This is a genomic window from Rhodococcus sp. 24CO (assembly GCF_050586165.1).
Taxonomy (GTDB): Bacteria; Actinomycetota; Actinomycetes; order Mycobacteriales; family Mycobacteriaceae; genus Rhodococcus_F.
In genome coordinates this window covers 1-57,671 of record NZ_JAZFNF010000014.1, presented here as the reverse complement: position 1 = coordinate 57,671, position 57,671 = coordinate 1, and the positions used below count along the sequence as shown (strand labels likewise).

At 60.1% G+C, this 57,671-nt stretch carries 47 protein-coding genes and 1 pseudogene; 22 read left to right on the top strand and 26 right to left on the bottom strand.

Annotation, left to right across the window (positions count from 1 at the left end):
- Positions 1 to 126: 126 nt before the first annotated feature.
- The 10 genes from V2B23_RS27620 (at position 127) to V2B23_RS27575 (ending at position 17,463) form a co-directional block, all read left to right on the top strand.
- Positions 127 to 489: a hypothetical protein gene (locus tag V2B23_RS27620; RefSeq protein ID WP_092808810.1), complete on the top strand. Its 363-nt coding sequence runs from the start codon at positions 127 to 129 to the stop codon at positions 487 to 489.
- A 29-nt stretch (positions 490 to 518) separates the two neighbouring features.
- A complete protein-coding gene (locus V2B23_RS27615) occupies positions 519 to 959 on the top strand; it encodes a hypothetical protein (protein ID WP_430953187.1) in 441 nt (146 codons plus the stop codon).
- A gap of 34 nt (positions 960 to 993) precedes the next feature.
- Entirely contained in the window at positions 994 to 1,206 is a 213-nt protein-coding gene (locus V2B23_RS27610; RefSeq protein ID WP_092808812.1) for a hypothetical protein, read from the top strand.
- A 177-nt stretch (positions 1,207 to 1,383) separates the two neighbouring features.
- Positions 1,384 to 2,058: a hypothetical protein gene (locus V2B23_RS27605; protein WP_092808813.1), complete on the top strand. Its 675-nt coding sequence runs from the start codon at positions 1,384 to 1,386 to the stop codon at positions 2,056 to 2,058.
- A 239-nt stretch (positions 2,059 to 2,297) separates the two neighbouring features.
- Entirely contained in the window at positions 2,298 to 11,132 is an 8,835-nt protein-coding gene (locus V2B23_RS27600; RefSeq protein WP_258957241.1) for a helicase-related protein, read from the top strand.
- Positions 11,133 to 13,574: 2,442 nt separating this feature from the next.
- Entirely contained in the window at positions 13,575 to 13,772 is a 198-nt protein-coding gene (locus V2B23_RS27595) for a hypothetical protein (protein ID WP_139053248.1), read from the top strand.
- 149 nt (positions 13,773 to 13,921) lie between these two features.
- Positions 13,922 to 14,596, top strand: coding sequence for a Fic/DOC family protein (locus tag V2B23_RS27590; RefSeq protein WP_430953186.1), 675 nt, complete (start codon positions 13,922 to 13,924; stop codon positions 14,594 to 14,596).
- Positions 14,597 to 14,640: 44 nt separating this feature from the next.
- A complete protein-coding gene (locus V2B23_RS27585) occupies positions 14,641 to 15,879 on the top strand; it encodes a Shedu immune nuclease family protein (protein WP_258957238.1) in 1,239 nt (412 codons plus the stop codon).
- A 431-nt stretch (positions 15,880 to 16,310) separates the two neighbouring features.
- Positions 16,311 to 16,499 carry a hypothetical protein gene (locus tag V2B23_RS27580; protein WP_092808830.1) on the top strand — a complete coding sequence of 63 codons (189 nt, stop codon included), beginning with the start codon at positions 16,311 to 16,313 and terminating at the stop codon, positions 16,497 to 16,499.
- Between the two features lie 28 nt (positions 16,500 to 16,527).
- Positions 16,528 to 17,463: a Fic/DOC family protein gene (locus V2B23_RS27575; protein WP_430953185.1), complete on the top strand. Its 936-nt coding sequence runs from the start codon at positions 16,528 to 16,530 to the stop codon at positions 17,461 to 17,463.
- 6 nt (positions 17,464 to 17,469) lie between these two features.
- Here the strand turns inward: V2B23_RS27575 and V2B23_RS27570 are convergent, their stop codons facing one another.
- Entirely contained in the window at positions 17,470 to 17,880 is a 411-nt protein-coding gene (locus tag V2B23_RS27570) for an HNH endonuclease (RefSeq protein WP_430953213.1), read from the bottom strand.
- Between V2B23_RS27570 and V2B23_RS27565 the strand changes: the two genes are divergently transcribed.
- Complete coding sequence (locus tag V2B23_RS27565; protein WP_430953214.1) at positions 17,843 to 17,968, top strand: hypothetical protein; 126 nt, start codon at positions 17,843 to 17,845, stop codon at positions 17,966 to 17,968. The two genes, V2B23_RS27570 and V2B23_RS27565, sit on opposite strands and share 38 nt — an antisense overlap.
- A 99-nt stretch (positions 17,969 to 18,067) precedes the next feature.
- Here the strand turns inward: V2B23_RS27565 and V2B23_RS27560 are convergent, their stop codons facing one another.
- Positions 18,068 to 18,664 (bottom strand): hypothetical protein, encoded by a 597-nt coding sequence (locus V2B23_RS27560; RefSeq protein ID WP_430953184.1) that lies wholly within the window; start codon positions 18,662 to 18,664, stop codon positions 18,068 to 18,070.
- A gap of 288 nt (positions 18,665 to 18,952) precedes the next feature.
- On the opposite strand from V2B23_RS27560, the gene mobF reads away from it, so the two are divergent.
- The 7 genes from mobF (at position 18,953) to V2B23_RS27525 (ending at position 29,505) form a co-directional block, all read left to right on the top strand.
- Positions 18,953 to 23,239, top strand: a complete 4,287-nt coding sequence (gene mobF, locus V2B23_RS27555) for a MobF family relaxase (protein ID WP_430953183.1) — start codon at positions 18,953 to 18,955, stop codon at positions 23,237 to 23,239.
- 63 nt (positions 23,240 to 23,302) lie between these two features.
- The gene (locus V2B23_RS27550; protein ID WP_430953182.1) at positions 23,303 to 24,853 is read left to right on the top strand and encodes a hypothetical protein; all 1,551 of its coding nucleotides are present in this window, start codon (positions 23,303 to 23,305) and stop codon (positions 24,851 to 24,853) included.
- A 390-nt stretch (positions 24,854 to 25,243) separates the two neighbouring features.
- Positions 25,244 to 26,719, top strand: a complete 1,476-nt coding sequence (locus V2B23_RS27545) for a 2-hydroxymuconic semialdehyde dehydrogenase (protein WP_430953181.1) — start codon at positions 25,244 to 25,246, stop codon at positions 26,717 to 26,719.
- Between the two features lie 43 nt (positions 26,720 to 26,762).
- On the top strand, positions 26,763 to 27,536 hold the full coding sequence (locus V2B23_RS27540) for a 2-keto-4-pentenoate hydratase (RefSeq protein WP_430953180.1): 774 nt from the start codon (positions 26,763 to 26,765) through the stop codon (positions 27,534 to 27,536).
- Complete coding sequence (locus V2B23_RS27535) at positions 27,533 to 27,985, top strand: RidA family protein (protein WP_430953179.1); 453 nt, start codon at positions 27,533 to 27,535, stop codon at positions 27,983 to 27,985. The genes V2B23_RS27540 and V2B23_RS27535 overlap by 4 nt, the downstream gene beginning before the upstream one ends.
- The gene (locus tag V2B23_RS27530; protein WP_430950166.1) at positions 27,982 to 28,503 is read left to right on the top strand and encodes a 3-hydroxyanthranilate 3,4-dioxygenase; all 522 of its coding nucleotides are present in this window, start codon (positions 27,982 to 27,984) and stop codon (positions 28,501 to 28,503) included. Before V2B23_RS27535 ends, V2B23_RS27530 begins: the two co-directional genes overlap by 4 nt.
- A gap of 3 nt (positions 28,504 to 28,506) precedes the next feature.
- Positions 28,507 to 29,505, top strand: a complete 999-nt coding sequence (locus tag V2B23_RS27525; protein WP_430953178.1) for an amidohydrolase family protein — start codon at positions 28,507 to 28,509, stop codon at positions 29,503 to 29,505.
- Here the strand turns inward: V2B23_RS27525 and V2B23_RS27520 are convergent.
- From V2B23_RS27520 to V2B23_RS27455, 14 genes are all read right to left on the bottom strand, one after another.
- Positions 29,502 to 30,491, bottom strand: a complete 990-nt coding sequence (locus V2B23_RS27520) for a LysR substrate-binding domain-containing protein (RefSeq protein WP_430953177.1) — start codon at positions 30,489 to 30,491, stop codon at positions 29,502 to 29,504. The two genes, V2B23_RS27525 and V2B23_RS27520, sit on opposite strands and share 4 nt — an antisense overlap.
- 84 nt (positions 30,492 to 30,575) lie before the next feature.
- Positions 30,576 to 31,544, bottom strand: a complete 969-nt coding sequence (locus tag V2B23_RS27515) for a quinone oxidoreductase family protein (protein WP_430953176.1) — start codon at positions 31,542 to 31,544, stop codon at positions 30,576 to 30,578.
- Positions 31,545 to 31,693: 149 nt separating this feature from the next.
- Entirely contained in the window at positions 31,694 to 32,110 is a 417-nt protein-coding gene (locus V2B23_RS27510) for an organic hydroperoxide resistance protein (RefSeq protein ID WP_020909792.1), read from the bottom strand.
- Position 32,111: 1 nt separating this feature from the next.
- Entirely contained in the window at positions 32,112 to 32,918 is an 807-nt protein-coding gene (locus V2B23_RS27505; RefSeq protein WP_430953175.1) for an aspartate/glutamate racemase family protein, read from the bottom strand.
- 76 nt (positions 32,919 to 32,994) lie between these two features.
- Complete coding sequence (locus V2B23_RS27500) at positions 32,995 to 34,398, bottom strand: aldehyde dehydrogenase family protein (protein ID WP_430953212.1); 1,404 nt, start codon at positions 34,396 to 34,398, stop codon at positions 32,995 to 32,997.
- Positions 34,399 to 34,505: 107 nt separating this feature from the next.
- On the bottom strand, positions 34,506 to 36,113 hold the full coding sequence (locus tag V2B23_RS27495; protein ID WP_430953174.1) for an ATP-dependent acyl-CoA ligase: 1,608 nt from the start codon (positions 36,111 to 36,113) through the stop codon (positions 34,506 to 34,508).
- The gene (locus V2B23_RS27490) at positions 36,110 to 36,433 is read right to left on the bottom strand and encodes a hypothetical protein (RefSeq protein ID WP_430953173.1); all 324 of its coding nucleotides are present in this window, start codon (positions 36,431 to 36,433) and stop codon (positions 36,110 to 36,112) included. Before V2B23_RS27490 ends, V2B23_RS27495 begins: the two co-directional genes overlap by 4 nt.
- On the bottom strand, positions 36,430 to 37,518 hold the full coding sequence (locus tag V2B23_RS27485) for a thiolase family protein (protein ID WP_430953172.1): 1,089 nt from the start codon (positions 37,516 to 37,518) through the stop codon (positions 36,430 to 36,432). Before V2B23_RS27485 ends, V2B23_RS27490 begins: the two co-directional genes overlap by 4 nt.
- A gap of 100 nt (positions 37,519 to 37,618) precedes the next feature.
- Positions 37,619 to 38,578, bottom strand: coding sequence for an ABC transporter substrate-binding protein (locus tag V2B23_RS27480; protein ID WP_430953171.1), 960 nt, complete (start codon positions 38,576 to 38,578; stop codon positions 37,619 to 37,621).
- A gap of 84 nt (positions 38,579 to 38,662) precedes the next feature.
- The gene (locus V2B23_RS27475; protein WP_205907146.1) at positions 38,663 to 39,457 is read right to left on the bottom strand and encodes an ABC transporter ATP-binding protein; all 795 of its coding nucleotides are present in this window, start codon (positions 39,455 to 39,457) and stop codon (positions 38,663 to 38,665) included.
- A gap of 10 nt (positions 39,458 to 39,467) precedes the next feature.
- Positions 39,468 to 40,289 carry an ABC transporter permease gene (locus V2B23_RS27470; protein WP_205907147.1) on the bottom strand — a complete coding sequence of 274 codons (822 nt, stop codon included), beginning with the start codon at positions 40,287 to 40,289 and terminating at the stop codon, positions 39,468 to 39,470.
- A complete protein-coding gene (locus V2B23_RS27465; RefSeq protein ID WP_205907148.1) occupies positions 40,286 to 41,053 on the bottom strand; it encodes an ABC transporter permease in 768 nt (255 codons plus the stop codon). The genes V2B23_RS27470 and V2B23_RS27465 overlap by 4 nt, the downstream gene beginning before the upstream one ends.
- Positions 41,054 to 41,230: 177 nt before the next feature.
- The gene (locus V2B23_RS27460) at positions 41,231 to 42,874 is read right to left on the bottom strand and encodes a thiamine pyrophosphate-binding protein (RefSeq protein ID WP_430953170.1); all 1,644 of its coding nucleotides are present in this window, start codon (positions 42,872 to 42,874) and stop codon (positions 41,231 to 41,233) included.
- The gene (locus tag V2B23_RS27455) at positions 42,874 to 43,689 is read right to left on the bottom strand and encodes a cyclase family protein (RefSeq protein WP_430953169.1); all 816 of its coding nucleotides are present in this window, start codon (positions 43,687 to 43,689) and stop codon (positions 42,874 to 42,876) included. Before V2B23_RS27455 ends, V2B23_RS27460 begins: the two co-directional genes overlap by 1 nt.
- 117 nt (positions 43,690 to 43,806) lie before the next feature.
- Between V2B23_RS27455 and V2B23_RS27450 the strand changes: the two genes are divergently transcribed.
- Positions 43,807 to 44,751, top strand: coding sequence for a LysR family transcriptional regulator (locus tag V2B23_RS27450; RefSeq protein WP_430953168.1), 945 nt, complete (start codon positions 43,807 to 43,809; stop codon positions 44,749 to 44,751).
- A 53-nt stretch (positions 44,752 to 44,804) separates the two neighbouring features.
- On the opposite strand, the gene V2B23_RS27445 is transcribed toward V2B23_RS27450, so the two are convergent.
- The 10 genes from V2B23_RS27445 to V2B23_RS27400 all read right to left on the bottom strand — a co-directional run bounded on the left by V2B23_RS27445 (position 44,805) and on the right by V2B23_RS27400 (position 55,378).
- Positions 44,805 to 45,005, bottom strand: a complete 201-nt coding sequence (locus tag V2B23_RS27445; RefSeq protein ID WP_430953167.1) for a hypothetical protein — start codon at positions 45,003 to 45,005, stop codon at positions 44,805 to 44,807.
- A gap of 126 nt (positions 45,006 to 45,131) precedes the next feature.
- Positions 45,132 to 45,884 carry a hypothetical protein gene (locus V2B23_RS27440; protein WP_430953166.1) on the bottom strand — a complete coding sequence of 251 codons (753 nt, stop codon included), beginning with the start codon at positions 45,882 to 45,884 and terminating at the stop codon, positions 45,132 to 45,134.
- A 385-nt stretch (positions 45,885 to 46,269) separates the two neighbouring features.
- Positions 46,270 to 46,965 carry a DUF4913 domain-containing protein gene (locus V2B23_RS27435; RefSeq protein ID WP_430953165.1) on the bottom strand — a complete coding sequence of 232 codons (696 nt, stop codon included), beginning with the start codon at positions 46,963 to 46,965 and terminating at the stop codon, positions 46,270 to 46,272.
- Positions 46,965 to 49,001: a type IV secretory system conjugative DNA transfer family protein gene (locus V2B23_RS27430; protein WP_430953164.1), complete on the bottom strand. Its 2,037-nt coding sequence runs from the start codon at positions 48,999 to 49,001 to the stop codon at positions 46,965 to 46,967. The genes V2B23_RS27435 and V2B23_RS27430 overlap by 1 nt, the downstream gene beginning before the upstream one ends.
- A gap of 12 nt (positions 49,002 to 49,013) precedes the next feature.
- Positions 49,014 to 49,565, bottom strand: coding sequence for a hypothetical protein (locus V2B23_RS27425; RefSeq protein ID WP_430953211.1), 552 nt, complete (start codon positions 49,563 to 49,565; stop codon positions 49,014 to 49,016).
- A 119-nt stretch (positions 49,566 to 49,684) separates the two neighbouring features.
- On the bottom strand, positions 49,685 to 51,346 hold the full coding sequence (locus V2B23_RS27420) for a peptidoglycan DD-metalloendopeptidase family protein (protein ID WP_430953163.1): 1,662 nt from the start codon (positions 51,344 to 51,346) through the stop codon (positions 49,685 to 49,687).
- Positions 51,346 to 51,651 carry a hypothetical protein gene (locus V2B23_RS27415; protein WP_430953162.1) on the bottom strand — a complete coding sequence of 102 codons (306 nt, stop codon included), beginning with the start codon at positions 51,649 to 51,651 and terminating at the stop codon, positions 51,346 to 51,348. Before V2B23_RS27415 ends, V2B23_RS27420 begins: the two co-directional genes overlap by 1 nt.
- On the bottom strand, positions 51,648 to 53,513 hold the full coding sequence (locus V2B23_RS27410) for an ATP-binding protein (RefSeq protein ID WP_430953161.1): 1,866 nt from the start codon (positions 53,511 to 53,513) through the stop codon (positions 51,648 to 51,650). The genes V2B23_RS27415 and V2B23_RS27410 overlap by 4 nt, the downstream gene beginning before the upstream one ends.
- 9 nt (positions 53,514 to 53,522) lie before the next feature.
- Positions 53,523 to 55,001, bottom strand: a complete 1,479-nt coding sequence (locus V2B23_RS27405) for an SCO6880 family protein (protein WP_430953160.1) — start codon at positions 54,999 to 55,001, stop codon at positions 53,523 to 53,525.
- A complete protein-coding gene (locus V2B23_RS27400) occupies positions 54,998 to 55,378 on the bottom strand; it encodes a hypothetical protein (RefSeq protein ID WP_430953159.1) in 381 nt (126 codons plus the stop codon). The genes V2B23_RS27405 and V2B23_RS27400 overlap by 4 nt, the downstream gene beginning before the upstream one ends.
- Before the next feature lie 21 nt (positions 55,379 to 55,399).
- Between V2B23_RS27400 and V2B23_RS27395 the strand changes: the two genes are divergently transcribed.
- The 3 genes and pseudogenes from V2B23_RS27395 to V2B23_RS27385 all read left to right on the top strand — a co-directional run.
- Positions 55,400 to 56,362: a DUF2637 domain-containing protein gene (locus V2B23_RS27395; RefSeq protein WP_430953158.1), complete on the top strand. Its 963-nt coding sequence runs from the start codon at positions 55,400 to 55,402 to the stop codon at positions 56,360 to 56,362.
- 108 nt (positions 56,363 to 56,470) lie between these two features.
- Positions 56,471 to 57,142, top strand: coding sequence for a TetR family transcriptional regulator (locus V2B23_RS27390; protein ID WP_430953157.1), 672 nt, complete (start codon positions 56,471 to 56,473; stop codon positions 57,140 to 57,142).
- 224 nt (positions 57,143 to 57,366) lie between these two features.
- Positions 57,367 to 57,671 (top strand): annotated as a pseudogene (locus tag V2B23_RS27385) (hypothetical protein); the annotation flags it as partial.

The following is a 57,671-nucleotide window of genomic DNA, read 5'->3' as shown; positions in this document are numbered from 1 at the left end:
CACGAGGGTGTAGCGAGAAGCGGTAACGACTATATGCTATACATAGAGACGTCTTTAGTTATAGTATTGGTTGAGTTGCCAAGCACAAGGCGAGACAACAATCCATCACGGTGGAAGGGGACCTCGATGACGGTTCAGGAGCAGGTTCGTAGCGCGGCAGTCTTGCCGCTGCACTACCGAATGAGCGAGAACCACCGAGACGCACTGATCGAGTCCGCACGCGAGTTCTACGAACGCACCGACCCGCACGCGGAGACGGATTCCCTTGCCTCCAACGTCGCGTTCGACGACGGTGACCTCATCTGGCATATCGGTGGTGGACGCGACATCTTGTTCACCATCGTCGAGGTTTACGGTGCGCACGTTGTCCGCGCTATGGAACAACGGTCGGTGGGCTGGGCTACCGTCACAGACCATCTGGTCGATCCGCGTGATGCCATCGGCACCGCACAGGTGATTTGGCAGCTCATCATGCTGCTCACGGCCTGATCGCAGCGACTCTGAGGGAGAAGATAAGCATGGCAAGTGAGATCCACTTTGTGGACGAGAACCCGATCCCGTCCTTGCGGTACGCAAGCAAGGACCAGCTCAAATCGCTCGAGGACGCCCATATGGGGGTGAGGCTCGACGCGGACAATGCCAATGCGTTGCGGAGACTCGAGACGGAGCTTGAGGAGACCCAGGATTTTCGCAGTGTGGTTGTCGACTGGTACGTCGAGAACTCCTACGGCATCAGCTTCGACATCGAGAACCCTGTCGTCGCACTGGTGGAGGAATGGAGCGACACCGAGATGTCCAGTAAACAGGTGGACGCTGCTCTGGAGCTGCCACGCTTTCTGAGTGTGACAGTGCCGTGGAATCAGATCAAGGCGATCACCACCGTCGTCAGTAGCAAAAGGGCCGTCCCGCCCGGACCCCCTGCCGCGACGGTCGGAGCGACAGGTGAGCAGCCCGCCTGAATACCTAACACCCGTTAGAGAGGTAGGCCCCGTGATGGATGGCAATAGTTTTGCGTTCGGAGTGATTATCGCGTTCAATGCGCTGTCCATTGCGGGCGTGGTGATCTGCGCCCGCCGTTCGTACCGGCGTCATCGTCGGGTCTTACGGGCATTCGGGGCAGCGATCGCAGGCGCGTTCATCGTGCCGCTACTGCTGGTTTTCTGCGTGGCTCTGGCGCAACCTCGGAGCGCAATCAGGACGCACTGAAATGTCGCGATTTTTCGCCATTTGCGCAGGTCAAAGCGAATTTTTCGCTCTGTCTTGTAGTAAAATTGACCTCATAAACTCCGCGCTTTCGTGCGGAGTTCGCCCTGGATTGGGGGCGAAGTCGAGGAGGTCGAGTGGCACGCGAAGACGCCAACCAGGGCACGTTCGAGTACGAGAATGAAGGGGCAGGAAATGGCACCGATGGACGAGGAAATGATCGAAGCGGTCGAGGGGATCGACGTGACGATCGCGGGCGAGACACGTCGGATTCTGGCGGAGTGGATCGGCGTGAGTCTGACCACGGCCGAGGGACTGGCACAGATCGACCGGGAAGCTCTCCGACTCCAGGGGCTGACGGAAGCGGCCAGCGTCCCGTTGGAGCAGCAGGCAACCGAGGAGTGGGCGCAGGCGAATCCGGGCAAGACCCCGACGTACTGGGACGTGGTGCGGGGCAAGGAAACAGCGTGGCGGGCAGCGCGGGAGATGGTGCTGACGCAGGAGCTGTACTCGCAGGTGACACCGGAATTGATCGCCCAGATCAGGGAGTCCGAGAACTGGCTGGACAACGCGGTGCGGGAGTCGGAGGACCAGGCGCGCCGGGCGCACGATCCGGATCGGTGGAAGACCCTGAACGTACGCGAACGGCCCGTGGCAACCCGGATCGTGGAACGGGTGTGGCTGGAGAAGCCGGCCTGGTTTCGTCAACTCGCAACAGCACTGGTCACGCAGCGGATCGAGGACGATCAACCCGTCCCGATGACGGCGTTCGATCCGGCCGCACCCGAGCTGGAGGACATGATCGAGGAGGAAATGCGGCGCAACCCGCCCGCGGACCCGAACATGCCGTTCTAAACGCACAGGCGCAGTGGGCGGCAATTCGCGGGCAGCTCAACGAGACTGAGGCGCAAGCACGCAAGTTCGCCAAGCAGCTGGAATCGGCGCAGAGTGCGCTCTCGACAGCGCAAGATCGCGGACTCCAATCCGGGATCGACGCACTCGGCGACCGGATCGACCGCATCCATGCACGACTGGACCGGCTTCGCACCGACTGGCGTGTGCAGTCGGCCAGCGAACGCGAGTTGCGCACGCAGATGCAAGGACTGGGCATCGACCCGCATTCGGTGCCCCGAGCACTGGTGCAGGAAGTAGCGAAGGCCGACCGCACTCCGATTGCGAGTTGGCGCGCCGACGCGATCACCAAGAAGCAGATCGCCAAGCTCGAAGAGCTGTCCAAGCAGGTTGAAAAGCCGTTTACCGTCGATGAGACGATCACCAAAGGTGAAGCGCACGACCTGATTTCGAGTATCCTCAGCGGCAATTTCAAAGAGGTGCAATTCCGGGGACGGCCACAGGGGCCTCTGCTTACACCTGCTGCCGAGTCGGTTCTGCCCACACCTGACACCGAGGTGGTGCAGGAACCGGAACCATCCCAAGCCGTCACGGAATCAGTGCCGGCGCCCTACGTTGAAGATCCGCAAGCCGAGGTCCGGGCACGCATTCTCGCGTTGCTCGCGGAGCCGGACCCCGAAGCCGACCTTCGGGCAAATCCCGACGTCAACACTCCCGATCAGTTCCTGGGGTGGGCCGAAGGCCACTTCACCAACAAGGCGCAGGTCGCGCTGGCCGACTTGATGGCCGACCGCCAATCCTTGTCCGACGAGATGTTTCTCGCGTGCCGTGCTGTGCTGCTCGACCGAAGCCGATGGCACGAGCTGGGCCGCACGGCAGCCGAGGCGTACTGGCAAACCCGCACTGGCACCCCCGTTCAGAATCCGGCAATCACGGCCGTGGTCGAAGCGATCGTCGTCGCCCGCGAGAGCGACGAACGCGAGGTGGGCGAGGAATACCTCGAGACCGCGCACTATGCCGCTGCGAGCGTTCTCGACATCGAGGCCGGCGAGGACGTCGATCTTGAAGACGAGGGACCGGAACCCACCCTCGAAGAAATCAATGCGGACGAACTCGCGGAACGTGAAGCGGAACGTGAAGAAGCCGCGACAGCCGACCGCGAGCATCATTACGAGGCGTTGCAGGAAGCCTTCGATCTGGGCATCACCCCGGAGATCGACGACTGGGAAACACGCGCCTACACACTGTTCAACCCCGATACACCGCTTGACCTTCCGTCTCCCGACGCCGATCGAGGATTCGGCATTGCCCGCCGCAAACTCAAAGGCGAGAGCGCCCGCGGTGCCCTCGATGCGCAGTGGTGGCGAGGAGCTCACCGAGCGCAGGACGAGGCCGTTGCCGCCGACATGGCGCAACTGTTCGCGGAAGCAGCCGTCTCACCCGAGCTGATCGCGTCCACCGGTGGCCGTGACGCCGCCGCAGCGACCTACTCGGATCAGTACCGCACAGCGTTCTCTGAAGTCATCGCAGCTTTGGCCGAGGATGGTTCACCGCAGCGCCAAGCCGCAGCACAGCTGATCAACAGGTTTCCCGAGTCCCGAACTCCCGAATGGTTCACCGAAGCCCTGGTCACGGCCTGGGAGCAGGCACACGCCGAGGCAATGACCTGGACCCCGCAGGTCGAGACCGAGTGGAAGAGCTGGATGCGAGAGCATCTGCTTGATGAGCCGCTGATCGCGACATGGGCGGGATTGCCTGCGACCGCGCGGGACTACATGCTCGAAGACGGCATCAGCACCGCGTTCACCGTGTTGGAAGAGGAACGTCCGGACCTCGCCGCAGCGACCGGGAACATTCCCCGAGTCGACCGCGCCGCTGAACTGCGCCGCGACCTCGTCCCGACTCTGTATCCGGCCGACATCGAACCCGACGGCCGGCACCCGGTGTTCGAGGAGGGCGGTGGGTTCGGAAGCAAGAACGTCCGCCTGCGCTCGAAGAAGAGCCACGCGGTCAACTTCATGCCCTCCCGACATTTCTGGGAGTACACCCTCGACGGTGGCCGCACGCACGACCATCCCGGTGGACGTGACCACCGTTTCGCGCTGGGCCGCGTACTCGAAGCCGCTAACCTGCCGATCCCCGAGTGGATCGAACGCGCCTACCGGCCCGTCGATGCGGCGCACCGGACGGTTCTCGCGACCGCGGTACTTCTCGCTCGTGGCCACGAGCTGTACCACGTCAGCGCCCACAGCGACCCGATGTGGATCAACGGTGAGAGCAGCTTCAACGCGACCGGATCGTCGTTGCAGCGTTTCGCACGCAGTCAGGTCCTCGAAGATCTTCGACGGATGCACCCGACCGAAATGTCGTTGCTCGAAGCCGAAGGCTTCGACATGGACTGGGTCCTGTTGATCGAGGTCGACAAACCGCTGTTGGAAGCGATGCACGCCGAAGGCGTACCCGCACAACCGATGTTCGGCAACGACGTGACCGCGTACGTAGCAGGCAAGGTCATCGTCGGTGAACCTGACGGCACCCACATCGTGCTCCGACATTCCGGATTCGGCAGGGATACGCCGGTCACCCTTGACGGGCAGCACTACGGAGGAGTCAACACCTGGCGCGAGGCCATCGACGAAGCACGCCAACAGCTACCCCGCAAACACGCAGCCGAGGCCAACGCCGGGAGCGAGGTGCAACGCAGCACCGAGGCCAGGACAGAAAAGAGCGTGGAGGAGACCGTCGAGGTCGACTCCGAACCTGAACGAGAACTTGCCCCTGAAGTCGAGGTCACGCAGGAGCCGGCGACCGTTCAACCCGCCGACGAGAGCGTGCCGCTGGTTCCGGAGGAGCTGCACGGCGAACCGATCACCAGCCCCCTGTGGCGCAATGGTGGCCTGGTCAAGGCCCGCAAGCCCAGCGGCGCGAACATTTGGATCTCACCGGAAACGGCAGTCGAACACGGCTATCAGATCCCCGAAGCCGAAGCCGAAGCCGAAGCCGAAGCAGAGGCCGCACCGGCACTGAAACTGGGTGAAGAAGTCCAGGCAGAGGCCGACGTCGAGGAAGACATCGCCGTTGAGTTAGCCGAACCCGCAGCCGCTCCCATCGTCGTCGCACCACCTGTACCGGCCCCGGACTTCGCACTCGGCACCGAGGTCCTGGTCCCCAGCGGATCGAAGGCCCGCGTGCACGCGAACATCGCGGCCGCGCAGCTCGTAACCGAGCTGGCGCGTGAGAGGCGCGGAGCAACCGCCGAGGAGCAGGCTGTTCTTGCTCAGTGGTCCGGGTGGGGCGCAGTTCCCGAGGTCTTCGACAACCGTCCACGCTTTCGGGAACGCTGGTCGAGCGAACGCGCCGACCTTCTCGAGGTGCTCGGCGAACGCGGTTTCGCGCAGGCCCGCGAGACGACCCTCAACGCGCACTACACCGACCCCTCGATCGTCGCCGAACTCTGGCGAGCAGTGCAACGCGCCGGACTGCCCCAGAACGCACTGATCCTCGAACCCGGCTGCGGCGCGGGGCACTTCGTCGGAACCGCGCCCGCCGGGGTGAACATGGTCGGCGTCGAAATCGAACCGATCAGCGCCCAGATCGCGCACCACCTGTATCCGTCACAACAGATCCGCAATCACGGATTCGAGCGAGCCTTCGCTGCCGACGAGACGTTCTCCGGAGCGATCGGCAACGTGCCCTTCGGCAAGTACGGCGTCCCGGACCCGATCCACAATGCCGACGGTCACTCACTGCACAACCAATTCATCCTCAAATCCCTCGCCTTGACCGCCCCCGGCGGCTACGTCGCGGTCGTGACCTCCGCATACACTTCCGATGCCCGCCGACCGGACGTGCGCAAGAAGATCACCGCCGACGCCGACCTGGTCGGCGCGGTGCGACTACCCACCGGTGCGTTCGACCGACAGGCCAAGACCGCAGTCGTCACCGATGTCTTGATCTTTCGGCGCCGCGAAGAAGGCCAAGCGCCGACGCAGGAAACGGCGCAGTGGGCGAGCGAGGCGAAAACCATCGCCCTCGATGTCCGCAGCAAGGAAGGCGAGGAGAAGAAACGGGCCGAGGAATACGGCCTCAACGGCTATTTCGTCGAGCGACCCGAGCGGGTCCTGGGCACACTGGCGCTCGGTCACGGTGCCAACGGCAACCGCAATCTGATCGTCGAACCGAACGCGCGTGCGCCGCTGGCGCAGCAGTTACGCCGCCAGCTCGACCCGATCGTCGACCACGCCGTCGAACACGGTCTCGGATTCACCGCCCCCGCACCGGCCGTGAAGGTCGCCGAAGCCTTCACCACCGCGGGCTTGCTGACGGACGCAGGTCTGGATTCGGCCACCATCGAACCGGGAACCACCCGATTCGACGAGGTCAAGGGCCAGTTCGAGCAGTTCAAGATCGGGCAGGGCTGGACGCAGGTCAATTGCACCGGCAAGGACAAAGCTGAGCAGTGGAAGGTGCTCATCGCGCTCGGTGAGACCGTCATGAACGTCACCGAGGCGAGCCGCTCGACCGAATCGACGCTGGCCGAACGTAATGCGCTGCGCGTTCAGCTGAACAGTCTCTACGACGGTTATGTCGACAGGTGGGGGCCGATCAACCGGTTTACTCTCACCGAACCGACTCCGCTGACCGAGAAGAAGATCGCCGAACGACTCGACAAGGCCGTCGAGCGGTGGCGCATCAAGATCGGCAAGGCAGAAGCCCGCGAGGAAGGACTGCCCCCGGAGCAGGCCCGCCCGTACACCGGGCAGGTTCCCGAGGACATCCTCGAGGAAATGCAGGAAAAGGCCGCGACCGAGCCAGTTCCGCAGAAGAACCAGAGCCACCTCAAAGGCGCGATCGCCCGCGACCCACGAGTGGGCATGGTCCTGGCGATCGAGACGTTCACTTCCCGTTTCGACGGCACCGACGCCGAGGCCGGCAAGTCCACCATCTTCACCGAGGACACCACCCCGTTCAAGGAAAAGGCGGAATCGGCCGAGCACGTCGACGAGGCGATGGCCATCAGCTTCGACGAGCTGGGATACATCTCCCCGGAGCGGATGGGGGAGTTGCTCGACTGCGAGGTCGGCGACGTCATCGAACAGGCCCGCGGGCACATGTTCCCGTCCCTCGATCAGCCCGGGGAATGGGAACTTGCCGAGACATTCCTCTCCGGACACGTCCGCGACAAGCTCGCCACCGCCCGGATGCTCGCCGCGGAAGATCCCGAGTTGTACGGAAGTGCCGGCGAAGAGCTCGAACGAGTTCTGCCGGCCGACGTCGATCCGGCGACCATCGGTGTCCGGCCAGGAGCGACGTGGGTACCGATGGAGTACTACCGCGAGTTCCTCATCAAGGAATTCGGTCTCGATCCCGGCCACCTCAAAACCGAGTTCGACAAGGTCTCGGGCAACTGGAGCTTCAAGACCGAGCAGGACAACCGGCATATCGACGCCGCACGCGGCTACACCGACAAGTACGGCAGCGCCCGTCTCGCCGGCGTCGACATGTTCAACCTGATCGCCAACAACCGCGCGATCCAGGTCCTCAAGACACCGGAAGAAGAACTACGGGCACCGAAGCCGCGGTTCCATCCGGAACTGACCGCAGCGGCCCGCTCGAACGCGAACGCACTGCAGGACCGGTTCGCGGAATGGCTCTGGTCCGACGGTGACCGCTACGTCAAACTTGCCGCCACCTACAACGAGCTGTGCAACTCGTTCGTCAAACCGAAGTACAGCACCGAATTCAAGGCGTTCCCCGGACTGAACCCGAAGTTCACGCCGTACAAGTACCAAACTGCTGCTGTGCAGCGGTTCCTGCATGACGAGACGATCCTTCTCGATCATGTCGTCGGCGCCGGCAAGACCTTGACGATGACTATTTCCTGCATGGAAGCCAAGCGGCTTGGTCAGGTGCGTCAGCCGTGGGTGGTGGTCCCGAACCATTTGCTCTCGCAGTGGGGCAAGGAGGCCCGCGAGGCGTATCCGAACGCGAAGATTCTCGTTGCGTCCGAGTTGGACGGCGTCGACGACAGGCAACGGTTCATCGGGCAGACCGCAGTCGGAGACTGGGACATGGTCATCGTCCCGCAGTCGGTGTTCGGTCTGATCGCGATGAAACGTGAAGCTCAGCTCGAATACCTCGACAACGAAATCGTGGAGATGCGGGTCGCTCTGGACGCCGCGAACGAGAACGGATCGGAGTTTTCGGTCAAGCAGATCGAGAACGCGATCAAGGCGACGAACAAACGCATCGACGCCATCATGAGCCAGAAATCCTCCGACGACGGACTCAGTTTCGAGCAGTCCGGGTGCGATTTCATGTTCATCGACGAGGCCCACGACTACAAGAACCTTTCCCGGCCGTCGAACTCGGCTGACCTGTCGGTTCCGGACGGGGCGCAACGAGCGACCGACCTGGAGATGAAAGCGCAGTTCCTGCGCAAAGCGGCCCGAGAACGCAACGCTCGCGCCGGTAAGCCGAACGCACCCGCCAAAGCGGTGGGCTTCGCCACCGGCACCCCGATCACCAACGCGATGTCCGAAATCTGGGTGATGACGAAGTTCCTGCGCCCGGATCTTTTGACCCGCACCGGGATGGGCCGGATCGACAACTGGGCCGGCACCTTCGCCAAACCGATCACAGCCGTGGAAATGAACATCACCGGAACCAAACTGCGGATGGTCACCCGCATGGCCGAGTACGCGAATGTGCCACAGCTTGTGGCCATGCTCGATCAGTTCCGCGACGTCGTCACCTCCGACCAGATCGAGGTACCGCTTCCGGAGCTCGAAGGGGGAGTGCCGACGATCCTCGAATTCGATCAGGGCCAAGACGTCATCGACTTCGTCGCCGACCTGGACGAGCGCCTGGGCAACGTGAAGGGCGACGAGATGCACATCGACAACTCCCTCAAAATTTCTACCGACGGCCGCAACGTCGCCATGCACCCGCGCCTGGCGAACCTGCCCTCACCGCCGCCGGAGAACTCACGCGTCGAGGTCGCAGCCGACGCCATCTGGGACGTGCACGCCGAGAACGTCGACGTGTTCATTCCCGCCGACAAGCACGGCCCCGACATGACCGGTGCATTCCAGCTCGTCTTCTGCGACCGAGGAACACCGAAAGTCGGCGACACCAGCAAAGCCCGCAACGTCTACACCGAAATGCGGGACGCGCTGATCCAGCGCGGCATGAAGGCCGAAGAAATCGCGTTCATGCACAACCACAACTCACCCAAAGCCAAGGCCAAGCTGATGGAAGCGTGCCGCGACGGCCGGATTCGGGTGCTACTGACATCGACGAAGAAGGGCGGAACCGGACTCAACGTCCAACGCGCTCTCAAGCAGCTCGTGAACCTCGACCCGGCGTGGACTGCCGCGGATATGGAACAGCGCATCGGGCGCATCATCCGTCAGGGAAACACTTTCGAGAAGGTCAGCGTCGTCAACGTCGTCGCTCGCCGTTCCTACGACGCGATGATGTACCAGTACGTAGCCCGCAAATCGGCGTTCGTCGCTCAGCTGCGCCGCGAAGACCTGCCCCCGACCATGGAAGACGTGGGCGGTGACCTCTCACTGTCTTGGGCGCAGACGAAGGCAGCTGCCACCGGTGACCCGGTGTTCGTCCAGCAGGTCGAAGCCGAGCAGAAAGTCACCACGCTCGAAGCGCAACGTGGCGCCATCATCAACAACAACGCCGCCCGCCTTGCGACGATCCGGTCCCTGCAGCGCCGGATCGAGGACGCGACCGAACGATTGCCAGGCTTGCAGGAACAGAGCGCCAAGCTTCAGGAGTGGCTGAACATCGAAGACCGGGAACAACGAATCTGGGACTTCCCCAATGGCCCGGTCCCCGACAGTGAAGTGCCCGATCTCCGAGATGCGCTGAAAGAAGCATTGGCCGACGCACGGGAGCAGGTCACCAAGGATCGGAAGTTCCTCCCGATCGCGTCCGTCAACGGTGTGCCGGTGATGCTCGGGTACTCGCACACCCTCTCCAACTACATCGTCGACATCGCGGGGGAGGAGCGTTATCTCGCCCGCGAGAAGATGATCGACGTCTTCGCGATCGACAGCGCCACCAACGGAGTCATCCAGACCATCCGCAACCAACTCGTCTCCGTCAGCAACCGTGGTGACTCCCTCGAACACCAACTCGACCGGGACAAGGAAAAACTCGAAGTGGCGATCGGTGAACCGGAGATGGTGTTCACTCACGACGCCGAACTCGAAGCCGTCAAGCTCGAAGCCCACGAATTGGGTCTCGAGGTGAACTCCCGCGAAAACTCACCCGACGCTCTCCGTCAGGTTCGCCTCGACACCGAACGCCGCCGCGCCGACGGCCAGTACCCCGGATGGTCACTGGACCTCAACCCCACCGAAGGATGGGCAACCGAACAGGGAATGCGCCGCGAATCGGTCATCGCGACGGTGCCCGCGAAGATGGCCGAAGCGCGCAAAGAGTGGGAACAGAACGCCGAAGCCCGCGAAAACAACGAGCAGAAGCGGCCGTGGCAGAGCATCGATGCCAGCGAAGTCGAATGGCGCTACGGCTTCGATCCGAACTCAGGGATGCCCGGCGCCCGCACCCACTGGCACGGCCGGCAATGGAACTGGGAAAGTTGGGACGGCACCGGCCAACACGATCGGGGCACCGCCAACAAACGCGGCGATGCGTTCGCCAGAGCATCACAAAGCGTCGACGAGATGTCCAAGGAACGCGGTGTTCCGCGGGAAAAGGTCTACGAGGCAAGCGTCGAACGTGGAGCGAAACTGCGAGCTGCGACCGAACTCGAGCAAGAGCCAACGCCGGAGCAGCGGCCGAATGTCATCATCGAGCCCACTCAACTAATTCAACCGGCGGTCGCCGATCAGCCTGGATTGCATGTCGCTGATTCAGTGGATGAGAAATTTGATCAGACGATCGTCGACTCACTCAAGGCTGTGGGTGGCGGTCACGTTCGACCGCTGCGAGAGGGCATCAGAAATGCCGCCGAGAACGCCTCAAGCGCCGAAGGCCCCGCACCGGAGTCCGACCTCGACTACGGATTGGGTGAAGACGGAGAGCGCGTCGTCTAACGCGAAAACTGGGTAGATCCCACAATCAGAAACACAGCAGAGGTGGGGTGAGACGGTGAGTCTCGCCCCACCTCTCGCCTACGACCACCTCAAGCCAGGAGAGCCACACGATGTTGTACGACCGGCAGCCGACGCGGCTGCAACGTGTCTTACCAAAGATTGGGATCGGTGCAGCATCGGGAGCGGTGGGATTGCTTCTCGGCAGGGCGTTCTCCGTTCCTGGCAACACGGAATTCTGGAAGGTTGCTGGGCAGCCATCTGCCACTGTTCTAGCGAGTGCGGGCGTGATTGCCGCCGGATATCTCGCCTTCCACATGGGGAGGACCGGTTCGGCGGCTGACGAGACCGCCTGCGACGAGGTGGACGGTGACATATCAGGGGACCGTTAAGATGCCATCACACGGCAATCCGCCAAACTCGATAAATTCAATCTTTCCACATGTTTGTATCCTTAGAGAATGCGCATGCAAGAATCGTGCCGAAAATAGATCCGAAAATATAGATTATGAACGGCCATGGAAAAATAAAATAAGTTGGGAGACTTAATACTTCATTCAGAATGGATTGCAAATAAATCGAACCGGAAATCAGCGCAAATAATGAAATTGCCAAAATTATTATAGTTAGGCTTTCATCACCCCTCCCTGAGGTGCCACTTTCCTTTCGCCTCTTTGCGGAATACATAAATGACATAATTAGATACGCCCAAATTATCCAAAAAACCAGAACTAAAATCAAAAATACATAATTCCAAGGAAATTGCGAGTCGTGATATACCACATCATGAGGCGGCAATTTCTCCGTCAACATAGTATAAAATAAAACCACATTCACCTCACTTGTTCAACAAAATCGGAGAATGAATGAATCTAGTCTCTGAAGAAGAATTATGAATGGCGAGTTTTCGTTTGTTGATTGTTTGATCCCGGATACCCCGCTTTAATTGGCGGATGTGCGATGTACAGTAACGGAGTACTGCGATTATTCGGTGTAGCAACACAATTCGTCGGGCGGTACATAGACGAGTACGTTCATCGTTTTTGCATTTTAGGGCCAGGCAATTAGATGCAGCTCAGCCAGGGATACGTACGTCCGTTACATCCACGAAACCTTATCAATTCGGAATTATCTCAATCAGACGTTCGGCACTACTTATCTCTGGCAGATCCGAAATGGCACCGTATACCTGGGTTCTGGAAATTCCGCATTTGTCTTGGGGAATCGAGGGTCTTATGGCCGCGCCCTGGTCGCTCAGTAGCCAAATCACAGGTCGTGGCACCGTCCCTGCTTGGCAGTTCAAATCGCGCGCTTCGGACGGTTTGCCGAGCTCACTTAACACCTCGCTTAGGTCACCCCCATATCTCGCCTCTTGCACCTTTGCAGTTCGGTAATCAGCCTGGACGACGGCCTTGCATTCGACCAGTTCAACAGGCGTGAAAGATTCTGGGATTCTCCCTGGCTTTGGTGATCGCGGCTGCGTTTCGGTGGACGCCGCCGTAATCCCCAGACTCGTGAGCACTTCCGTTGAGAAGCAACTGTGTTGATCTGAAACCTCCGCTATCGGTGGAGCAACCGAATGAGGCGAACCATTCGGTTGCTCCACAACTGAGCACGCCGTCCCCACATAAACTGTCGCAAACATAATTCCTAGTTTGACGCTCCATACAAGGCGACGTGGCACGGTAGATACTCTTTCCCTGATATCAAGTGTTACCTGGTAGGTGTAGGACTTACCGTAACGGATGGTCCAGCTGACGGAGCTGGAATCTCCGGAGCAGGCGGAGCTGGGGGTAGAGGTTCGTTACCTACGACCGGCTCCGGGTCACTTTCGGCACCCACCTCGAACGGGATTTCTTCCCGGATTGAATTCTTCATATCGGTTACATCGGAGGGCTCTGGCGAGCGGGCTGATGGATTCTTCATCGTACTAGCATCGGAATCGCTCAGTTCAACATGGCCGGTCATGGGCGTTGCGGTATACCACCCTCGCGATGAATCGAATCCGGTTGAAAATATATAAGACTTTCCAACTAAAACGATCGGATCACCTTCCAGTAGGACAGTCTTTCCTGTTTCTCTATCCAAACCGCCTTGCTGGGATACGGTCACTTCACCGGGAACTTCCCCCTTCAGTGTTTGGATAACTTGCACGCGGAACCGTGTTTCTGACGTCTCGTACCTAAGCGTCTACACCTCGACGTTCACATGCAGTGGCCCTGACCCGACGTTGCATGACCTCGCTGAGCATGCGGGGACGTGAAGTGGTGGTTCAAGATTCCGGAAGTAGTCGATGACCCCGGCGGTTTGGGGGAATGGATCAGTGACAACATCGCCGCCCGGCGATGACTGTCGACTTACGGAAAACTGCCTTTGAACTGCATTTATAGGTGTTTTACTGTAAGATAATGGAAGCGATCGAACGTATCGCATGGGGAGGGCCGCATGAGCACTGCACACAAGGTCACCACACGCACTGCATCACGCAGCGTCGAAGAGTCGGTGCAGTTCGCTGCCGCAGCAATCCGTCTCGCGGGCGGTGCCTTCACCGAAGGTGATGAAGCCGCAGCACGACGTGTAGCGAGCGGAGTGAGCACCTCGGAAGAGGAAATAGCTGCGTTCCGCCGGGAACTGGGTTACTGACCGAGTTGCCACCAAAATCTTCACAGTTTCGTTCCTGGGATGACTACTTCATCCCGGGAACGACTGTTTTACGGAACAAACTGGTCAGCGCGGCTGAGCCGTACGGGACCACCGACTCCGACAAGCTCCGCCAGTTCGAAGAACGTGTCGTGTCCGTCCGACTGGTCGACGCAAGTCTCCATCCGATCCCCGGCAAGTTCGATTACGACCACCTCAAAGCCATCCACAAGGCACTGTTCGCCGATGTGTACGAGTGGGCTGGCCAGGAACGTACAGGACCGTTGAGCCAGATGAGTAAAAGTGGTCCTGACGTGGTGAACTTCGTGCCGGGTGACCCGAATGCTCCGATGGTCAACTACGGCTACTACCCCGCGCCAGCGATCGCTGATGCCGCGAACCTACAATTTCGGCGGCTCACCAAACAAGATTTACTGCGCGGCCGTGAACGCGGTGAGTTCGTCGCGGGTCTTGCCGAGCACTGGGGTGAAATCAACACGATCCACAGTTTCCGTGAAGGGAACACCAGAACTCAGTTCGTGTTCTTCTCCGAACTGTCCCGTCAGGCCGGATACGAACTCGACATTTCGCAGTTCGCGGAGAACGCACCGTTGCGAACAGAGTTCGTCCAGGCCAGATTCTTCAACCAGTCCACTACGAGAACCGACCGTCTTGAGAAGGTGCTCGGCAAGGCACTCAACGAAATCGACCCACCTTCGAAATCCCTTGTGAACCCGCCCATCACAGCGATGGGTAGTCTCGCACGGAAGCTCGCGAGACAGCGCGAACCGAATCAGCGCGGCCGAGGCCTCGAACACGGCGAATGATGCCGGGCTACAACTAAGACATAACGAGGTCGGGAGCCGCCAGAGTGGGAAATGACGAGTTTGATCCGTTTGGGCTTACAGTGCCGCCTAACGAAGTGACATTTGCGCAAGGTCGGCAGCCTGACCGGACATACATCAGCCGGAGTTTTCCTCTCGATTTGCGTGCGTCTCAGGATGTGGGGCATCCAGCTCGCTTCATCACCAAAGTCTTCGATGAGTTGGAAACTAGCCGGCGAGGCTCTGACCCTGAGTCCGGGTTCGACCGTGAGGAGTTTGTTGTGTACACGACCCCTGCTGGTCGAAAGCAAGTGAAGCTGCAAGTGGCACGAGAAGCCGGCAGTGTTCGTGAGCTTGTGATCCAGAAAGTTCCAACCAACGCGGATGCAACGAAGGTAGAAACCATCCTCACCCTCGATCGGATTGGTGCGCAACGACTCATCGACCTGGTGAAAATACTGGATCACATTCCCATAGAGGGCGGAACGTCCGTGCGGGTGGACGAGCAAGCACTTCGGGAGTTCTTTGCTGATCCTGAAGCCATGAACACTCTGTACGACAGCGATCCGACACGGTTCCGTCAGCTCATAGAGAGCGACACCGAGGCCGAAGACGTCGTTGCAATCGCCCGTCGACGTGCTGTCGTGCGACATTTCCGGAGGCTATTGGAAGACCCAGCCGTCTTCGCAGCCGCGGTCGACGAAGCCGATGGCCCCGAGTCGGTGTGGCAGCAGCTGCTCGAGGAAAACCCCTGGATCCTTGGAGCGACCCTCGTCGGTCAGCTCTTGACCAGTTGGGATGACGACAAGTTAGAACAGGTCGTTGCAGGTTTCTCTGTCGCCGGCGGGGGTAAACGAGTCGATGCTCTCCTACGCACGAACGGACGAATTCGGTCCATGGTTTTTGTTGAGATCAAACATCATGAGACCCCTCTGCTCGGTCGTGAATACCGGAGTGAGTGTTGGTCCCCGTCTCCTGAGCTATGCGGTGGTGTGACTCAGGTACAACAGACCGTTCATCGAGCGACGCGGGAAATCCACGGTCGCCTTGCAGAACGTGATGAGACCGGAGCCGATACAGGCGAGCACACGTATCTCGTGCGACCCCGCGCCTATTTGATCGTCGGCAGTTTGGAGCAGTTGCGAGGACAAGGCGGTGTGCATCACTCGAAGTTTGAATCCTTCGAACTGTACCGTCGCAACCTCTACGAACCGGAGATCATCACGTTCGACGAACTCCTCGCTCGCGCCGAATGGAATTGCACACTTATCGACGGAGAGATGTAGGCCGTTTTGTGCAACCGGCAACATCTTTAGATGTTGTTACGGACAGGTCCCCTACGCACTCTCGTCCGTTAACCGACGTGACGCTCCAAGTCGGGTGTCCACTTCATGTCAACGAACTGCTTGAAACTCGCGAGCAGATCATCGTTCTTCGTATGAGCCCGATGAGTAGCAGTCAGGTTGGTGCCGCGACCACGCCCGAGGCCGGGAACTCGTGAGATTCAGTGCAGCGTTCCTTGTAGAAGCGGATTTCAGCGACTGCCGGATTGATGGGGAGACTTTCGACAATCAGACTACCTACTCCGCAAAAACGAAATGGCCCGATGGCTTCGCGCCGCAGCATGGAGAACTCATCGGTCCAAAGGGAAATACGGCCGAGCCACAAGAACCCTCAATCGCATGACGACGCCAGCTCCAAGTTCACAGGAGGACCTTTGACAACGAACCGACTCACCGAAGCCGAAGCCCGATCGGAGTACGAAAAGCTGGCTCCCATCATGGCGATGGAAGGTCGCACGATGGACGCTCACAGTCAGGAAGTGTTCGTCGAATACCTTCAGGACAAGCTGACGATCGACGACCTTGTTGCCATTGCGAAACGCCGCAATGGGGTAGCTGAGTAGTGGAGGAAACTCCGAAATTCTCTCAGGAGTGGGTCAACTATTTCATCCCGTCGACCGTTCGGTGGGACCACACGGGGTTCCTGATGTGACCGATGCGGTGATGAAAAACCGGATCGATGTCTCGCTCGAGCAGCCGTTCGGCATCACCGATGCGGGCACCTTGGATGATGTGGAGGGGTGGGTGACGTACAAGAATTTCTCGGAGATCATGGCGAACCCGGTCCCCGGAAACTACGACCTGCCGCACCTGCAAAAGTTTCACCATCTTCTTTTCAGGCAAATTTACCCGTGGGCCGGCAAGCTCAGGAACGCTCCACGCGACTGGCCGATGGGCAAGATGGGGCCGGATATTCGGGCCTACCATCGGGGAAATCCGAACCCGCCGGAGATCCAGCACCGCTATCTTCCGGCCAACGAAATAGCCCACTACGGCAAAGTGGTTCTCGATAGACTGGCCGCAAAGAACTTTCTTCGCGGACTTGACCGAGACACATTTGTCGATGAACTGACGAAGTGTTGGGCACGGACAAACATGGTCCATGTGTTTCGTGAAGGAAACACACGGGCGCAAACTGCCTTCTTTCGACAGCTCAGCGCAGATGCCGGCTACACGCTCGACACCGAGCGGTTCCGGCCCGTCGAAACGGAAGTCACCCGTGAGAATCCGGGGATCGGGGACCTCCGCGACAAGTTCGTGTGGGGTCGATTCGAGTACATGCAAACCGGCGAATTGACCTTGCTGCGCGAAGCACTCGATGCTGCCGTGATCGCGACACCGACCACCGATCCAACGCCGATAGGTATGGATCACGCATATGACTTGAGCGCGTTGCGCGCGGTTTCGTCGGGGCATCCGCGACCGGTGGGCCGTTTGCTCACGGGTGAATCGGAGTTCGACAATGCGGCTAGCCTTCCGGCACGACCCGAAAATTCTCGGTCTCTCGACTCGGGCTACGAACGCTAGCAAGCGTCAAAACAGGGTGTCTTGGCCTTTGCCGGGATCGGTCTTTGCGCGAAATAGCGCCTTCTCGTCGTACCCGAACCGAAGCGCATTGCGGATAGCAACAGAGCGGTCATAGCGGGGCCGGCCACTGCCGTCGAGCAGTCGGTGTCCCGAGAGACGGCCGAGCGCAATTGCAAAACGCACGTTCTCCGAATAGGTCGACTTCACCAGATGTTCCGACCCAACGCGCACACATAGAGGTTCGTTGCATTTGTGTTCACAGACGACTCCGTCATCCAGAATCCCATGCACCATTTCAACAGAGAACCGGTGAGCGAGGACGGTACGTTGTCGGTTGTTGCGTTGGTAATTGAAGCGACCGTATCCGTCAGGAGCACTAATGGCTCCCGTCCAAAACCAGCATGTCGGTGTCTTCACGACCTTCGACCAGAACAGCGCAATGTGTGTCGCGGTCGGCGTCAAGGTTGCGTCGACAAACCGATGCTTCCGCGCCGAAGCAGGTTGATCTTCGACGGGGTTGTGGTCGGAGGGTGTCTCCTCCGGCCACAACCCCGGCTCAGAATTTTCGGTCACCGCGCAGTCTCTCGTATGAGTGCGATGCGGGTCAGGCCGACTGCTGCATGGTGTCGTCGGCAGCCTTGGTCGCCACTACTTTGTCCTCATCGGGTGCGGCCGTTGTCGGTGAGCTCAGGGGCGAAGTCACCGAAATACCGGCCTTCTCCAAGTCTGCTTTGGACGTCTCGATCAAGTTCTTGGCTTCCCGCACCGAGACCCCCAGAACAGTGGACAAGTCAGCGGGGGAGCCACCGAGCGAGAACTGCACGATCGCTTCCGCGTACTCGATCGAGAGGTCGTTCTCGGCCGAATGTTGTTCCGATTGCAGCGACTCGATCTTCGCTTTCGTGTCAACTTTGATCTGCTCGATCTTGGCGGCCGTGTCTTCTTTCAGCTTTTCGATCTTCTTCTCCAGTCCGTCGGTAAGCGATTTGATCTTTCGTTCGCTAGCCGTCGACACGGAGGCTTGGGCATGGTCGAGAACGGACAACTTCTCCGAGACTGCGTAGAGAGGTTCAGCGAGTTTCTCGATCATGTTCTGGTGATCGAGCGCCTTCTTCCGGGCGGCTTTGATGTTCTCGTCGACGTTGGCAACAGTGCGCAGTCGACGGGATGCTGACGAGGACTTTTCCGATGAGGTGACCATGACGGGAAGTCTATCGGCACGGACGGGCGCGGGGAGGGTCGGCGCGCTGCGCGGAAAAGAACATGATGCGAACCGACGGCACTCACGTCGAAGCGCGAAAATTTCGCATGAGCTCAACCCTTCATCACCACCACATACCTAACACTCGCCACCGGCGACAGAAACCGAGTCCTACGGACTCGGAAACATCAGAATCCTACGGATTCCAAAACACCCTTGACCTTCGGTCAAGGCCAAAATCTCTACACACCTCTTGCACCAGAGGTGCGACCTGGCATAATCGTCACCATGATGACCATCCACAAGCTCTCAGCTGGGGATGGCTACACCTATTTGACGAAGCATGTCGCCACCGGTGACGCGACCGAGTCGAAAAAGAAAGATGCGATCGATTACTACAACGCCAAGGGCACACCACCCGGCCGTTGGTTCGGGAAAGCGACGACTCGCGCCGGAGTCGCAGTCGGCGACGAAGTCACCGAAAACGCGATGCGCTCCGCATTCGGTGCCGCACGGAAACCGAACGCTTTCGACACCATGCCGTCGATCACCGCACCGCAGGCTGATCGTTTGGAATGGTCGGAATCGACCGCGCTCGGTTCGGCTTTCAGCTCGTTCACCGAGTCGCAGGAGTACGTGCACGAGGTCGAAGAACGCTGCAGCGACTACAAGCGCGCTCACGGCGAATACCCGGATACCGCCGCGAAGGACCTGATCAAGCACGACCTCGCGGTGAAGCATCTAACGAAAGCTCAGGCTCCGAAGTCCGACCTGATCAGCGAACAAGAGGTAATGAAATTCATTACCGATAGCTACAACAAGATGCGTCAGCCCGTCGCCGGGTACGACTTGGTGTTCACCCCCGCCAAGTCGATTTCGTTGCTGTGGGGACTCGGCGATCCCCGCGTGAAAGAGGCAATCGAAGACGCCCACAAGCAGGCCGTCGACGAGGCACTTGGCTGGATCGAAGACGAGGTGACCTACACCCGACGCGGCAAGGCTGGCGCACGGGTGGTCAAAGCGGAAGGACTGCTTGCGGCCCGTTTTGATCACTGGGACAACCGCGTCGGTGATCCCAATCTGCACACACACTGCGCAGTCTTGAACCGCGTGTACGCGGAGGAAAAGTGGACGACGATCGACGGACGCATGTTCTACCGTTCGGCCGTTGCAGCGTCCGAGCGGTACAACACCCGCGTCGCGGATCTGGTGGCTCGCAAGCTCGGTGTCACCTTCGCTCCCCGCGCCGATACACCGCTGGGAAAGCAACCGGTATACGAGGTCGAAGGCATCCCGATCACGTTGATCGAAGAGTTTTCCCGCCGTCAGGCAATCGTCGACAGGCAGGCAGAACTCGCCAATGAGTACCTGGAGCGGCACGGCAAGAACCCGCCGAAGAAGGTCCAGTACGCACAGGCGCAGCAAGCAACTCTCGACACGCGCAACGCAAAAAATCCGCCACGCAGCATGGCGGAACTTCGCGCCGAATGGGACGAACGAGCACGCGCAATCGTCGTTGATGTCTCACCCACCGAGCTGGTCGACCTCGCACAAACCGGCCACGACAAGCGGCCTCCCTTCAGCCCGGCCGATCTCCCGGAACTGATCCGCACAGTCGAAGACGACCTGTCCCGCAAAGTCGGAACCTGGACGGTATACAGCCTCACCGCCGAGGTGCAACGCCAAGCACGGGCGTTCAGTTTCGCCGATGACCTGGACCTCGACGTCTACGTGAAAGCTGCGGTCGAGACGTTGGTGAAAAACCATTGCATCCCCGTTTTCACCGAGATTTACGTTGCGCCGGACAAACTGTCCGAACGCGTCGAAGGCGGGCTGGTCCGGTTGCACACCGTCGACCGCACGACCATGCGATACACCTCCGAATCCGTCCTCGCGGCCGAGAAGTACATGCGGAACAAGGCCGACGCCGCGAGCGACCTCACCGTTCCGGATCGCGTCATCCGCCGCCAGATCCGCCGGATCGAAAAGCTGACCCGCAAGGAAATTGGCGTCAAGGACTTCGCCCTCGGAAACGATCAGATCGCCATGATCGAACACTTCCTGACCGCGAAGACAAAGGTCGCCGTCGCTGTCGGCGCAGCAGGCGCCGGCAAGACGACCGCCGCGAAAGTCGTTGCCCGAGCCTGGGAACAAACCAACGGCAAAGTCATCGCACTCGGACCATCCGCCAAAGCGGCCGACGTCCTCGGCGCCGAGATCGACGTCGAAGGCCGCACCATTGCCGACATCCTCACCCGCGATCAACACGGCCTGGCCACCGGCATCGAGAAGGGCGATCTGCTCCTTGTCGACGAAGCCGGAATGGCATCCGCCCGTAACCTCGCCGACCTCACCCGCATCGCCACCCAGGCCGGTGCCGTGGTCCGACTTCTCGGTGACCCGCTGCAGTTGGCATCCGTCGAATCCGGCGGTGTTCTGCGCGATCTGGCCGAACGCACCGATGCACCGTTCCTGTCGAAGATCCACCGATTCAAGACCGTCGGCGAAGCAGCAGCCAGCTTGCAGCTGCGCGACGGCGACGAGTCCGCACTCGCCTGGTACCAGGAAGAAGACCGCATCAGCGAAGCGATGAAGCATGAGCTTCCGGACAAGGTGTTCGCCGCCTACGTCGCCGACGTCGAGGAAGAAAAGATCACCTTGATGGTCGCACCCACCAACGACCTGGTGCGTGAACTGAACCTCAAAGCCACCGCCTACTACCGCGACAAGGGCACCGTGACCGGCGACGGAATCCTGCTCGCCGACGGGCTCGAAGGATCGCTCGGCGACGTCGTGGTCACCCGCAAGAACAACAGCAAATACGTCGTCAAGGACGAGCAAGGCAAGCGCACCGGCCGCGTCAACAACGGCGACCTGTGGACGATCGTCGAAGTCGGTGTCGACGGGTCTTTGCGCCTGGAGAACAACGTCAGCGGCGGCCGCGTCGTCGTCGCGGCGGACTACGTCGCCGACAACGTCCAACTCGGCTACGCCGCTACCGTGCACCGAAGCCAAGGCATGACAGTCGGCGCCTGCCACGTCCTGACCGACTCCGGCATGGACCGCCAAGGTTTCTACGTCGCCATGACCCGAGGCAAGCAGAAGAACATCGCCTACGCCGCCTCCGACGAGCTTCCGGACTGGGACTTCGAACACCGCCCCGACGAGCATCCGGGCGCACTCGGCGTGATCACCGGCATCATGAAGCGCGACGGATCACAGCGCACCGCCCACCAGATGATGGAAGAAGCACAGGCACATGCGGAGTCCTTCGAGGCGATCAAGCAGTCCTACCTCTCCGCTGTCGGCGCCCTCTACGAAGAGCACACCGCAGCCCTGCTGAACCAGATCCTGCCCGACCGACAGTTCACCTGGGTCCACACATTCGGCGGCTGGGACTCCATCGTCGAAACCGTCGCCCTGGCCGAAACCTTCGGTTGGGACACCCACCGACTCCTCGCCGACGCAGCCAATGTCATGCGCGAACGCGGTAAGGCCGGGCAGATCGACGAGCACGACAACGCTCCCGGCAAGATCATGGCCGCCGCGCTCGACTCGGCTATCAAGGCCGAAGCGCTACCGCGTCGCCGGACGGACGACATCGCCCGATACCGAGTGCCGGCGCTCACCGACGCCGTCGCCGGACAGGACGCAATCCTCACCGCGTACGCCCGAGCGAATATCGAGCAGATGCACGCCTTCGTCGATACCTATGTCGAGAAGGCAATCGAAGAACGTGCGCCGTGGATCGTCGCACTCGGAGACCCCGGGAACGACCCCCGTAAGCAAGCGTTGCTGCACACCACTGCCACCGAAGTTGGTGTCTGCCGCGTCCTGAACGACGTCGCCGACGACGTCGCCGATCCCTATCTCCACCTCACCGAGGTTCGCGCCGAGATCGTGCAGAAACAGGTCGAACAGATCAAGTCGAAGCCCGCTGCTGCAAGCGTGTACGCGTCGTATACCGGCGAAGACCTCGCGGCCGCCGCCGCATCAGCTAAGCGCCGGATCTCCGATACCCGTCAGATGCTCGGTCAGGCGAAACGAGAGCTCGCCCGCGCCACCGACGAATCCTCACTCGGTGTCGTGAACTCAGTCGTCGCCGAAGTCGAAGCCGACGCCCGCAAGATCCTCGACGTCCGCCGAACCCGCGACGCCTATGAGCGAATTCAGCGCGATCCCGCCGCCACCGCCGACCAGCGCGAGCAGGCACGCGCGGCGATGCGCGACGCCGAAGCTACGGCGCCGGCTGAACAACGCTGGGGATCAATCGAAATCTCCGCAGCTGCGAACCGCGCCAACCACGGACGCCGAGAACGTGCCGCCCGGACCGACGACCGCGTGATCGGGCAACTGAACACCCGCATCGCGCGTCTGGAAAAGGCGCTCGATTCGGATCGTCAACGACTCGGTCTCATGGAGACGGAAAAGGCTTTCCGCGCCACCGACCCTGCTACACGACCGACCGGTCAAAACCCGCGAACTGCGGACAACGACCTCCGACCAGAACAAGCTTCACCACCCACGATCGACCACGACCACGACCACGAGCACGACCACGGGCCGGAACTGTAAGACCGGACCCGAACACCGAATCCTCGCAACCACCAGCGAGGGGGGAACGAGGAGGAGAGCATCATGGCCGAAGGCAAATTCAAGGACCGATTCCGTGGTCTGGCAGCCGCCGAAACCCCAGAGGTGGACCCCGATCGCGCATTTGCGGCCCGCGCCGCCGACGGCTTGATTCGGGCCGCCTCCAACAAGGTCAGTGACGTGGTTTCCGAGCTTGAACTCGTTGACGCCCCATGGATCTTGCAACCGAGCGTCGATTCGATGCGTTCTCGGCTCGTCCAGGGAACGGTGCGCGACGAGTCCGCTTCGCTAGCCAACCGAGTTCAGCACGTCGCAAAAGAACGAGGCATGGAGGTCAGCTTCGAGGACGCCCACGATGCCGTGGTCTATGTCCATTCCTCCAGGTATCTCGCCGAGGTAGGCAAAAACTCAAGCGACCTCGACTTGGGCTCGGCACGCTCACAGGCAGTCGTGAGGGATCTGCCACCCGCGGTCGACAATCGTGTCAATCGTGACTTCGATGTAGCCGACGATTCTTCAGAAAGCGGGGCAGACAGGTCACATGCACGCGCCTCTGGTGCCTATACCGACGCACCACGTGAGCCTGCCGAGAGTGGTGCTGAACCTGTCGGAGAACAGGCTCCCACGGTCGCCAAAGATCGCTTGAACACTGTCGCGGTCGATGACGGAGTCCGCATCGATCCACTCGCGGCTGCTGCGGCACCAGCGAAGAATCAGTCCAAGCGCAGGTCCGAGCTCACCGCGCCGAAGCCGGATCAACGCGTCCACGATCTAGCCGCGTGGCTGACCCAAACCGCGGAACGCCGCAACAGCGGACAGAAGGTCACAGCCGCCAAACCCATCAAAGAAGTGCTCGGACACTTCAAGAGCGCACCGATCGACCAGACCCGAATCCAGGTTCTCGCCGCCGCCGCCGCTGCCCGCCATCTCGAAGGCGAGCAATCAACCAACGCACAGCGACTCAACCAACTCGTCCAGGACAACGACGCCCGACTGAACGCAATACGCGACCACGAGCGCCGCAGCGCAGCTCTCGAACACAAAGCGAACGGATCCTCCCGCGAAGAGATCGACGCTTGGGATCAAGAACGGATCCAACGCGATGCATCCACCGATCGCCAGGTCTTCAACGCCGCCGCAGCCGTCGCCGCGGGGTACGTCGCAGCCCGAGGACTACCGGCCTACGATCAGCTCGCACAGCTGTCCGACTCCCAACTCGGACCTCTCCCCGAAGCGCCGACCCCGGAAACAGATCCGCAGACACCGACACAAGGTGGACCGTCCAATACCGAAAACGTCAAGGGCGTGCTCGACTCCGTCGGTGGCGGGCTTGCCCAAGCCGTTGGTCCGGTCGCCGGCGACGACGAAGTCGCCGCCAACCTCTCACCGATTAACCTCACGCAGGCCGCCGAGGAACTCGCGCAACTGGCGGCATCCATCGCCCCGGCCATGAAAGCGGCAATGGGCAGCCAACCTCGATCGATCAAAGAGCTACTGAACATCGAGCAGACTCCGGACGAGGAAAACGAAGTCGCGTTCGAGCAAGACCCAGCACGACGCCGTGAATCGGAACGCGAATCCGAATACGCGCTGTAGCGAGCAAAAAGCCGTATAGACAACATCGACGTCGTCCCGGATCCGGGACGGCGTCAGTCATTTCGTATGCGGCTAAGAAGGGAAGATCCTGCTACGCCAGTATCGATCCGCGATTGCCGGGAACTGTTGTCCTGATCCTATCGAGTATCGGCGGTAGACAACGTAATTCCGTCAGATACCTCGAGGAGTGAATGTTATTCGGTGAAGAGACGTACATCCGCTTCAGGAGTTTGGATTCGTCGTAGATATTTCTCTTCCAGGCTGAAATCTGTGATGAAGGCAACGAATTATCGTGGACGCCCAGTCCCATACACAGGCTATGTCATTGGTGCATACGAGATCGCAGTTTTTGCATTTGTTTGAAACATGTTGCGGGCCAATAGTTAGTCCATGACCTCACAATGCGACGGATGGATCCGCAACTACGTGGATGGCTCCTACGTCGAACCCGACGCGTCGTCGAGCTTCGATCAGGTGGACCCCGCAACCGGCCGTGTTCTTGCCAAGGTCCATGAGGCCGACCGGGCCCTGGTCGATCGGGCTGTGACCTCGGCCAGACGCGCTTTGGACAACGGTTGGGCGGATACGCCGGTCCGGGAGCGGACGGCGCTGCTGCGACGGGCCGCGGATCGGATCGAGGAGCGGTTCGAGGAATTTGTCGCCGCGGAGATGGCGGATACGGGCAAGCCGATCACGCAGGCGCGCGAACTCGACGTTGCTCGTGCCCTGACGAACTTCCGTACGTTTGCCGACATCGTCGCCGCAGCGGGGCAGGAATCGTTTGTCACGGATCTGGCCGGCGGCAAGCAGGCGCTGAACTACGCGATCCGCAAGCCGCTCGGTGTGGTTGCGGTTATCGTGCCGTGGAATTTGCCACTGCTTCTCCTGACCTGGAAGGTGGCGCCCGCGCTGGCATGCGGAAATTCCGTGGTGGTCAAGCCTTCCGAAGAGACGCCGGCGACGGCGTCGTTGCTGGCCGAGGTGCTCGAAGAAGTCGGCCTGCCTGCCGGCGTCTACAACGTCGTGCACGGTTTCGGTGCGAATTCTGCGGGCGAGTTCCTCACCACCCACCCCGGTATCGACGGTGTCACCTTCACCGGATCGTCGGCCACCGGCTCGCACGTGATGAAAACCGTTGCCCCGCGGGTGCGTCCGGTCTCGTTCGAGCTCGGCGGCAAGAACGCCGCGATCGTGTTCGACGACGTCGACATCGACGAAGCGTTGACGGGTCTGACCAAATCGGTGTTCACCAACACCGGCCAGGTCTGCCTGTGCACCGAACGGGTGTACGTGCACCGCAGCATTTTCGACGACATCGCCGGTGGACTTGTCGAGCGGGCAGCAGGATTGCGACTCGGTGACCCGACGCTCACTGCGACGACGACAGGCCCGCTCATCTCACAGGCGCACCGGAAGAAGGTTCTCGACTACTTCGAGATCGCCGAGCAAGAGGGCGCGAAAGTGCTTACCGGTGGCGGAATTCCGGATCTCGGGCAGCAGCTGGCCGGCGGATCGTGGATCGAGCCGACGCTGTGGACGGGATTGACCAACAAGAATCGCGCCGTGCGCGAGGAGATCTTCGGACCCGTCGCAGCACTCATCCCGTTCGATACCGAGGCAGAAGCGATCGCCTTGGCAAACGACACCGAGTACGGCTTGGCGGCCTCCGTGTGGACCAACGACCTGCGTCGCGGACACCGCGTCGCTCAGAAGATGAACGTCGGAATCTCCTGGGTCAACACGTGGTTCACCCGTGAACTGCGATCCCCCTTCGGCGGTATGGGCCTGTCCGGCATCGGACGTGAGGGTGGCGAGTCCTCGCTGCACTTCTACACCGAACCGACAAATGTGTGTGTGCAACTGTGAACATCGAAACCGCAGGAAGTTCCAGAGAAATGAGCGAGGCGTGATGACAGCCCCAGAAGACACCGTATCCGCGCTCGCGCGTCGCCTCGACGACGCTGCGCAGAGTCGCACCGACACCCCGAGTCTCGCCGACGATCACACCATCGACATCGACGACGCCTACCGGATTCAGAACGAAGTCATCGAACGACGCACTGCCCGTGGCGAATCGGTGGTGGGCATCAAGCTCGGCTTCACCAGCCAAGCGAAGATGGCGCAGATGGGTGTCTCCGAGGTGATCGTCGGGCAGTTGACCGACGCGATGGTGGTGACGGACGGCGGCGATCTGGACCTGTCGGCGTTCATCCACCCCAAGATCGAACCCGAAGTTGCGTACCGACTGTCGAAGGACGTCGATCTCGACGACCCGAGCATGGACATAGAATCCTGCGTCGACTCGGTTGCTCCGGCGATGGAGATCATCGATTCGCGCTACCGCGACTTCCGCTTCACCTACACCGACGTTGTCGCCGACAACACCAGTGCCGCCGGATATGTCATCGGCCCGTGGCAGCCGATGCGCAGTGCCGCGAACTTGGTGGTGCGCATGGAGGTAGGCGGCGAAACGGTTACCGGTTCCACGGCAGCAATCCTCGGAGATCCCGTGCACGCGTTGCACGCCTTGGTGGATATCGCCCGCCGTCGGCACATTCCGCTCCGGGCCGGCTACGTGATTCTGGCCGGCGCGGCGACTGCTGCCGTGCGACTCGACGAGGGAGTCGCACAGTGCAGCATCGACGGACTGGGTACCGTCTCGGTGAATGGTGTGCGGCGATGAGTGGGGCGCAGGTCATCGAGAAGCTGGCAAAGCCTCGCGGAAAGTTCCCGCACGTCAAGGTGGTCGGCGACTTCGTCTACGTCTCCGGCACCAGTTCACGCCGGCCCGACAACACGTTTGTGGGCGTCGAGGTCGACGAGATGGGCACCACGGCGCTCGACATTCGGGCGCAGACACGCGCAGTCATCGAGAACATCGCGGCGATCCTCGCCGAGGTGGGTGGTGAACTGCGTGATCTGGTTCAGGTCACGTCATACCTGGTGTCGATGAACGACTTCGGCGGATACAACGAGGTCTACGCCGAACTATTCGATGAAAACGGCCCGACGAGAACCACAGTGGCAGTTCACCAATTGCCGCACCCGCACTTGCTCATCGAGATATCCGGTGTGGCCTACGTGCCTGCCTCCAGACGGCTGTCAATCGAGAACACGGAGAACGCATCATGACCACCATTCCTCCCGTCATCGACTTCAAGAAATGGATCGACGACAACCGCCACCTTCTGCAGCCGCCCGTCAACAACCAGACGATGGCACTCGGAGACGACTTCATCGTGCAGGTTGTCGGCGGACCGAACCAGCGGACCGATTACCACCTCGACCCGTACGAGGAGTGGTTCTACCAGGTCGAGGGCGACATTCACGTCAACGTCATGACCGAAGACGGACCGGTGCGGGTCGACATCCGTGAGGGTGAAAGCTGGCTGCTACCGGGGAATCTGCCGCATTCACCGCAGCGTCCCACCGCAGGATCAATCGGCCTGGTGATCGAAAGGGTGCGGCAGGAAGGAACATTGGAGCACTTCCAGTGGTACTGCCTCGCGTGCAACCACAAGATTTACGAAGTCGAACTTCAGGTACGCGACATCGTGGCCGACCTTCCGCCCGTCTTCGTCACCTTCTACGAGAGTGAAGACGCCCGCACGTGTGACAATTGTGGCACGCTCCATCCCGGCAAGGGCTGAGCGATGAGCAACATGATCGACATTCACACCCACTACGTGCCCAACGGGTGGCCTGATCTCACCCCCGACGCCGGCCCGGACGCGCCGTGGCTGAAAGTGGAGTCGGAAACCGAAGCCATGATCATGATGGGCACCAAGGAGTTCCGACGGATCCAGTCCGACGCCTGGGACGCCGAGGTGCGCCTACGAGACATGGATGCCGACGGTATTCACACGCAGGTAGTCTCTCCGACTCCGGCATTCTTCAACTACGGCCGAAGCGGCGAGCAGGCCAGTCGTATCTCGCGAATCTTCAACGACCTCGCGCTCGAGATCGTCGAACCGGCAAAAGATCGCCTCATCCCGTTCTGCCAGGTTCCGTTGCAGGACACCGATGCCGCGTGCCGTGAACTCGAACGATGCATCGCCAACGGGCACCGGGGCGTTGAGATCGGCAATCACGTCGGCGATCTCGATCTCGACAGCGAAGGCGTCGTGACATTCCTGCAGCACTGCGCGTCACTGGATGTTCCGGTATTCGTGCACCCGTGGGACATGGCGTCCTCACCGCGCCTGGATCGGTGGATGGCGCAGTGGCTCACCGCCATGCCTGCGGAAACACATCTGTCGATACTCGCACTGATCCTCGGCGGCGTCTTCGACAAGATCGACGATCGACTCAAAATCGGATTTGCCCACGGCGGTGGCTCTTTCGCGTTCTGGCTCGGCCGGATGGAAAACGCTTGGCACGGCCGCAACGACATCATCGGTACATCGGAATTCCCGCCGTCACACTATCTGGGTAGGTTCTACGTGGATTCCGTCGTCTTCGACGAGCGCGCACTGCGACTACTGGTCGACACGGTGGGCGTAGACCGGGTGATGGTGGGAAGTGATTATCCGTATCCCCTCGGCGAGCGACCGGTAGGCGAGGTAGTGCGCAAGAGCGAGTTTCTGGACGAAACTGCGCGCCAACTGATCTCGCGAGGCAACGCCGAACGCTTCCTCGGATTGGTGAACTAGCGGTACGTTGCTGGCACGCTGAGATGATCGACCGGATTTGCGCTCCCACGATCATTGCAGCGTCGCAGTGTCATCTCATGCGCGACCGCGGTCAGAGAAGCGATGAAGGCTTGGGCCGTCGGAGTCGCGATTCGCGATGAGGTTCGAGTCGTTCCAACGTTGTGGCCGATCCTTCCGAGTGAAATCGGGAGGGACGTCAATCGTGCATCATCGCGTGCGAGAAGGTCCGGCAGCACAGCGATCATGTCGGTCTCGATTACCAATTGGCGAATGGTGAGGTACGAGGTGGTCTCTACCCGATTCTCGGGTAGGGCCAGCTTGTTGTCTGCGAAGAATTCCTCGAGTTCTGTACGTAGGGCGGTCTCGATACTCGGCAGTATCCACGGGTAGTCGACAGTATCGCTGAGATGTACATTTTCGCCCGCGGCAAGCGGATGATTGGCGCGGGCAATAAGTTGGACGGATTCGGTATAGAGCGTTTCGCGTATGAACGTATGGTCGGTCGGCGCGGTCAATCGGCCGACGATAATGTCAATCGCTCCTGCTTCGAGATCCGTGAGGAGTTGTTCGGGTGTGCCCTCACGCACGACGACCATCAGAAGTGGGTGGTGTGCTTTCAGGTGCGCGATCGCACCGGGTAGTAGCATGCTCGAACCGGCCAGATGACTGCCCACTACAACAGTTCCACGATCGGCATCTGCCAATTCGACTAGGTGCCGACCAGTCTCGGTCAATTGGGCGATTATCCCCCGTGAGTGGGTTGCGAAGGCCGTCCCGAAGACAGTGGGGGTGACTCCGCGTGGGCCTCGTTCGAATAGCGTGACCCCGAGAATTCTCTCGATATCGTGCAAGCTGCGTGTGGCGACAGGCTGACTGATGTGCAGTTCGGCGGCTGCTCCGATAACGGTTCCCCGCCGGGTGAGGGCATCGACTAACAATAGATGACGGATCTTCAGCCGGCCATCGAGAAGCTTGGGCATGTCCATTTCAATCCGTTTCCTTCTCCGCAACAGTCAGACCTGCGTTTCGATAGCGCTTTGACGATGAAGGGTGATCAGTATGTGACCGTTTCATCGATGAGTGGGGAGCGCATTTGGAACTAGTACGGCACGACCGGTGAGCTGTCCGCTACCCAACGCTTCGAGTGCTTCCGAGATTTCGGTCAGCGGAAACTCTTGAACGGGACTGACAAGTTCTCCCGCTATTATCATTTCGCTCATCAATGGAGCGAGTGCTGCTTGTTCCTTGGCACGCCGGATCATGTTGACCGGAAGGATCTTTACGTCTGACATCAAGAAATTCGGTAGATGCAGGGTGACGTTTGAGCCGTGGGTGTACCCCACCAGTGCCGCTCGTCCGCCCGGCGTAACTCGTTCGAGGAGACTGGGGAGATTGGGTCCCCCGACAGTGTCGATCAGCACATCGAATTTACGTAGTGAGTTCAATTGCGATGTAACTGCCTCGGCCGATCCCACGATCGGCTGGACTCCAGCTGGCAATCGCTGGGCCTTCGAGCCCGTCGAGACAATCCCAGTGACGTTGGCTGCACCGGCTCTCATCGCGAATTGGGATGCGATCGATCCGACCGCCCCTGCTGCGCCCGAAACGAGAACCCGTTCTCCGGGCGCGATCGCTGTGATGTCGTTGACAGCAACATATCCCGTCGTGCATGGTACCAAGAAAGTTGCAGCTACAGAGGGTTCTAGCCGGTCGTCGACCGCTGTCAGAGCTGAGTCGCCCACGACGGCATACTCCGCCCAGCAACCGTCTCGTTTCAATCCGATTCCGCCTCCCCGTATGAGAACTTTTGTTCCCATTGCGAATTCGTCCGACTCGAGCACCTCGCCCACGCCATCTGTGCCCCCGATGTGCGGCAGTGTGGGTATTACAGCGAATGTCCCACTGGCGATTGTCACGTCGAGGTGGCTGACGGCAGCCGCCTCGATCCGCACGAGTGATTCTCCTGTGCCGCGAGACGGTAGTGCAATCTCTTCGATTACAGGACTTTCTCCGAACCGGTGTAGCCGCGCTGCGCGCATGATGCCTTCCACGTGGATTGAACGGCAATCGCTCGCCGACAGTTCTTTCGCAAAATCCAGTGCGCCGGATCCAGATCGATTTCCGGAGATTTCGGATGAGATCGATCTGGATTCCGTACACGCTGAATCAGTGTGAATCTGAACGCAAATTACTGCACTGTGATCGCCACGTTGATATTTCCGCGAACAGCTTTGGAATAGGGGCACTTCTGGTGAGCCCCTTCGGCGATTTCTCGTGCTTGGTCCTCGTCAACGCCGGGGAGGTTGACGAGCAACTCCACCGACAACCCGAAGCCCTCACCCGAATCTGCGATGGTCACGCGACTGGTGACGGTGGGATCGACCAGTCGAACCTTGTGCACGCGTGCTACTGATGACAGTGCCGAAAGGAAGCAGCCGGCATATCCGGCTGCGAACAGTTGTTCAGGGTTGCTACCGCCGCCAGCCCCACCGATGCCTACCGGGATTCCTAGATTCAGGTCGATCAGTCCGTCATCCGAACTGACATGGCCGTTGCGGCCGTTTCCATCGGCGGTGGCCTCTGCGGTGTACTTGAGTTCGGTCATATCAGCTCTCTTTTCCGACTAGTGCGAGGAGTTCGTTTACAGCTTGTTGCGATGCGCGCGCGTAGGTTCCGCCTCGCGAAACAGGCGTGCCGGTGACTTTGGCGATGCTGAGTGCAGCTTCAACTTGTTTTACAGCGAGAAAGGTTGGATTGGCGATCAGTGCGCCCTCTACGTGCAGATCGACATCGCCAACGCTGAGTAGTGCGAACAGTCCACCAGCCGACATGACAACGTCAACGCGACTGTCGCGGATCATGGATTCAGCGGCGTCTACGAACATTGCTCGAATTTCACGATAGGCGGCCGGGTCGTCATAAGCGGCTACGGCCTGGTCCGGCGTTATCCGCATGTAACGAACATCGACGACACGACTTTCGAGACCATATCGACGGATCTGTTCATCGTGCCACGGCAGATAGACCGGGTCGATGGAGACTATTCCGACTCGCCCGCCAAGCATGCAAGCCTGGTGCATGCTTGCCTCGCCGTGCCCGACGACCGGGATATCAACGGCTGTTCGGGCTTCGAATAGGCATGCATCTTGGAAATGGCCGACCAGGACGGCATCGAATCCTTCACGCTCAGCCTCGATGATTCCTACGACAGACTGCACACCGCAACGTAACTCGCTCAGCCGGCCGAGTTGGGTATCGGCCGGACTGATTCCGCGTACCTCGAAAGTTATTCCAGGTGAGGAAATATCATCCAGATAACTCGCGAGACGGCGCAGGTATGGCTGGTGCAGTGCGGGATCGGTGAAGCTTTGATAAAGGATCCGCGCAGCAGGTGGATTTTCGTTTGATTGCATCGATTGTTCACTTTCATGTCGACGGCGAGGGCGGCTATGTCGAACGTCTTTTGGTTTCCTTGGATTGCTCGCTGTGTCAATTATGTTTTGCAGCAACAATGTTCGTCGTCTCAGTGTAGATATCGAGTGCCTGCCGCCAGGTCACTTGGCGGGGACCCTGCATCCTGATTTGTTGACTACTGGATCGAGGATGATCGAACCAAGAATTGAGCCACGCGATCTCTGTATCCATCTGCTCTGCGATGCGATGCCCGCGTGTCAAATCTGCGGTCCACACGGTTGCTGCAAGGCCACCGCCTGTACGGTTGGCGCGTTCGATCACTTCGTCATCGCTGTCGAAGGGAAGGATCGTCGCAGAGGGCCCAAGGATCGGTTCCCGCATAGTCTGGACTGATTCTTTCGGTAATGCCCACAGGGTCGGTTCGAGCCAAAACCCGTCGGAAAATTCTCGCGGGACTGCGGTGCCTTTCCTGCTTGTCAGTCGGATGGCGCCGCTGCGTTCTGCCCGCACATAATTTTGCAGAACCCTGTCTTGGTGCGCACGGGAAATAGCTGGACCGAAGTCGGAGTTGGTCGATGTAGGTGACCCCGGCGTGAGTTGGTGTGCCCGAGCAACGAGCAATTCGCACATCTCATCGTAAATTGGCCGTTCGACGAAAACTGTTCCGATGCAGAGATCGAGTTGGCCGGTGTTGAAGAAGACGGATCGAGCGATTCTCTCGGCTGTGCTTTCGAGATCGACGTCGGAAAACACGATGGCAGGGTTGTCGCCTCCCGCCCCAGAAGAAAATCGGTCTGAGCGATTATTCGTCTTTTTGCTGGTACCAGCGGAGAACAGTGTTCCGTCAAGTTTCGGATGGGCACTGAGAAGTTCGGCCGCCGAACCCAGCCCGAAGCCATGGACGACATTGAAGACACCCGGCGGAACGCCGGCAGATTCGACTATCTCGGCCATGACCGTGGCTGTTCCCGGCGTTTCCTCGGAGGGCTTTGCAACCACCGCATTTCCTGCCGCGAGTGCCGGTGCAAGCCTCCAAACCAGCGACAGCAAAGGCAAGCTCCAGGGGATGTCCATGCCGATTACGCCGAGCGGTCTGCGGACAGAATAGTTCGGAGCATGAATTCGATCCACGCCGCCAGAGATCGACGATGTAGCACGCTCGGATAAAAGTGCATCCGCGCAGTCCCGGAAATGGTTTGCGGCCGTGACGATGTCGAAATCCCTGATTCGCGTCTCGGGCTGGCCGGTGTCTGCGACTTCGGCGTCGACGAGGTCGTCCGAACGGCATTCGATCTCGTCGGCGACGCTTCGCATCACGGCGCATCGATCGTCGATAGGCATCGTGTGCCAACTCGCGTTGAGGGACTCGCGCGCAGAGTCGACAGCCAGGTCAACGACCATCGCATCCGCCTCGTGAACCCAGGCGACAGGACGCCCGGTGGCTGGATCAATGGCAGCGAATGCGCCCTTGCCGTCCACGAACTTACCGTTGATGTAGTTCTTGTACTCGCGCACGTGGTTATCCCCTGCAGATGTCGAGTTTGAAATTCTGTGTTCCCGAACCTGGATATGAGTTCAACGAGAGATCAGGTTGCGTGTGCGGTACGAGAGGCGGCTTCGCGGTCCCAGTCGGCCGCCGTGGCACCGAACTCACGCAGAGAGGTCTTGCTGACCTTGCCGTTGGCAGTCATCGGGAGGGAGTGGTGGACAGAAATGAATCTGGGAATTGCAAAGTAGGCTAACCGCGGTTTGCAGAACGTAGCGACTTCATCGAAATCCAGCGCGGTACCGGGTTTGACGACTACAGCCGCCATTACTTCGTCTTCGCCCAGCTCCGATTCGACGGCGAATACTGCTGCATCGTCGATATCTGGATGCAACCGTAGGGTCTGCTCCACCTCGACGGAGGAAATGTTCTCTCCGCGGCGACGAATCACATCCTTGATCCGGTCTACGAAACGCACCCAGCCGTCGTAGTCGATTGCCACTCGATCTCCTGTGTGGAACCACAGGTCGTTCCACGCTTGCACAGTGGCTTCCGGCATTCTGAAATAACCCGAGGCGAATGCGAAGGGTTGTTCACTGCGCAGCAACAACTCGCCGGGTTCGCCTGGCTCGACGTCAATTCCGTGTTCGTCGACGACTCTGGCAATAAACCCGGGCTGGATCCGGCCCATATACCCGGGACGTTGTTCCTGTCGGGTTGCAGCCATGATCGAGTTGGTTTCCGTGGACCCGTAACCGTCGATGAGCGTGACACCGAAACGTTCACGGAACGGATCGACCAATCGTGCGGGAGTCGCGGGCGAGAGTGCTGCACGTACGCGGTGGGCGCGATCGGACGGACCTGCGGGTTTGCTGTCGAGGATGCTGACCATCGCACCCAACAGATAGGTGAAGGTGGCTCCGCTGCGCGCGACGTCGTCCCAGAACCGTGATGCCGAGAATCGCGGCCCCACGACGTAAGACGCTCCGGCAACCAGTGCCTGACTGAACGCGTTGAGTGCGTTGGTGTGAAAAAGTGGGAGGCACGTATAAAGGACGTCGTCAGCGCTGATTTCCAGCTGTTCGGTCACATTTCGGCCCCACCAGTAGAACTGTCCGTGGGGACACACCACGCCCTTGGATACCCCGGTGGTGCCCGACGTATACAGAATGACCGCAGGCTCGCCGGGAGCTATTTCTACCGGCGTCGCGCGTTCTGTCAGTACGGGCTCGGGCATAGGTATCGTCCGCCACGGAAGGTCTGTTCGCTCGCTGTCCGCATCGATGAGCCAGACATCCGTGAGGTCATCCAAAGGCGGAATTGCCTGAACATGTTCAAGGAGAGTGGATTCGATGATCAGTAGGCTCGATTGAGAGTTACCGAGAATCTGATGAAGTTGCGCGCCACGGGCCGCAGTATTGATCGGCACCGCTATCGCGCCTATCCATCCGCAACCAAGTATGAAGTCCAGCAGCTCCGTCCGATTGTTCGACATCACGGCAACCCGATCACCCCGTTGTATGCCGTTGACGGAGAGCATATGTCCGACGCTCGACACAGCGTTCTGCATCTCTTCGGCGGTGCGATGTGTTTCGCCGCACGAGAGTAACGGTGCGTCCGGTGTCATTTGCGCACGCAACCGAAGCATCCCAGGCAGGGTCATTTCGGTCGGAGAGACATCATCGGGAAAACGTCGAGCGCTGTTCACTGGTCATCCTTTCCTGGTGAGCCGCGATCGGGAGCGGGAACGAAAGCGATCGGGCCGGTGTTGTCGGTGCTGTCGTCGGTGAGAGCGACCACGTCCCCGACTGCGACATCTGTGGGATGAAGGCGGGCGATGATTCGGAGATCCTTCTCGCATGCGACGGTGGCAATGGTGATGCCGTCGGCGGTGTGGGTAACCACTTCGACTGTCCCGGAATTGAGCTCGGTGTCGGCAAACTCCGATGATCCACAGTTCGGGCACAACAGCCGATAGGGGAATAGGTACCCGCTGCAGTGAAAGCAGCGTTGAACTGTGATACTCATACGGCCTCCAGGACTGCGACGTTGGCACACGAGCCATGGCGATAGAGCACCATGCCGTATCCGCTGACAACTCCGATCCTCGCGTCGACCTGTCGGCCGACCGCTTGGCCGTGGAGTTGACGCGCAACCTCGACGAGTCCGTGCATTCCGCCGGCAGACCCCGCCTGGCCGGCTGACAGTTGACCGCCGGATGTGTTGACGGGCAAGGCGTGCGTAGCTATCTTATCTGCGATAAATGAGGACATGTCTCGACCAGGATTCACGAAACCCATGTCTGCGAGTTGCGCAACGACCATCGACGGATAGTCGTCGTACACGCTGACGACGTCCACGTCTTCCGGTTCTACAGAGGCAAGTTCCCAGGCGCGAGGCGATACGTCGGCAAGTCCGGTCACCAATCCGTCGTCGCGCTGGTCGTCAGTGTTGTACGAAGCTGTGACAGCGAGAATGCGAGCCCGTGGGCCGCTTGTTCCGCGCTCGTCGGCAGTGACGATGACGGCGTCTGCCCCTGTCACCGGTGGAACGCAGTCGTAACGTCCGAGTGGGGACGCCACCATCGGCGCAGCAAGATAGTCGTCGAGAGTGAGGATATTTCGGTAGACAGCTCCCGGATTCATACTCGCCCAACGCCGTTGAGAGGTTACAATCTGGCCGTAGTCCGATCGTTCGAGGTCCAGCGCTTGCATCTGGCGTGTCGTCTGCATCGCGAACAGCGCATTGGGCCCGGACATCGGGAGCGGCGCCAGATGATCTTCGGTGGCACTGTTGTAGTGAGCTACAAGGTGGGTAAACGCGTCCCTGTCCATCACATCCCCGGCTGCGAGCACGATCACCGATGCGTCACCTGCTTCGATGGCGCGAACGGCATGCTGCAGCATTCCTCCGGCGCTGGCACCCCCGTTGGTGTCTTGCATGAGCCAGGTCAGTCGCATCCCGAGACGCCATGCGAGATCGATCGCATGATCGGGTCCGAGTGTGAAACTGGAAACTCCGAACCCATCGACGTCATGGATACTCAAGTTTGCGTTTGCCAGCGCTCGAGCGACGGCATCGGCGATGATGGATGAGGTACTTGTTCCGGGCACCGGATACCGAGTATACGGAGACTCTCCGGTCCCAACTATGGATGCTGAACTGCTCAATGTACTTCCTTCACTCAGATTCTCAGTTCGGAGGGAACCAGGTTCACAGCGGCTGGAAGAGGTTGTCGGCGCTGAACGACTGCTTGATGATTCCGACTTCGACCATCAGATCGATGACCGACTGAACATCGTCCGCGTTCCATTCCGTGACGAACTGAGGCAAATTCATGTTGCGGGCTGTTTCCGCGTCCATGTCGGTGTATGTCGGCATAATCTGTGAGGCGACACCGTGAGGATCAACTTCGATAACCTCTACGGCCTGGGCCAGTGCCGTACGGAAACCGCGAATGGCGTCAGGATTACTGTCGATCGTTTTCGTGGATGTAGCAAAAACTCCCTGCGGGCCATTCTGATAGCCGATGGCGCGGAGATCGAGTGTCTTGACCGCTGAACTGAGTGTGGGCTCGGTGATGAATGCGGCATCGACATCGCCGGCTTTCAGCGCCGTTGCCATGTTGGCCTGTGGAAGTTCGACGAAGTTGACCTTCGTGTAATCCAAGTTCTCGTCTTTCAGCACTCCACGGAAGTAGATGTCACCCACCGACCCGAGCGATGGAGTGGCAACCTTCTTGCCTATCAGATCGGCAGGTGTTTTGACGGCGGACCCTTCCGGGACGTAGATCCCTGCCTTGTACTCGTCAGTTCCGTCAATACCCATGGCGGCGATAGCAACTGGGAGTTTCGAATCGACAGCCTTGATCAGCGACGGATATGAGACCAGGGCGAGATCGGTACTGCCGGAGATCAACGCATTGATCGTCGTTGCACCGTTCGCTGCCGGCGCCAGCTCGATCTCGAGACCGTTGTCTGCGAAGAACCCATTCTCGAGGGCAACGTAGACCGGCAATGAATCGCCGACCGGAGGAATGGACAGAGTCATGCGCGTGACGCCGTCGGCGGACGGTGCGGCTGCATCGCTGTCACTGCCGCCGCACGCGGCCACGGTGAAAGCCAATGCGAGACCTGCGCCGATGGCGCAGAATCGTGTGAATCGCGTATTCATGTGATCTCCTAGTGCGAAAATGGAACATGAGAAGCCGGTTGGGGGCAGGGATGTCGATCGATTGGTGTGGAGGAGGACTCGCTGCTAGACCTCGACGGTGAGTCCGCCGGGACAGGCTTGGCGAATGAGGCGGGCAACCTCGCCGCGCGTTGTTACGAACGATTCTTCCTCGCGGGTCGAAATCTGGTCACGAGGGAATTTCAAAGGAATCCGAATGTCTGCCGTCTTGACGGTGGGGGCCTTGCTCAACGAGACGACTCGAGTGCTCAGATAAACACTTTCGTCAACATCGTGGGTGACAAACAGGATGGTCATGTCATATTGATCGCGGACGCGCAACAGTAGATCTTCGAGATCGGAACGTGTCTGGGCATCGACGGAGGCGAACGGCTCGTCCATCAGCATCAGCTTCGGGCGCATTGCCAGAGCCCGGGCGATCGCCACGCGCTGCTGCATTCCGCCGGAGAGCTGCCACGGATAGCGCTCGGACATCCCCTCGAGACCGACAGCTGCAAGGGATTCTTCTGTGCGCAGTCGTCGCTCGGCTTTACCGACGACACCTAACAACGGAAATTCGACGTTTGCCCCGACCCGGCGCCACGGGAACAGCGATGCACGGTAGTCCTGAAAGACCATCGCCAATCCTGCAGGCACACCGTCGATTTCCGTACCCCCGAGAGAGATGGAGCCGCCGGTGGGTTTGAGCAATCCTGACAGTGTGCGAAGGAGCGTGGTCTTGCCGCAACCAGACGGCCCGACGATCGAGACGAACTCGCCGTCGTTGACAGTGAACGACAGCCCATCGAGCACGCGTTGTTCACCGCGGTCTGTGTAGTAGGTGTGGCTGAGGTTGTCGACCTCGAGCAGTGCGTGGGTCATGGTGTTCCGATCAGTTGTCTATTGCCATGCGGAGTCGGTGCCAACCCAGGAGGGTGTGCTCGATTCGAACCAGCAACAGGTTGGACAGATAACCGAGAAGTGAGAGCGCGACGATGAATGACCACATAGTCAGAAATTCGAAGGAACGCTGCGCCTGGGATAATCCGAATCCGATGCCGTTCGACGCCGCGTAGAGCTCGGATGCGATCAGCAAGATGATGCCCAGGGAAGTGGATACTTTGATTCCGGCAAAGATCCCGCTGCTTGCGGTCGGCAGAATAACTCGAAAAAGCATACTGGAACGGGAAATTCGTGAAACCCGTCCGGCATCTTCGAATCCTTGCGGAACCTGCCGAACGGCACTGTATGTGTTGAACAGAACTGGCCACACCGCGCCGAATGCGATCAAGCCGACACGCATCGCCGAACCTGTCCCGACCAAGACGAGAGCCAACGGAAGAAGGACCGGCCCCGGAAGTCCGCGCATGAAATGCAAGATCGGTTCGATGATCATCGCCACCACCGGTATTCGGCCGAGGAGGACCCCCAGTGTGATTCCTACAATCCAGGCGATCAGCAGTCCGAGCAACAATCGGCCGACACTGGGCAGGATGTCCGTGTAGAAGGCATCGGTGAGGAATCCGTGACTGAAACCTGCAGAGAACCAGCGATCATAGACGTCGCCGAAGATTTCCAGCGGTGTGGGGAAATACGCTGATTGCGCACTTGCGGTCCAGATCTGCCATACGAGAATCAGAAGCGCTGCAGCAACCCAGCCGAGAGCGGCGTTCGACCAACGAGAGATTTGGGTTGCACTCAATGTCATACTCATGACTCATCCCTTCGCGCCCACGATGCAAAATTTGTTTCGAGGACACTGACGACGGCGTTGACCAGCAGTCCGAGAAGGCCGGCGACGATGACACCCGCACAGACCGACTCGATACCCTGCGGAAGCATGCTCTGTTGAAGAAGCCACGAGCCAAGGCCCTTGGTGCTTCCGCCGATGAATTCAGCGCCGATGCAGAGGATCAGTGCGATTGACACCGTCACACGCACTCCAGTCAGTACCGATGGAATCGCGGACGGCCAGACCACTCGCCACGCGACCATGGCTGGAGACCAACCGAACGATCGTGCCGTGGCCCGTGCGACTCCATTGGTCGAATGGACACCGTGAATGGTGTTGACCAGCAACGGGAAAACGCATCCCAAAGCAACGACCGTGGCCTTCATTTCCAGCCCTTGACCGGCGACCAGAACAAGCAGCGGAACCAATCCGATCGGCGGCAATGGACGTATCAGTTCTACAATCGTCGAAGTCAGCGCATAGAGACGATTCGACAGCCCTAACAACAAACCCGCAGGAACGGCGATCACGAGAGCGATCGCATAGCCGACGAATGCTGCCCAGAGGGTGTTTCCGATTTGAGCCAGGAACGTCGGATCGGTCAAAAGTCGGGAAGCACGAATTAGCGTGGTACTGGCGGGGGGAAGCGCATCGCGTGGCAACAAATGAAACCGCGAAATGACCTCCCACGTCGCCAGGAACCCGATGACGCCGAATGCTCCCCAGTAAAGGGCCGGCAGATTCATGGTTCGATTGGTGCGTACGCGTGCTCTCGCCCGTACAGGTTCCCGCTGGACCGGGAGCATTTCTGCGGTGCTAGTCATATCGCACCGCCAGGGCTGCGCGGCACGTCGACTGAGAAAGTAGTTGCACTCTTTCCTCCTGAATTGTCTGACGAGTACATCTGCGTTCGGCCTCCCTCATCAGTGGCCGAACGCCTCTTGCAGCCACCACGAGCCTTCGCGGGAGACGATCTTCGCATCAATAACGAAGGGACGCTGCGGGTTTGAGCTCAGCCAGGGCTCCAGCTCGCTCAAGTCCGAAACATCGCGGACGGTCGCTGCCTCGCAGCCGTACCCGCGGGCAATGGCAGCGATATCGGTATCGGGGAAGGTTACCGAGTCCAATGGGGGGCCGTCGGTACCGAAATGATGGACTTCGGCGCCGTACATGGAGTCGTTGTACACGATCACGAGCAGGGGAATCTTAAGCCGTACGGCAGTTTCCAGTTCACTGATACCCATGAGGAACCCCCCGTCCCCACATGCTGCGACGGGGAGGCGATGAGGTTGTGCGATCGCAGCGCCCAGGCCGGTTGCGAGACCGAGCCCCACGGACTGGAATGCCTGCGTGAAACAGAAGCCGTATTCGTCCGGAACATCGAGATACATACTGGGGTAGCCGAGGAAGTTTCCCGAGTCGACCGAGACGATTCGTTCAGTCGGCAGGATCTTGTTCAGTTCGGCCGAGAGGGTCCTCGGGTCGATCAGCCCTTCACCGGACTCGTCAGTGAACTCGATCTCATTCCAGCGGAGCCCCATACCGATTCGGCTCTTCACATCAGCAGTTCGGTACCCTTCGCGGTGACTTCTTCCATGTGCTTCCAGCCATGCAGACGTCGCTCGAGCAGTCTCGGCAACCCCGCCCCACAGCCCCAGAGTCACGTCGCGGTGCATTCCGATCGCGGCAGGGTCGGTATCGATTTGGACTACTGCTGCGTCATCTGCAATCAGCTTTCCATGGCGCATCGTCCACATGTTGAGGGCGCATCCGAAGCCGACGATGAGATCTGCTTGAGCAATGAGTTCGGCAGTCAAAGGAGAGCTGAATCCTCCCGAGACATCGATGCTCCACGGATCGTCATTGAACATTCCGCGTGAAACCGCTGAGGTGGCTACGAGTGCGCCGCTCTGCTCGGCGAGTTGACGGATCGCATCCTTTGATCCTTCAGCGCGGCTTCCTCGGCCGGCAACAAAAACCGGACGTTCAGCTGCGAGGAGGAGTTCCACGAATCGCGCGACGTCGGCAGGAGAGGGTTGGGGTGCAGAAATTCGTTCGAATGTCCGCGGGGTCAGGCTCGAGTCGAGTTCCATGTCCTGTACATCGAGCGGGACGTTGAGGACGACCGTTCTCTGGTGATTGCGGCACATCGCGAATGCGCGTGCGACGTCGTCTACGGCTGTCTTGGGGGATCGCACGCGCATCGTCACGGCTCCAAGCCCGTCACCGATTCCTTGCTGATCGATGAAGAAGTTCGAACTCGGTTCTGTTGCCTCGGCGGTGAGGACGAGCATCGGGGTGTTGCTTTTGGCGGCTTCCGCAATTCCGGTCAACGCGTTCGTGAATCCGCAGCCTTGATGCAATGACAGGACTGCTACTTCTCCGGACATTCGTGCGAACGCGTCAGCCATCGTGGCCGCTCCGCCTTCGTGGCGAGCGGCGATGAAGCGGGCACCACGTTCGACCATCGCGTTCGTGAAGTGAAAGTTTCCGCTACCGACGACACCGAAAACTGTCGTGACGCCCAGATCGACGAGCGTGCACCCGATTGCGTTGTGTACCAGCATTAGTTCTTTGTCTCCTTTGATGATTCGCGTTCAACGAGAGCGATGATCCGAGCTGGGCTCCCTGATCCACCGACAATCCGAAGAGGGGCAACAATGATCACTGCTCCCACTGGCGGGAGTTGATCGAGATTTTGTAGCTGAGTTATTCCGTACTTTCCGGCTCCGAGTAGATGTGAGTGCACGGGAAACTGCGGATCGAATCGAAAGGCTTGGCCCGCGTCAGTTCCTACAGTCTCGACACCCAAGCCGATGATCGGGGATTCCTCCGCGAGCCATCTGGCGCATTCCGGTGTCAACCCCGGGGTGTGAGGGCCGTGTTCGTCTGCATTCAAGAAGAGCGCTTGATCATGAGATCGCGATGCCCACCCAGTTCGGTAGAGCAACCATCCGCGAGGCAACGGGCCGAACTTCTTCTGCCAGCGCAGGATGTCGTCCACGTCTAGAAGGAAATCGGGATCGTCAGCCACTTCGGCGGCTTTGTCGATAACAACGGCCGGAGCGACAAGCCGACTGGTCGGCACTGACGCGACATCCCCGTGCTCGATTCCTGTTATCCAGTGGCACGGAGCATCGAAGTGTGTGCCCACATGTTCGCCTGTGTGGATCCCGTTTTGATACGACGTAGGGCCTCGATCGTCGTACTTAGCCAACTCTTCGAGCGCGAAATGCGGAATCGGTGCCATACCGGAAGGCAAAGGGAGGACGGGAGTCGATTCCGAAAGAAGGGCGGTGAGATCGACTGTCTCGACATCGTTGTGCGCCAACGCATCTGCCAGAGCTGCAAGTGTGCCTGGGTGCGGGTGGAGAGTGCTCATGGATAGATCATGCGAGAGTTCGATGAACAAAACCAATGCTATTGTTCGCTTCGATATGCTCAAACTGTAATACCAGTCACACTTTATTTCTTCGATGTTACGGACGGGTGACGGGCGATGGATTCGCAGCGACTTTTCGACGGCAGACTGAAAATTCGGCATCTCGTGCTGCTGACAACACTTGCAGACGAAGGCAGCATGGTCGGCGCCGCCGAAGTTCTGCGCGTCACACAACCCGCTATCACTCGTGCGGTGCGTGAGGCAGAAGCAGTACTGGAAGTCTCTCTGTTCGACAGGAAGCCGCGGGGTGTACTGCCGACGCAGTTCGGCGAAATATTTCTCGAGAGTGCTCGCACGGTCCTGAACAACTTGCGCAACGCGGCTGATCACATTGACGAACTCCAGAGAGTCGGGGCTCGGCCGGTACGAGTGGGAACGAATCTTGCCGGAGCGTATTCCTTGCTGCCGCAAGCGTTGGTGGCACTCAAGAAAACGCAGCCGAACCTGTCAGTGTCGGTGATCGAAGGGCTTCCCGAGGAACTCGCGACGAGTCTTGCGCGCGACGAAATTGACTTGGTGGTCGGGCGTCTTGACCCAAGCGGCTTCCGCAATGGCGCTCACCACATTCGTCTATACGACGAGCCTGTGCGAATCGTGGTGCGACAAGATCATCCAGCTGTCCAACGTCATGAGCAAAGCATTGAAGATTTGATGGATTATCCGTGGATCCTGCCGGGGCGCCCCACTCAATTGCGAGATGAGCTCGACGAATTGTTCTCCCGTGAGGGGCTTGGTCTGCCATACAACATAATCGAGTGCTCGACCATCCTTACCTTGCGTTCGATTCTGATTGGAACGGATGCGATTGCCCCACTGCCTATGCTGATCGGCGCGGGTGACGAGCAACTGACCATGCTTACGACATCGTTGGAGACCGTTCCTCGATCAATTGGAATCACCATGCCCGCAGACCGATCCCTGAGTGCCAGCGCACGAAGTCTCATCGACTCAATCGTCGACGCTGCCCGGGTTATTGCCCGGGATCTCCCGTTGGACGAGTAGCCAGAGAAGCTCCTGCCGGAACGAGGAAACTCCGGACACGCGGCGAGATAACCTCAGACTCGGCCAGGGCGTGGTTCAGCGCATAGCTCCGCAAACGTCTTCCCAACCAACGATGCTGATCGTCGATACACATCCAACCGAGCGATCACCGGGGTCAGCGTCCAGTGGATGAGGTACTCGTCGACCTCTGTGTTCGGATCATCGAGCCATGCGGTGATCTTCTCGACATCGCCGCCGTAGGCCATCGTCAGCACGTCAAGGAGATTGCCGGGACGAGGAATCAGCAGCGATCGGTATTCGACGCCGAAACGTTGTCACCGCCTCGTTGAACTCCTCCTCGGACATATCCTCGGGCTGAGGTTCATCTGCGTAGCGGCGACTCATTCCGGATCGCCTCCACTTGTTGAATGTTCGTTGTCTTCGCTCGTGATTTTCGGGACCCAGATCGCGGCTTCGACGTGGTCGAAGAACGCGCGCCGCAGATCCGCCTCGATCGCATCGGAGTACGTTTCCGGTGTCAGATCGTCCGCGAGGCGAGCGACTTCGATTCCGCGCCAGATCACCTGCATTGCCCACACCCCAGCTTTTGATCCGAGCGGCGTCAGCATGTTGCGCACGCCCCAGCCGATGTCTTGGACGAACGGCGTCGGCCGCCCCGGACCTGTTCGCGGTTGTAGTGGTGGCAGCTTCGCCGCAGCGCGAGCGGTGGTGTGCGCGTCGAGGTCGTGCGCGTCCTGGCGGGCGTGCATGGTCGTATTCATGACCTTGAGCGCTGCTTTCAGCGGTCCGACGTATTTGCGCAGCAACGTCGGCTTTTCGAGAACCACCCAATGCCAGAGTTCGGGTAGATCCCGCAGCGTCTGCGCGGCTGCGGGCTGGTGATGCAGTTCCAGTGCGTGTGCGGGGCCGGTGCGCAGAAACCAGTCGAGGACGTTCTCGACGGCCTCTTCTCTGTACTGGGTGTAGACGATTGGGTCGCAGGTAGCGAGTATCCGGTCCCGCTCGGCAGCGCCCTCTTCGCTGCTTTCGTTGATGCTGACGAGTTTGTTCGGGTACGGGAACGTCGGCTCCCCGCTCTCGTCGGGGGCGTACTGCGCGGGATCCACCAGCCACGAACCCTCGTCCGTGGTCACAGCGCACTGCTACCAGAAGTAGATGTGTCAGACGCTGCATCTCGTATAGCGAGCGCCGTCGAGGCCGGCCTGCGGCTGATCGACCAGCGCCGCACTGTCACTGCCCCCGCGATCAACACACCCCCACGACCGAGAAGGTCACCAACAGGATGAGCGTGCCACCGGACATTGTGATGGGGGGCGGGCACGCGCACACCAGGTCAATTCCAGTGTTCATGCGGTTACTCCTTGCTTTCGGCGTTCAGGTCTTGACGGGTGCGCGCAGTGAGATCGTCCATCCGATCGCACAGTCGTTCCGCACTTGCAGGACTGGCGATGTCGGGGCTGTGCTGAACGTGCGTCGGTCAGGGCGAGCATGGCGGTGCCTTTCGCGAAAGGTGGGTGGTCAATCTTCGGGGTGTTCGCTGAGGAGGTCGGCCAGTAGCTCCCGAGGTACGGGTTCGTACGGAAGCGCCGGGTGCCCCATCCATGAACCGTCTTCTTTGGCGTGCGACATCGGGCCGGTGTCACCGTCGAAGATCACGCGGGCATGGGGTTCGAGGTGGTGAATCCACCAGTTCGACATTGCCGACGCATTGTCGGACGCGCGGGCTTCTTCGTACGCGTACCAGAGCGCTTTGAGACGGCCGGCGACTTCGGGATACAGCATCCAACGTGGGTCCCAAACATTGCCGCCGTCTCCGGCGCCCATGCCCATCTTTCGGCGAATAACCTGAGTGAAGAATTGTTCGACGAACTCGACAACATTCGCATACAGCGGTTCGACAGGCTCTTTCTCTTCTCCTACGGCGGTGTCCCCGCCGTAGGGAGCTGGATCCGAGAAGGTAGTGGGATCGTCTTGGAAGCCGCCTTCCTCACCTTCTGATTCTTCGCCGGTGACCGTCGAATCGTCCTCGTCGTGTCCCTGTTCGTCGTTGACCTCGACAGTCGGATTCTCGTCGTCGACCGGATCAGGATGGCCCCATTCGGCGGTCGGTTCATACTCGTGGTCGGTCGCGGTCGGATCGTAATTGTCCAGGTCCGCGTAGTTCGTTTCGTCCTCGGTTGACCATTGGTCATCCGTCGATGCGAAGTCCACCATCAGTTTGTTCCTTCCCCGAAGAACTCGGACTCGAAGATGTCGTCCAGGCTCGGTGTTGCCGTGAATTGCGGCGTGACCGGTGCGGGGACAGGGTGGACGGGAATCTCGGCCAGAGGTTCCTTGTCGATGACGACGCGGGGAATTGGACCGGTGATCGCGTCCTCGATGATTGGGCGATCGGAAATTCCGACAGGCAGAGCCTTCTGCACGCTGCGGTGGGTGCCGGCCGCGCACTCGGCAATCGACCGTTTGATGTCGTCCGCGAAAGGTGTGTTGCCCCAAAAGTTTTTTTCCACCAACAGGGGCTTGCTGCCACCCATCGTCACGATCGCTCGTGTGTTTGGAAGCGCTTTGAGGTCGCCGGAGGTGAGGATCTTTTCCTTCTGCTCTGAGCTGGTGATCGTTGCCTGGCCGCCGCCGAGTATTCCTGCGCTTCGGCTCCGGGATTCGGTCTCGACATAGTGCTCGCCGATCTCTTCGGACAGCGACGACAGGAATTTCTCGTCCTTGACGTTGCCGCCGTACCAAACCATGTTGCAGGCGTCGATCATCGCGTCGAATTCGGTGTCTCCCCATACCTTTTTCGCTTGGGAGGGTGACTGCAGGATGGTGATCAAGATGATGCCGCGGCTCCCGAAGTGGGAGTACCACTCCGGGAGTTGTTGGAGCTTGCAGATGTTCGCGGCTTCGTCGAGGATCAGCGTCGCCGGGATCGGCACCCGTCCGTTGCTCTGTTGGGCGCCGTACTGCTGGAGAGCATCGCCGATCGATCCGACCACTGCGGTGGCGAGAGCGGAGGCGGATCCGGGGCCTTTCATGCTCATGGCGTAGACGGTGTCGGTGCTGCGCACCACCTGGTCGATGTCGAGTTCGGGCAGGTTGTGGACCGCTTTGCCGGGTGTGACGGTGATGTAGCCTTCGCTGTCCGTGCCGATCGTGACGCGATTGTTCGGCATGACTACTTCTTCGTAGCGAGGTTCGTCGAGCGGCGCGAGGAACCGACGTGCCATGTCGTAGAAGCCGTCTCGCTGTTTGGCGTTGACGGATTGCTTGCTGCGCATCGTATTCGCCAGATCGCTGTAGCCGTTCTGCGCGAGAACCTTCACAGGCACCTGAGATTGCGTTTCACGCAGCCAATCCACGACATGTCGGAGATCGCCGCCGACCAATGCAGCAGCGAGAAGGTAGGAGCCGAACAGGTCGCGGGCTGCGCCGTCGAAGTATGCATCGACTTTCCCTCCACCATCTGTTGCGGCCGAGATGAAGTAATCGCACACCACCCGAGCTGACGGGAGGTCGTTCACGCGGCGAAGCGGGTTGAACCAGAAGCTCGCACGCTCTCGCGGGTTACCGGTGGTCACGCCCTCCAAGTCGAATAGCCACACCCTCCCCATTTGCTTCCGCAGGTAGAGAGTGTGGGTGTAGAGGTCGGGCTTGTTGGACGTGCCGACAGCGAAACCGAGGGCGTAGCACATCGCTGGAATGGCCAGTGTCGCAGACTTTCCCATACGTGAACCGGCGATGGCGATGACAACCCACTCCCATGGAGACCGCAGGGTAAGTCGCCGCTTGACCGTGAGCCCCATGACGATGCCGCGGTAGCCGGGGTGGGACTTGCTGGCAGCGGGAACGAGTCGCTGGGTCTCTTTGTCCTGAGCCTCGGGGTCGGTCTGTTCGACCTCTTTGGGGTCGGTCATTGACTCGGCGCACTGGTCGACCCGTCGCTCAGCGCCCTTCGCTTTCAGGCGGTCCAGGTATCCGGCTTTCTTGAGCAGGTACAACACACCGACCGTTATCGCGATGAGGAACACAACTTCGCCGATCAAGACGCCGGTCGCGCTGCCTGGCCATACCCACTTGCCCATGCCGAGGTTCAGTGCCAGGCCAATCGGGTGCCACACCTGGTGTTCGCCGCCACCGAGGTTGTAGGCGATCACCGGCAGGAACGACGCAGCGATCACCGCCAGCATCGCCACGAGGACAGTGACTTCCTTGTTTCCGCTGGTCTTGCGACGATCACGACGCATCTGAGACATGGTCAATGCTCCTTACTGGTAACGGAAGTCGGTCAGACGCCAACCGTCGTCGATGCGGGTGACGGTGGTTCGCCAGGTCTGCGCAGCGAGGTTGGTGCTCGATCCCGCCGCGTGTAGCACCGTCTGCCGGCAACTGACATCGATGACGACGGTCCGCATTCCCTCCGGAGAAGCCGGGGTGCTTTCTGCTTTCGAGCAGGACGCAGTCAGCGCGTCGCCGGATTCCTTCCAGGCAGCCCAATCACGGTCCGGGCGTATTCCGGTGGCTCCGCCGTTGTCGTTGTCGACGGTGGTCGCCAGATCCCCGCCGAGCCACGGACGGGCACGCCTCAGGGCATCGGACTTGCTCTCGTCGACGGCGGGCTGCCACGACAGGATCACCTGCATCGCGGTGGTCGCGGTGTCAGTCGCGTCGAGCTTGGCGGGGTCGTATGGGTCGATGTGGACATGATCGTCACTGCCCCCGTGCTCTCCAGCGCTGTCGTCACCCGAGGAGCTGCACCCGGCCAACAGTGCGGTGGAGGTGAGTAGGCCCGCGATCAGGAGTTTTGTGGGCGTACGCATGGAGTGCATGGTGTTGTTCATGGGCACAATCCCTTGTTTTTCGAATCTTCGGCTCTCGTGGAACAACTCTGTATACCCTACTTTAAGAGGTCTCTAAATATAGCACTTAATGCTAATGACTAATTGTTGATGGCTCGATACTTGGCCTCATTCGCGATGATCTTGTCGGCGTACGGCCTGGTCTGGACGATGTAGTCGCTGTGACCTGTGGGGAATCCGCCTTCACGCAGAACTGCGCCTTCACCGGCGTTGTAACCGGCAAGGTACAGCTCGGGCGGACCGTTCGGCGCCTTCACCGATCCGTCGGAAATCGCAGCGTCGATCGACTTTGCGATGGTGCACATGTAGTCGCCCTGTGCCATCACCGCATCACCGATGCTGTTGATGTCGATCCGTCCGTCACCGTCGTAGTCTTTGCCGTAGGTGTCCCACGTTCCCGGCATGAACTGTGCTGGGCCACCGGCACCAGTGTTCGAGACAGGGGCATTTGTCCCGTACTGGAAGCCGTTCTCGGCTTCGAGCTGGGCAGCGAGCAATGACGGCTTGATCTGCGGGCACATCGCCCCCGCACGTTCGAGCCACGGCGCGAACTCTTCAGGCACAGAACCAGCCGCGAGGCTGTCACCGAGTCCAGTCCCGGAAATGGTGCAATCGACAGCAGCTTTCGTGGCCTGACCAGACCCACCAGGCAGCGATCCCCACTGCATCGAACCTTCGTCGAAGCCGCCACCACGAACGGTGATGTGGACGTGGTTGAAGTGGTTCTCGTTGTCGCTGCCCCGGTCGTCCATCGTGTTCGGCGTGCCACCGGCTGGGTAGTAGACCTGCCGCCAAATGGCGTAGTCGACGTTGAAGAATTCGGCATTGCCCATCACGTAGTTGAGGACTTCGTCGCCGGTCGCAACGCCGGTACCGGAGCTGTAGTCCGGGATCATCGCGTCGACGGCCTGGCCGCTCGGATGGTCGGTGAAACCGCCACCGTTAGCCCGCCAGCCGCCGAGGGAGTCGAGCCGATCACCGAACTTGAGATGCAGAGCGCGGATCAGACGTTTGGTGTTGACCTGCATGTTCTGTTCGGAACCGGCAGAGGCAGGCAATGCCTTAGCCAGGTCCGCGCCGCCAGCTGCAGAAGGCGCAGACGGGGCAGGAGGTTCGCCAGGTCCGGAGGTACTCGGGGAAGTCGAGTCGGCTTTCTTCTCGCCTGGGGCAGGCGAGGCGTCGTACTGAGGTTTCGGATCGACGGCCGCGCCGCCTGCGCGTCCACCAGGCCAGATTTCGAAGTGCAGGTGGGGACCGGTGGACTGACCACGGTTGCCGATGGTGGCGATCTGTTGACCTGCACGTACCTGTTGGCCGGCTTCGACGACGTACGTGTCGATGTGCCCGTAGACCGTCGAGGTCAACTGGCCGTCGATGACGTGATCGAGAACAACCCACTGCCCGAAACCGGACGCTTCACCCGCATCGGCCACTGTTCCGTCGGTGGCCGCGTAGATCGGGGTGCCGATCGGTCCCGCGAGGTCGATTCCCTTGTGCTGTTCCCCCCACCGCTCGCCGAACGGTGAGGTGAATTCGACCAGGGACGGATCGACTGGCTTGATGAACGAGCCTGGTGGGGCGATCATGTCGCCGCTGATAGCCGACGTGCCGGTGCCGCCGAGGCAGTCCGTCGCCGCTTGATTCTCTTCCTCGTCCTGGAAGAGGACCGCCAGACCCACCATCAGAGACATCGGGATTATCAGGACCAGGGCGATCAGGAGTGAGTTGTTCTTCGATTCCATTACTCGGCTGCCCCCGACCGCTGAGTGCCGGTGCCCAAGCGAGCTTCGAGCCGGCGGGTCAGTTCAGTCGCGGCATCGAGCTGGGTTTGCAGTTTGCGAGCCACTTCCCACGAGGGTTGCGGGCGAAGCCCGGATGCGTTGACCCAGCTGCGTACCGCGCTGTCGGACACATCGAGTACGTCCGCGACGGCAGCGCATGCTGCGGTGAACGATTCCCCAGCTTTGATGGACTTGACGGCAGTGCCGATCGCGGCATCCTTGATGTTTTCGTCGACGATCCGGTAGCGACGGCGGACCTTGCTCATGCGGCGAATCCCTGCTCGCGGTCCTTGGTGGCTGCTTCGAGGCGCTCGTCTGTCTTGTGGATCCCGGAAGCGTGTTCAGCCGGCGTCACCCACACTTTGAACGGCGCACCGGGACGGTTTCCTTCACCGAGCTTGAGCAAGAACTGACCTGTACCGGCTGCAAGAGGATCAGCGATCACGGGCTGTTTGACTGTCGAGACGATGCCAGCTTTCTCCGCAGCGGCACGAACCTTCGCGGCTGCGTTCCGTAGCCGGGCGTTCTTCTGGTCGATCGGGGAGTTCAGGTCGGCGTCGTTGCTCCAGTTGGTGAGCATCGTCTTCTCTGTCTGAGAGAAGTTCATGACCTTTTCCAATCGGCCGATCTCCACATCTGGGACAGGGCCGATGATGCGGGCACGGCATCGCTCGAACAAGCCCAGTGCTCCGGCCTTTTCGAGGTCTTCAATCGAGTGGGTCACGAAGGTGATGGCCACACCGACCACACGCTGAAGGCGCAACAATGCGTCGAGGCGACCTGCGGCGGTGGGCAGCTGGAGCACCTGCCAGAGCTCATCCATCAGCACATGGAAGGCAAGGTTCGGACCTAGGCCGGCATCAGCGATGACGTGCGCGGCCTCGATCGTGGCAAACGCCTCGTTCCAGCCGGCGAGAATGACCGCTGCTCGCATCATCTCGTCGTCCTGCGGGACGCTGGACATATCCAGGCACATCGAGGGCTTGTTGACGTCCAGGCGCACGGTCGACTGACCGTTGAACACCTCACCGAACCGGCCCTTGACCATCGCGCGCAGTGTGCGACGCAGACCTTGGATCGCGGCCAGATACGACTGTTCATCGTCGACGACCGCGTCATCCATCAATTCCTTGTTGCTCGAGACGAGCAACGCAATCAGATCGTCCAAGATTGCCGGTTTGTCAGCACTAAATCCCTCGCCACCATCGGTTTTCGGTGCGTAGAGCAGGCGGATACCCGAGGCGAGCACTGTTTGCTCGAAGTCTTCGAGCGTCTTCCCGCGCACGATCTCGCACAAGGCGCCCGTGATGTTTTCCATGCGAGCGTGCAATGCGTACTGAGTCTGTTGACGGCGAAGTTCCTGTACTGCGAGTTCGGTTTCGATCTGGTCGCAGACGTCTAGATCAGCTTCGAACTGCAGGCGCACACGCAGTTTGTCGATGTGGCGGTGAAGGTCGTCGATTGCGGCGCCGATCGGGCCGGGATCGAGTGGATTGATCCGTCCGATTCCGCCGTAGCCGACTTCGGTGACCTGGCCGTCGACTGCTTCGGTGAGTTTGCGGCCGTCGGGCTTGACGTCGCCTGGCCACAGCACCCGTACACCGGCTGCGATGTCTCCCAATGCGATCCGGCGCATGAGTGTTGACTTACCGAAACCGTTGAGTGCAATGATCATGCAGGCCGGGGCGCTGATTGCTTTGGCTTCTTTGGCAGCAAGGGGGTCGAAGCACACCGGCGCACCTGTCGCGAGATGCGAGCCGAGTGGAGTCCCGAGCACCGGTGCGTTCGCGCCGACGATCCACGGATACAGGCCGGCGATCTGAACATTGGTGCCGCGGTACTCCACCGGCGGCATGACCGTGGACATCCGTCCGCCGCCCGGGCCCTGAAAACCACGCGAATCGAGCCGGTGCAGTTCACGGTCGAACGAATCGTGCCGGGCGCGTTCGGCGGCGGCGAGCGTCGCCCGCAGGTTGTACTGCCGACGGACAAGCGTTGCCAGCCACGCCTTCTGGATCTGGCCCGTAGCTGCAGCTTCCCGCGCTTCGAGCAGCGCCAGGTCCTCATCGGAGAGAACCCTGATCTTCGGCGGTTTTGACGCCTTCGAGAAATTCTGGTGTTTTGCCATGTCGGACTCCTAGGCGCTGACGATCGACGGAATGGAGGTGTGTTCAGGAGCGATGACACCGATCCCCATCGACGTCCAGAAAGCCGGGGACTGCCAGCAGAACGAGCGACGGATCTGCAGCTGACTCTGAATCGAGAGATCGCGCACCAGATGGTGGATTCGGGGAACGTCCGATTCGCCCGCAGGCTGCGTCACGGTGATCAAAATTCCGAACCGGGTCAAGCCGTGCCCGCGGGCAACTTCCGTGCGCGACTGGTCAGCCGCAGCTTCTTCGATCTTGGCTTTCGCTGTCACGATTCCGCGTCCGTTGTTCTTCGCCGACGTAGCGTCACGGTGGTCTCGGTTGACGATTTCCGTTGCGTCAGCAGCGGAGTGAGGCCGGTAGATGATCGCGACTCGCTTGATCGGAAGCGCCGGATTCACATCGCAGAGCCGCTTGAGGACACTTTCGTGAATGGCGGATTTAGGTGCTTCTCGCATCTCCCACGTCACTGACTCGGAGCCATCGTGTGTAAGCCGGTCCTTGCCCTCGATCTGAGTACGTGGCCCACAATCGGCCCACGTCAGGCCGGTGCCTTCGCCGGAGTACAGAGCTTGTTCGATATTGATCAACGACGCCGGGTCCACCGATCGGCGGACCATACCGATAATCTCGTCAGCGCTCATCGGGGTGCACGGCACACCAGCACGAGCACCGGCAGCGGTGATCTGCGGAAGACGCCGAGCAATTTCCACCGCTTGCTCAGACGGATCCTTTTTGCGGTCGGCGGTCTGCGCCTTGAACGTGATCGAGATGCGGGCACCGAGACGGATACCGCCGTTGGTCAAGCCAGTGGCAAGTTGGTACATCGAATCGCGAGCCAACTTCGGTGCATCGGCGCGGACCTTCTGCGAGACGGTTTCACGCAGTTCGATACCGGTGTTCGGCAAGGTTTCCACGATCGCGACGAGTGCCATGATGTCGGAGGTCTCGCCCATCATGGTCAGCATCTGTGACCAGTTGCCCACAGCCTGATCGAGCACCGATTGATCGAAGTTCTCGCTGCCTTGCGGGTGTGCGTCCAACACGATCGTGTATCCGTCGACCTGTGGCATATGAATCATTCCGAAAGGACGATTGTTCGCATCGAACTGTTCGTACAGCTCGGTGTCCGCGAGGACGCCAGGCAGCCGGTATTTGCCGCCGGGGATTCGGGAGAACGTCCCCGAGCTGTACGTATGTTCCCCGCGCTTGTGTGCTCGTCTCCACTGGACCATCAGAATTGCCCTTTCATATCCGCTTCGTCCGTCCCTCTCGATCAGCAACGGCACGAACGCAATTGCGAAGATCACCGCCAAACCCATTGCCCACACGAAACCGATGATCAGGCTCGACAACAGGAGGACGACTACCGCGACGATGCCGATCAACGTCGTACCGAACGTCGCCCCGGCCATGCCCGTCGACCGGGGCCGACGCCAGTTCCCGTACATCCGGTACTCGGTCATCGCTCGAACCCTCCAGTCAGCGAGCCACCCGGCGAAACCATCTGCTCAGGGGTTGGATTTTCATTCAGACCGCCACCGTGCGGGTTCGTTGCCTGGCTGGTCGGGGTTCCGTCGGTGCCGCCCTGGGCATTACCGCCCTGCGGAGCTCCTTGGCTCGTCGGTGTTCCCTCGTTGCCACCCTGCACATTTCCCGAGCCTGACGGGTCACCGCCCGCTGTACCGAAACTCTCCGGCGCGCCCACGTTGGCGCCACCAGGAGGACCCTGTGCGCCGCTCGTAGCTGCAGCACCTGTCGATGCTCCGGCGGACGCGCCACCGGTCGCCACCATTCCGCCGACCTTCGCTCCCACTGCAGCAGCACCGGCAGCCGCTGCCATGCCGCTACCACCGGCGCATTCGTGCTCTCCTTCGCTGTGCAACGAGACCTTGCACGACAAGCAACGATCCCCGAACACCTTGCATGGATCTTTCCCGTCATCGTGGACGGCGCAATTCTCGGCTCGACCATTGCGATCGTTCTCATCAGCAAGCTCAAGGTAAGCGGCTGGGACAAAGGCTTCTACATTGCTCTTGCGGTCTTTGTCGTCCTGATCAGCATCCTGGGCAACGCCTATCACGCATTCAACGGCGCGGGTGAGGCGCGAGCAACGTTGGCAAGTGGGGGAGTAGTCGGATACGTTCCGCTGGAGCCTGCCATAGCAGCACTCATCGCAATCGTGCCACCGCTGTTGGTTTTGGCATTTACCCACGGCTGCGGAGTGCTCATCAAGGCCACCGGTGTCGCATACGCCGACTACAGGACGCAGATCGACGAACACGCGATGGTCGTGGCTGGCACCCCCGTGGCGGAGACCAACCAAGAACCGGATACGGCCCCCGAGAATGACTTTGCAGTCGACCTGCCGCAGTTCAGCAATGACATTTCAGCCGAATCGGCAACCGCGCAAAACCCAGTGGATATCGACCACAGCCCGGCACTCTACGCGCCGGAACCTTCGCCGCACGCCGAACCCGAAACTGTCGTCGCGGCCGATTTCGAGAGCGAACCCGAACTCGATACCGACGCTTTGCATTCCGTTGCATCCGAGGTTGACCTCTTTGCAGAGTTGGAGCAATTCATTGCGCAATCGGACCTTCCGGGTAGCGTCAAAGAAACTGCGCGCCGCAAGCTCAAAGACCCGTCCCTGACATGGGAAGCGATCGCGCAAAGCTCCAATCCTCCTGTTGTCACGTCCACGGCGTGGCGTCGATACGAGCGATTCGACACCGCAGCTCGCGCAGCAGGTTTCACTAACCCGCCGCTCTTCGATATGCGGTCAGCCGAGACCTTCCACGATGAAGAACTTGCATCCGTGAGCTGAGAACAGCAGGAGAAGCGGCTCCGCGTCTCATCGCACCACCCACATGAAAGTGCCCTGGCAGTGCAGGAACACTGTCAGGGCAATTGACCACAGATTGGACCTGTAACCGTGCACGATCATATCGACAGCGCCGCGGCTACCAGCACGCGGAATAGCGGCAGAACCCGTCAACGAGAACCGCAGCAAAGAGCGATCGCGACACGGGACGGCATTGCCTCGGCCGCAGCCGAACATTTCAACACGGTCGGGTACTCCGGAGCGAGGATCACTGACATCCTGGCCACAACGGGGGACTCGAAAGGCGCAATGTATCACCACTTTCCGTCCAAAGAGTCTCTGGCGCAGTACCTGGTGCAGGGATGGGGCACCGTCCTTGTCGATACCATCGCCGACGGCACTGCCGCAGACGAGCCTGCCTTGCGCCAGGTCGCGAGCGTTCAGCGCGCACTCGCGGAGATCATCACGCACGATCACGTAGCGCGAGCCGGATTGATCTTGAGTCTCGAGCGAGCTGTCGACGAGACGGCAAAGATTTATACCGCGTGGACGAGTGCCGTCACCGTCATCGTCGAGCAAGCAATTCGAGCTGGTCAACTCGATGACACAGCCGAACACTCACGGCTCGGAGAAACCTTGTGCGCGGGTTTCGTGGGCGCTGTTCACGTCGCCGCCAGCCTCGGTGAACCCGAGACGATCAGCCGACGTGTCGATGACCTTCTGATGCTCTGGCTCGGCAGCGAACCTGCCACGGCTCCCGCAACGCCGGTGACTGCCCGATGAGAATGAATCAGCCTGCGCAGCAAATCCGTCCGAGACCCGCATCCGTCACCGAAATGATCCACCGGGAACTGTTTTCCGACTTCCAGGAACCACCGACTGCATTGTTCGAAACCAGGCCGGCCCGGTAATGCCGAGGTACCTAACACCCGCACGGACGGACCGCCACGACCCTGGTGCGGGTGTTAGGTACCGGCGATAGGCTGGTCGTTGTTCCCTGATAGAAGGTGATCGAGTTGACCGAAGCACTGAGTGTGGCCCGCGATTGGGTCGTCGAGACTCTCCGCTTCCCTCAACATGCTCCGCACACGAGGGCTGTTTTCGACTGGACTCTTGTCAGCGAATCAACCCAGTCGGTGCTCGCGGCACTGTCACCGAACACCATTGTCGATCTGAGCGAGGTTGTGGCCCAGTCGAGCTGGTGGCGCACGATCACCGGGTACCGGCAACTCACCGACGATCAACGCCATGAGCTGCGCGCAGCCCTTGCACCGTTACATTGGCCGTTGCGCGAGGAAGGCCCCGAGATCCG

Bases quoted from the DNA above. Each gene is read 5' to 3' on its own strand.
- V2B23_RS27480 (WP_430953171.1), bottom strand. From the start codon at position 38,578: ATGAATACGCGATTCACACGATTCTGCGCCATCGGCGCAGGTCTCGCA.
- mobF (WP_430953183.1), top strand. From the start codon at position 18,953: ATGATGACCATCCACAAGCTCTCAGCTGGGGATGGCTACACCTATTTG.
- V2B23_RS27470 (WP_205907147.1), bottom strand. From the start codon at position 40,289: ATGAGTATGACATTGAGTGCAACCCAAATCTCTCGTTGGTCGAACGCC.
- V2B23_RS27400 (WP_430953159.1), bottom strand. From the start codon at position 55,378: ATGGCAGCGGCTGCCGGTGCTGCTGCAGTGGGAGCGAAGGTCGGCGGA.
- V2B23_RS27420 (WP_430953163.1), bottom strand. From the start codon at position 51,346: ATGGAATCGAAGAACAACTCACTCCTGATCGCCCTGGTCCTGATAATC.
- V2B23_RS27520 (WP_430953177.1), bottom strand. From the start codon at position 30,491: ATGGACATGCCCAAGCTTCTCGATGGCCGGCTGAAGATCCGTCATCTA.
- V2B23_RS27490 (WP_430953173.1), bottom strand. From the start codon at position 36,433: ATGAGTATCACAGTTCAACGCTGCTTTCACTGCAGCGGGTACCTATTC.
- V2B23_RS27475 (WP_205907146.1), bottom strand. From the start codon at position 39,457: ATGACCCACGCACTGCTCGAGGTCGACAACCTCAGCCACACCTACTAC.
- V2B23_RS27505 (WP_430953175.1), bottom strand. From the start codon at position 32,918: ATGCAATCAAACGAAAATCCACCTGCTGCGCGGATCCTTTATCAAAGC.
- V2B23_RS27450 (WP_430953168.1), top strand. From the start codon at position 43,807: ATGGATTCGCAGCGACTTTTCGACGGCAGACTGAAAATTCGGCATCTC.
- V2B23_RS27510 (WP_020909792.1), bottom strand. From the start codon at position 32,110: ATGACCGAACTCAAGTACACCGCAGAGGCCACCGCCGATGGAAACGGC.
- V2B23_RS27535 (WP_430953179.1), top strand. From the start codon at position 27,533: ATGAGTGGGGCGCAGGTCATCGAGAAGCTGGCAAAGCCTCGCGGAAAG.
- V2B23_RS27560 (WP_430953184.1), bottom strand. From the start codon at position 18,664: ATGGTCACCTCATCGGAAAAGTCCTCGTCAGCATCCCGTCGACTGCGC.
- V2B23_RS27425 (WP_430953211.1), bottom strand. From the start codon at position 49,565: ATGCGTACGCCCACAAAACTCCTGATCGCGGGCCTACTCACCTCCACC.
- V2B23_RS27605 (WP_092808813.1), top strand. From the start codon at position 1,384: ATGAAGGGGCAGGAAATGGCACCGATGGACGAGGAAATGATCGAAGCG.
- V2B23_RS27515 (WP_430953176.1), bottom strand. From the start codon at position 31,544: ATGCGCGCAGCGCGGCTACACCGGTTCGGAGAAAGTCCTGTAATCGAA.
- V2B23_RS27405 (WP_430953160.1), bottom strand. From the start codon at position 55,001: ATGACCGAGTACCGGATGTACGGGAACTGGCGTCGGCCCCGGTCGACG.
- V2B23_RS27565 (WP_430953214.1), top strand. From the start codon at position 17,843: ATGGCTCCCGTCCAAAACCAGCATGTCGGTGTCTTCACGACCTTCGAC.
- V2B23_RS27540 (WP_430953180.1), top strand. From the start codon at position 26,763: ATGACAGCCCCAGAAGACACCGTATCCGCGCTCGCGCGTCGCCTCGAC.
- V2B23_RS27615 (WP_430953187.1), top strand. From the start codon at position 519: ATGGCAAGTGAGATCCACTTTGTGGACGAGAACCCGATCCCGTCCTTG.
- V2B23_RS27620 (WP_092808810.1), top strand. From the start codon at position 127: ATGACGGTTCAGGAGCAGGTTCGTAGCGCGGCAGTCTTGCCGCTGCAC.
- V2B23_RS27430 (WP_430953164.1), bottom strand. From the start codon at position 49,001: ATGTCTCAGATGCGTCGTGATCGTCGCAAGACCAGCGGAAACAAGGAA.
- V2B23_RS27410 (WP_430953161.1), bottom strand. From the start codon at position 53,513: ATGGCAAAACACCAGAATTTCTCGAAGGCGTCAAAACCGCCGAAGATC.
- V2B23_RS27550 (WP_430953182.1), top strand. From the start codon at position 23,303: ATGGCCGAAGGCAAATTCAAGGACCGATTCCGTGGTCTGGCAGCCGCC.
- V2B23_RS27435 (WP_430953165.1), bottom strand. From the start codon at position 46,965: ATGGTGGACTTCGCATCGACGGATGACCAATGGTCAACCGAGGACGAA.
- V2B23_RS27530 (WP_430950166.1), top strand. From the start codon at position 27,982: ATGACCACCATTCCTCCCGTCATCGACTTCAAGAAATGGATCGACGAC.
- V2B23_RS27600 (WP_258957241.1), top strand. From the start codon at position 2,298: ATGCAAGGACTGGGCATCGACCCGCATTCGGTGCCCCGAGCACTGGTG.
- V2B23_RS27460 (WP_430953170.1), bottom strand. From the start codon at position 42,874: ATGCTGGTACACAACGCAATCGGGTGCACGCTCGTCGATCTGGGCGTC.
- V2B23_RS27545 (WP_430953181.1), top strand. From the start codon at position 25,244: ATGACCTCACAATGCGACGGATGGATCCGCAACTACGTGGATGGCTCC.
- V2B23_RS27465 (WP_205907148.1), bottom strand. From the start codon at position 41,053: ATGAATCTGCCGGCCCTTTACTGGGGAGCATTCGGCGTCATCGGGTTC.
- V2B23_RS27525 (WP_430953178.1), top strand. From the start codon at position 28,507: ATGAGCAACATGATCGACATTCACACCCACTACGTGCCCAACGGGTGG.
- V2B23_RS27610 (WP_092808812.1), top strand. From the start codon at position 994: ATGGATGGCAATAGTTTTGCGTTCGGAGTGATTATCGCGTTCAATGCG.
- V2B23_RS27415 (WP_430953162.1), bottom strand. From the start codon at position 51,651: ATGAGCAAGGTCCGCCGTCGCTACCGGATCGTCGACGAAAACATCAAG.
- V2B23_RS27595 (WP_139053248.1), top strand. From the start codon at position 13,575: ATGAGCACTGCACACAAGGTCACCACACGCACTGCATCACGCAGCGTC.
- V2B23_RS27455 (WP_430953169.1), bottom strand. From the start codon at position 43,689: ATGAGCACTCTCCACCCGCACCCAGGCACACTTGCAGCTCTGGCAGAT.